Raw genomic sequence first — 57205 nt, 5'->3', positions numbered from 1 at the left:
ACGTCTATTCGGAGCTCTACGAAGGCAACGTGGCGCCGCTGCCAGCCAAGGCCTTCGACCGCCGCGGCTTGGTGCTGCACTGCTCGTCGTTCTCGAAGTGCTTGGCGCCAGGCTACCGCGTCGGCTGGGCTGCGCCCGGCCGGCTGGCGCACAAGGTTGAGCGGCTGAAGCTGTTGACGAGCCTGTCGGGAACGATCCCGGTGCAGGCGGCGCTGGCCGACTACCTGCAGGAAGGCGGCTACGACCACCACCTGCGAACCCTGCGCCAGTCTCTGCAGGCACAGCGCAGCAGCCTGTTCGACGCCGTGAACCGGCACTTTCCGCACGGAACGCGGGTGGTGCGGCCAGCCGGCGGCTATTTCGTGTGGGTCGAACTGCCCGTCGGGGTCGACGCGATGGCCCTGCACCGTACCGCGCTGGCACACCACATCAGCCTGGCTCCGGGACCGATGTTCTCGGCGCGCGCCGAGTTCCGGCACCATATCCGGCTGACCTGCGGTCAGCGCTGGGACGGGACGCTCGAGCGCGCCATACGCACGCTGGCGCGGCTGGTCGGTGACGCAGCGCGCGTTGGCATCGCCTCGACCGCACCGATCTGATCCGGTCGCTGGTGCGCCCAACTGCTCATACCACCGGCGCAGGCTGCCGGGCAGAGTGCGGGCATGTTCGAACCCGCCCTACCTTGCACCGCGATGCCGCGCTGACGCTGGTGGCGGTCAACCCCATGCACCTTGGCTCGGAGCTTTCTCTGCACGAGGTGCTGGACCGGTTGGATCCCTCGGTCCTTGCCGGCCTGGGGTAACCGGACTTTTCGTGAGGTGGGTGCAGCGATGGTGGAATCTTTGTTGCCATACAAGCACCTGCAGAAATTCGCACGACAACCACTCAGCCAAACTTGCAAGCCCTTGGTTCATTTTCCCTTTTGAACCCGAAGCGCACCAAACTGCACGGACAGTCCGTGCGCCCCTTGCTGCAGGAATTGCGGCTGCGCTGGGCGCAGTGGCGTCCACGCGCGGCATGGCACAAATGGCCCGGGACGCCGGGCCGTCGCATGAGGCCTTGCACCGCGACCGGTACGACACCATCGTGCGGGTCTGCACCGCGCTCTGCGTAAAGTTGAGCAAGCATCCATCTGATCCCGTGCGCTGACGCAAGACGTCGAGGAAAGTAGCAGTATGTTGATCAGGAAGCCCGTGAGCGGCGGCCACGTGTGCCATTGCTGCGGGCTGTGGCACGAACCGGACGAGCCCCGCGGCTTGCCTGGCCGTCGACGTCACCGGTCGCGCCAGCGCCCCTTGTGCGCATGCGCCAGCGGGCCTGTCCTAGCGGCAGGAGGCCTGCCATGAGCGACGAGCGCACGCCGCAGCCTCTGCCCGGGGCATCGTTGGCCGAGCCACCGCCCCCTGGCCTGCCGCCCCTGCGGCTCAGAGCACTGCTGCTGGCTTTGTTGCTCGCCGTGCTGCTGCCCTCACTGGCCGTCGGGGGCTACGCGACGTGGCGCGCGGTGCGCGCAGGCCAGGCAGCCGCCGAGGCACGCCTTGCGGACACTGCAGCCGCCTTGGCGCTGGCTGTGGACCGGGAGGTCGGCGGCTACCGCAGCGCCGCAACCGCTCTGGCCGCCTCGCGCAGCCTCGATGGACCGGTGCCCGACCTGGCCGGCTTCGAGACGGAGGCCCGCCGCGTGGCACACGCGCTGGGTACATCGCTCGTGTTGATGGACAGCGCGTCGATGCGCCATCTCGTCAACACAGCGCTGCCCCCAGGCGCGCCGCTCGGCACCGGCTCGGTGCCCGACTTCAAGGCCATGGTCGTCACGGGCGGCCCGCTGGTGACGGACCTCCTTCGCGACGCGAGCACGGGCCACGCCGTCGTGGGCGTGGCCGTGGCTGTGGAGCGCGCGGGGCGTATCGGTTACGTGCTGGCAGTGCGGCTCACGTCCGAGCGGCTGCGGGAGTTGCTGGCCGCCCAGGCGCTACCGCCCGGTGCCTTCGCTTCCATCACAGACGGGCGCAGTGCCCTCGTCGCGCGCTCGGACGCGCTGCATGAGCAGCTTGTCGGTCGGCTGGCCCCTGCCGGCGTGCGCGCGCAGTTCGAGGGACGTGCCGAGGGAACCTTGCGAGGCAGGACGCTTGACGGCGTGGAGCACGTGGCTGCGTTCCAGGCTGTCCCCGGGGCCACGGGCTGGCGGGTTTTCGTGGGCGAACCGGCAACTGTCTTCGACTCGGCCTGGCAAGGCCCGGTGCTGGCGCTTGCGGCCGGGGGCGCTGTTCTTTTCGTGGCTGCCGGGGTGCTCGCTGTCCTGGCAGCGCGCAAGGTGCTGCGGCCGGTGCGTGCGCTGGGCCACCATGCCGCGGCGCTGGCAGCTGGCACCCCGGACACGTCGGCAGCTTCGATCCCGTCGGCGTCGATCCGCGAACTGGAGCTGCTGCGCCAGGGCTTTGCACGAGCTGAAGATGCCATTGAAGCGCGCAACCGGGCGCTGGGAGAACTGACAGCGACGCTGGATCTGGCCACGGCCTTCGTGCGTGACCTCGATGGCACGATCCTTCACTGGTCCAAGGGGTGCGAGCGCCTCTACGGATGGACGGCGCAGGAGGCCGTGGGTCGCAACGCGCAGGAGTTGCTGCGCACGGTCTTCCCTATGCCGCACCCTGAGGTGGAGGCCGTGTTGGAGCGCGAGGGCGAGTGGGTTGGCGACCTGCGCCACTCCACGCGCGAAGGCAAGGAATTGATCGTCGCGGTACGCAAAGCGCTTCGCCGCGACGCACAGGGGCATCCAGCTGCCGTGATGGAAGCCACGACCGACGTGACGGCTGCGCGCAACACCCAGGCGGCGCTGGCCGCACTCAATGCCACGCTGGAGCGGCGCGTGCAGGAGCGCACCGCCGAACTGGCCGCCGCGCACGACGCGGCCCATGCCGCCAACCGGGCCAAAAGCACGTTCCTGGCCCACATGAGCCATGAGATCCGCACGCCGCTCAACGCCGTCATCGGACTGGGCCAACTGCTTGCGCAAACCGAGCTGAACGAGCGGCAGCGCATGTTCATCACCCACGTCAATGCCGCCGCCGGGCAACTGCTCGCGCTTGTCAGCGACATCCTGGACCTGTCCAAGATCGAGGCCGGTGAGATGCACCTGGAGTCTGCGCCCTTTGACCTGCCCACACTGCTGCAGCAGGCCCGCGCGTTTGTGGAGTTACCGGCGGCGCAGAAGAACCTGCGGCTGAAGTTCGAGTTGGAGTCGGGGCTGCCGCAGCGCCTCATCGGCGACCCGACGCGGCTCAAGCAGATCCTGGCCAACCTGCTGGGCAACGCCGTGAAGTTCACCAAGGCCGGCAGTGTCACCCTGCGGGTAGCTCAGCTGACACCGTCCGTCGCTGCAGCGGGCCAGCCGCCGTCACAGGTCATGCTTCGCTTCGAGGTGGCAGACACGGGCATCGGCATTCCGCTCGACAAGCAGGCCGCCGTGTTCCAGCCGTTCACGCAGGCCGACAGCTCTACCACGCGGCGCTTCGGTGGCACGGGGCTGGGCCTGTCCATCGTGCGGCGCCTGGTGGACATGATGGGCGGGACGCTGCAGGTGGCGAGTTTGCCAGGGCAGGGCAGTACGTTCAGCGTCACGCTGACGCTGGAAGTGCCGCCGGGACAGGATTGAAGCCGTAGCTGCACAGGCTCGGCAGCGATGGCAATGTGCCGAATCAAGTCTTGCGTAGCCCAGGCAACTTTTCGGGCGCTCTTGGACACCTCCAGGCATTGGTACTCGCGCTGAGGGTTGTTGAAGGGGCTGGTGGAATAAGTGGCGCTGGTCGCGCAGTTACTGGACGTGGACCTTGGCACCGGTGGAATGGGAGCTGGAGGAATACGTCTCCGCCATCGCCGGTTGCCTTGTGCTGGTGCGCTGCTGCACCGGTCAACGGCCGCACCTGCTGGGGCACTCGCTGGGCGGCACCCTTGCCATGCTATGCGTGGCGCGCCATCCTGATGTGCCCGTGTCGCTGATGCTGGCCCCGGGTGGCCGCTTCGCGCTCGCCAACTGGCGGCAGTTGCACACCGGCGTAGACCGGCAGGCACAGCAGGAAGCCGTGGCCGGGAAAGGCGTGCCTGCGTAAGGGGCAACGGCGGTGAGAGCCGCGCCTCGCCGGTGAGCATGGCACTGCGCAAGGTGGCGCAACGGTGCTCCCTGCTGGCCAGATCGAGCCCTTCGGCTTCGACGTTGCGCACGCGGGGCTTGACGAACTGCACCACGTAGCGGTCTGCAAGATCCTCTTGCGCCGGTGTGCTGAGCGCGGGCAGCACCTCGTGGATGCTGAACGACGGTCCGTACTCGCGCCGCATGGCCGCCACGAAGGCGGCCTCTTGGGTGCACGGCACACGGCGCACGAAGCCGAAGCCGCGCGAGCCAGGGTAGCGCTTGTGCAATGCGAAGGACGACGTGAAGCACTGGACGTTCTCGCGCGAAAACCGCTGCGCCGTGCGATCGGCAGCAAGCACCGCACCCCGTGCGCCTACCAGGCCGTACTCGTAGTTCTGCATGCGCCGCTGCAGCAGGTCCACCAGGCGTTCGGCGTGGGCCTGAAGGTGCGCGCTGACATCGCGCTCGTTGGCCCGGCTGTCGAAGGCAGCCGGAAAAGAGCCGCCCCGTCAATCGCTGCACCCGCTTGCGGCGAGTCGATGACCACCTACTTGCGCCGCGAGCGTGTGTAGGCCACGAGGCCCAGCACGCACAGGCCGGCAATGGCAACGCCCTTGACGAATCCGGCGCGGTTGTATCGCCATTGCGCCGCCAAGCCGAGCTCCTTCGGCAGGTTGGGCACGCGCAGTTGTGCCAGGTCACCGACGAGATCCTCAACCACGTTGACGCGGTCAGCGAGCAGCAGCGTCAGCCAGTGAGGCAGCTGGCCTTCGCTGAACCGATAGGCGAAGTCGCGGATGGCCCCGCTCAACCCCTGCGGCGGGCATGAGGTGCCGAACACCGGCGTCAGCTTCCCGTGCTCGATGGACTTGTGGATCTTGATCCTGGGCACCTGCTGTTCGATCGGCGGGTAGAGCGACTCAACGCCGATATCGGGCGCCTTGTCGCGCGGCACGCCGGGTCGCGTCGCCGGGTCGAGGTCAGAGCCCCACCCGTTGATCGTGGCAGCAAAATCAACCGACCGGCGTTGCTCTGTAGTCAGCGAGTAGCCACCCGGCACGGGCTCATCAAGGATGTCTTGTGAGGAAGAATGAACTCGTTGGTCCATGGTGGGCTCCTCAGTGTCCGGTGGATGGGATGACCATCGGCTTGATGCAGCCGTCAAGCTTGTTGGCGAACACGTGGTACCCCTCGCTGATGTCCTCGAGCGCAAAGCGGTGGGTGATGATGTCCTTCGGGTTGATGTGCCCGGCTTCGATGTGCTCGATGCAGCGGGGCAGGTTGCGCTTGACGCTCGCCTGGTTCGTGCGGATCGTCAGGCCCTTGTTCATCGCGTCGCCGATCGCGACCAGGTTGAATGGCGGGCCGTAGGCACCGATGATGGACACGACGCCGCCCTTCCTCACCGAGTCGGTGGCCCAGTTGAGCGCATTCGCGGCGCCGGCCTGCAGCTTGAGCGGCCGGATGCCGACGAACCGGTGCAACGTGTCCCCGGTCGCATCGCAGCCCACCGCGTCGATGGCCGCGTCCCAGCCCAGCCAGTCGGTCTCTTTCTTGAGGTGCCAGACGGGATCCCGGACGTCGCGAAAGTTGAGCGTCTCGCATTGCGCGAACCTCTTCGCGAACTCGAGCCGATAGTCGTAGTGGTCAACAATCATGACCCGGCCGGCTCCCATGAACCATGCCGACTTCGCCGCGAACAACCCTACCGGGCCGGCACCGAACACCACCACGGAATCGCCGCGCTTGATCTCGGCCATCTCGGCGGCCTGGTAGCCCGTCGGGTAGGCGTCGGTGCAGAGCGCCGCGTTGTCGTCGTCGATCGTGTCCGGGATCTTCATCGGCCCGGCATCGGCGAACGGAACGCGCACATACTCGGCTTGGCCGCCATCGTAGCCGCCCGTGGTGTGCGAGTACCCGTAGATCCCGCCCACGGCCGTTGCATTCGGATTGACGTTGTGGCAGTTGCTGAACAGTTGCTTCTGACAAAAGTAGCACTCGCCGCAGAAGATGTTGAATGGGACCAAAACTCGGTCTCCGGCCTTCGGCGTGCGCACGTCAGTGCCCACGTCCTCAACGACTCCGACGAACTCGTGGCCGAACGTCTGACCGACGCGGGGGTCGGGCATCATCCCGTGGTAAAGGTGCAGGTCCGAACCGCAAATGCAAGCGCGGGTGACGCGAACAATGGCGTCGCGTGGGTGCTCGATCTCGGGAATGGGTTTGTCGATGACGCGAATCCGGTACGGTCCGCGGTAGGTCATGGCACGCATGGTGAGTTCCGGTTGACGGTGGCGTCGTGGCCGGCAAGCCCGGTGCCCGTGTGCCACTCCCGGAACTGCAGCGCCCGTGTTCACCGAACACCGTCTGTGTGGGCCTGCAGACCGTGCCTTGCTCTGTCCGAAAAGAACTCAAGCCAACGTACGGCGAACGCCACCGCCGCACGGATATCGGCCACCTCGCCGGGCAGCGCTGCGGTGACACGGTAGACCGCCTGGTAGCTCACTCAACGAGCAAGGGGTAGCCGCCATCCGCTTGCGTCACGATTGACGGTCACCGCTGCCGATTACCAAAGAGCAGCGTGATCTCGGCTTGAGCGAATCGCGCTACTGGGGTCGGCCCATCGACGATTGCGTCAGCGGCTCGCGATGACGGAACTGCAGCGCACCATGCGCTCAACTTGCTTCGATGATCGTTCAGAACGCAGGCGTTTCCAAGTTGTCGTGTGACCCGGATGCCCCGGGCTGTCTGCACACGGGCCCCAGGTATAGCCCGGTCTTCGGGGCCGAGACACGGTCCACTGGGGCACCATGGATTGAGACCCGCCCCGGTTAGTGGGAAGTATCTGCACCAAGTTGCAGCGGCCGGGCAAAGCACAAACCAGCTATATCAACAGTGATGTGTCCTTGTACCGCATGGAAGTTGTGTGCTCACATTCCTGCCTTACTGCCATAAGGAGTCCAGGTGAGCGCCACCCTTTTTTATGAAGATGCGGTCGACCTGCTGGATGCAGACCACAAGCTGGTCCAGAAGCTGTTCCTCGACTACCAAGGCCTGTGTGATGACGGTGGGTCGTCCAAGGCAAAGCAGCAACTGGCCCTGAAGATCTGCCAGGACCTCACCGTGCACACGCAGATCGAAGAGGAGATCTTCTACCCGCGCGTGCGCGAGGCGATCAAGGACGATGCGCTGATGGAAGAGGCGTTGCAAGAGCACGCTGAAGCCAAGGAGGCCATCGCCCGGATTCAGGGCATGGCTCCCACGGACGCTGGCTATGACGACACGGTCAAGCAGCTGTTCGCCATCGTGATGGACCATGTGATGGAAGAGCGCGAACAGATGTTCCTGAAGGCGCGCTACTCCACGGCCGACCTGCGCGGCATGGTGCCCGCGCTCTATGCACGCAAGAAGGAATTGCAAACCGGAGCGTCGGCGCCCGCGCCGGCCAGAAAGAAGAAGGTGGCGTCATGAAGGCACTGGTCTACAACGGGCCGCGCGATGTCCAAGTGCAGGACATGCCCGACGCCCGCATCGAGCGTCCGACCGATGCGCTGGTGCGCATCACCCGCACCAACATCTGCGGCTCGGACCTTCACATGTACGAAGGGCGGACTGACATGCGGCCGGGCCGCATCCTCGGTCATGAGAACGTGGGCGAAGTGATCGAAGTCGGGCCCGCCGTGGACCGGGTGAAGGTTGGGGACATGGTGTCCATGCCTTTCAACATCGGCTGCGGCTTCTGTGAAAACTGCGAGCGTGGACTGAGCAACTACTGCCTGACCGCCAACCCGGGGCTTGCCGGCGCCGCCTACGGCTTCGCCGACATGGGGCCCTACCACGGCGGGCAGGCGGAGCTGCTGCGCGTGCCCTATGCCGACTACAACTGCCTCATCTTGCCGCGCGACGCCCAGGAGAAGCAGAACGACTACGTGATGCTCTCCGACATCTTCCCCACGGGCTACCACGCCACCGAGATGGCGCAACTGCGTCCCGGCGAGTCGGTGGTGATCTACGGCGCCGGCCCCGTAGGCCTGATGGCGGCTCTATCGGCCACGGTCAAGGGCGCGAGCCTGGTGATGGTGGTCGATACTCACAAGGACAGGCTGGCGTTGGCCGAGAAGATCGGCGCGGTGGCGATCGACGACACCGAGGGCGGCGGCATCGAGCGCGTCATGGAGCTGACCGGCGGGCGCGGCGCGGACTGCGGCTGCGAATGCGTGGGCTACCAGTGCTGCAACATGCATCAGCACGAAGTGCCCAACCTCACCATGAACAACCTCGTGAATGCGGTGAAGTTTACCGGCCACATCGGGGTGGTGGGCGTGTTCGTGCCGCAAGATCCGAACGGGCAGGACAAGCTGCAGCGGCGCGGACAAATGGCTTTCGACTTCGGCATGTTCTGGTTCAAGGGCCAGAAGATGGGCACGGGCCAGTGTCCGGTAAAGGCCTACAACCGCTTCCTCAGCCGCCTCATCGAGCAGGAGAAGGTCAAGCCTTCGTGGATCGTCTCGCACGAGTTGCCGCTGGAGCAGGCGCCCGAGGCGTACAAGAACTTCGACGAACGCCAGGACGGCTGGACCAAGGTGACATTGAAGCCGAACGGTTGAACCGTCCGTGGGCCGGTGTGGGGATGTCGTACTTTTTCATCAGAATGGTGCGCTTCGATGAAAAAACGTTAAATAGATCAAGCACTTACGCGTCAAGCGTCAAGGCCAATGTATGCCTTTCGCTAAGTGCTTGATATCAAAGGAGAAATCGCGCAGACCCGCACCATTTTTCTGGAAAAGTACAACAACCCCTGCGTCGACGCTGCGACGTGACGCTGTCGAAGATGCACTTCGACGCCTGTAGCGACGGGCTGGCGGAATTGCTGACCGAGGGCTGTGCGCCAGGCGACCGGCCCGAGGTTGTGATTGCGGGCTGCGAAGCGCACGTGTGCCTGATGCAAACCGCCCTGGGGCTGCTGGAGCGCGGATTCCGGACCTGGGTGGCCGAGACGGCTTGCGGCTCGCGCCGCGCTGCCGACAAGCAGATGGCCATGCAGCGCCTGCGCGAGGCCGACGCCACCATCGTCAGCGACGAGATGGTGCTCTTCGAGTGGGTGCGCCATTGCCGCCACCCGCAGTTCACGGCCGTGCTGGACCTGGTCAAGCGCCGCGGTAGTTGAAGCGGCGAAGCCAGCCGCCTCACCGGCACCCCAGCGCCACGCGCGGCCGAGGCCCGGTGCCAACGGCCCGCCGAGCCCTTCATGCAGATGGCCGCCGACGGCTGGAGCACCTGCGTTATGGTGGGCACGGGACGCCGCTCAACTCCCTCCTGTGGCGTCTCGTAGTCTTTCCGGCCCGCTGCTGTACGCGGGCTTTTTCTTGGCCATGCCGGCCTGCCCAGGGGCTGGCGCGCATGCCCTGCACAAGTCGTGCACATGCCCGCCACCAGCGGCGTGTCAACCCGGCATGATGACGCTAACGGTGAGGATTCCAGGGCTACCGCAGCCAAGGACTTTCCCGCCTTCTCGCCTGCGCAGGCCGCCGCGAACAATGGCCTGGCACTGCGGGGAGAAAACAATGAAGGGCAAGGGAGCACTGCTGATAGGCGCAGCCATCCTGGCGGCAACGCCGGCCTGGGCCGCCTGGACGGCTTTCGGCGAAGACGAGTCCAAGGCGATTTGGTACGTCGATACAGACTCCGTCCGCACCAAAGGCGTACTGCGGGAGGTCTGGGCGATGAAAGACATGATCGAGCCGGAAATCGACTTTGACCTCTCCAAGCTGTTTCTCATCGAAGTCGACTGCCAGGGCCGGCGCCAGCGCCTGCTGCAGCACCAGAGCTACCGGGGGCGCATGGGCGGCGGCGAGCCCACGCGTGGCGGGATGATGTTCGGCGACTGGATGGCTGTCGCACCGGGCACGGTGGGTGGCAGCCTGAGCAAGGCGGTGTGCAACCGCGGCTGAGTGCCGCAACAACAGAGCAGGGCCGCAGGGGTGGTGATCGAGCGTGTTGTTTCAGGCGGGCAGACCGGTGCGGATCGGGCTGCGCTGGATTGGGCGCTGGCCCGCGGTGTGCCGCACGGCGGCTGGTGTCCGGCCGGACGGGTCGCGGAGAACGGCACCATCCCGCCGCAGTACCAGCTCACCGAGATGCCCGACGGCGGCGGCTACCGGTAGCGCACCAAGGCCAACGTGCGCGACGCCGACGCAACCCTGCTCTTGTCCATCGCGTCCGAGCTCAGCGGCCGCAGCCGCCAGACGATGATCTTCGCCAGGCAGCTCGCCACGCCCTGGCTGCACCTGCACCCCGGCATGGACTGGCGTTCAGCGCGGCCGGCCTGGATGGGGTAATTGAATGGACGCTCCCAACGCCGTGGAGCCTATACGGACACCTGCTTTTCACTCGCCAGGGTCTATCCCTGGCAAGAACTCAATGCCGGTACGCGCCACCAAGTCCCGGTACGTAATGGGCTTGCCCGCCTGGGCGTCGTTGGCGTTCTCAACCCATTGCGCCCAAGCCCGGTTCGAGCCGGCGTCGTATACGAGCTTGTAGAGCTGGGCCGGCACCCAGACACGGCCTTTACCGATCACCTGCGCGCCGGCCTTGGGGTAAACGGGTCCAGTAAAGACGTAGACCGGACCCTTGGCGCGCTTGACGTAGGCCCTGGTGGCGCCTTCAAGTCCCGCCCAGGTCTTGCGATTGTTCTCTGGCGCCTGAGGCACCATGTTGGCCAAGCTGAAGGACTGAGCCATGGCCTGCGCGGTCGGCATGTCGGCTGCGGGCGCCATGTGACCGCGGTCAAAACCGCTGCCCTTGTAGTCCTCCAGCGTTGCGCGCTCGGCGCTGGGCAAGCGGGCGTCGGGGAAAAAGCGGTTGGTCCGCTCCTCGTCCTTGGCGTCCAGCAACTGCTCGCGGGTGAGCTTTTCAACGGCAAAGATCGGCGTTTTGGTGCGACCGGAATGCAGCACGGCAAAGGCGTCGTAGCAGAGGTCGCGCGACTGCCGCGCCTGCAGTTCCGGCACACGCGGCAGTTCTCCAGGAAAGAACTGGCGGCACTGCTTGAAGCCGGTCACCGGCTCGGCCGACACGGCCGTTGGCGGTCGCATCTCCTTGGGCAACGTCACGCGCGAATCGCATGCGGTCAGTGCCAACACGCTGGCAGCGGCAATCAGAAAAAAGCGGCTTCTTGTTTTCATGGGACACGATTGTCAGCGCGCATGCCGCTCGGCCGGCCGCCTTCGATTACCGGTCTGCAGCGATTGACGCGCCGATAAGGGCCTGTCGCGATAAGGCGCTTCCCAGAAGTAAGAACCAAGAGGGAGCCCGACCATGACTGACACTGACACCACCGCCCTCACGGCCCACGACGCCGGCGGGCGCGGCACGGCCGCCTTCCCAGCCACGCCCGAGGTGGTGACTGCGTTCCTGGCCGCACAGGCCGACGCCGGCGTCAAGGTGGCCACCATCGGCCGGCGCGCCGCGGCCATCCCCTTTCGCTACGCCTCGGCGCAGGTCGAATCGCCCTCGCGCTCAATGCTGGTCGCGGCCGCGCTCAAGGGCATCCGCCGCGAGCTCAGCGTGGTGCCAGCGCGCAAGACCCCGGCCACGGCGTTGCGCTTGGTGGAGATGGTGCACCTGTGCCCTGCCACGCTGCAGTGCCGGCGCGACCGTGCCCTCTTGCTACTGGGCTTTGCCGGCGCCTTCCGCCGCAGCGAACTCGTGACCTTGAACATCTAGGACCTGGAGGTGCTGCCGCAAGGGCTGAGCGGACCACCCGCCGTTCCAAGACCGGCTAGGTAGGCGCCGGCTAGGTCATCGCCATCGCGCGCGACGAGGTGCACTGTCCCGTCGCGGAGGTACAGGAGTGGCTGCGGGCCGTGGCCATCACCACCGGGCCGGTGCTGCGCTGCGTGGGTACGGGCGATCGCGTGAGCACCGATGCACTGTCCGACCGCTCGGTGGCAGCCATCGTCAAGGACTACGCCGCGCGCGGGCTTCGACACACAGACCTTCAGCAGCCACTCGCTGCCCGCTGGGTTCCTCACCAGCGCGGCGGGGGCCGGCGCTGGCGTGCCCAAGCTCATGGAGGTGTCGCGTCACCGTAGCCTCGACACCGTGCGCGGCTACGTGCGCAGCGCTGAGCTGTTCAAGGATCGCGCCGGCGCCGGGCTATAGGAGGGCAGACGCATTCGAGTTGCGGGCCTATTGAACCGAATGTTTCAGACGCTGCAAGCGAGGCTGGAGGCGTGTGGCGTAATTGGCGGATCGCCTATGTGCATCGACGTCAGGAAGGTGCTCGCGCACCGCACCGCTATCCTTCGCGCTGCATTCGAACAGCCTCGGGAGGGCGCGCATGACAATCTCGGAACGCACGGAGACGTTTTTCGGCAAGACCGTCCAGGACTACAACGGTGGCGACCCTGCCAGCGGCCCAGGATTGGTCCATCGGCTGGTGCTGGACTACGACGACACGCGCAGCCTGCTGGCGCTGCTTGACGAATACCTCTCGAAGGTTGATCTGGGCCAACTCGAGGCGCTGATCCTGGGCCTGTGGAACGAGCCGCACGACAACGGGCCCAACGAGGCCTTGGACCAGCTCGCGCAGCTCGCGCCGCAACTGCCGAACTTCAAGGCGCTGTTCGTCGGCGACATGACCTACGAGGAGTGCGAAATCTCCTGGATCGTCCAGGGCACGCGCTACCAGCACCTGCTGCACGCCTTCCCAAAGCTTGAGGCGCTGCGCATCCGCGGCTCGACCTCGCTGCAGCTGCCGCCCGTGACACATGCGGGGCTGCGCGAACTCATCATCGAGAGCGGCGGCCTTCCGCTGGAGATCGCGCAGTCGCTTGCTCAATCCGAGTTGCCAGCTCTAGAGCACCTTGAGCTTTGGTTGGGCGACGACGGCTATGGCTTTCAGGGCGACGTTGCGCTGTACCGGCGGGTGTTGCAGCAGCTGCGTACGCCGTCCTTGCGCGTGCTCGGCTTGCGAGACGCGCAGATCGCCGACGATCTGGCCGCTTGGCTAGCCCACGAGTCCTGGGTCGCGTCACTGGACACGCTGGACTTGTCGCTGGGCACGCTGGGCGACAAAGGCGCGCAGGCGTTGCTCGCGAGTCCGTACGTCGCTTCGCTGAAACGGCTGGACCTGTCGCACCACTACATCTCGCCGCCGCTGCAGGCGCAGCTGCGTGCAGCGATTCCTGGCGTCGTGCTCGATGACGCACAGGATCCCGAGGACGATCACCGCTACGTGGCGGTCGGCGAGTAAGGCGGGGACGTCGGCATGCAGCGCTGGGTGGTGCTGGGCGTGGACGGAAGCAAGCGCACGCGCGGGCTGCAGGCAGCCGCTGCTGCTGCGGGCGTGCCGGTGCAGCTCGTCGAGTGGCGCGACTGGCTGGCCGCGCCCGAGCGGCTGACGGACGCGCTGCAGGCGCCGTGCCACTTCAAGGTCGAGCCGCCGGGCGACGATCCACAGGCGCACCTCGCTTTACTGCATCTGGGCTGCGAGCGCCTCGGCCGCCGGCCTTGCCTAGCGCCGGAGCGCGGCGAGCTGGTGGCGCTCGATGCCTGGTTCACGGGCTTCGAGTGGGCGATGCAGCGGCTGGCGGCACTGCTCTCATCGCAACCGCAGGCCCGCGTTGTCAACGCTCCCGACGAAATCATCGCAATGACCGATAAGCTGCACTGCCAGCATCGCTTGGGCGAGCACGGCGTCGCTACCGCCTCGCTGCTGGGTCCAGTGCAGGACTACGACCACCTCGTCGCGATGCTCGACCGTGAGGATCTCGACCGCGTGTTCGTCAAGCCGCGCTACGGCTCTTCGGCCGCCGGTGTGGTCGCCTACCGGCGCGGCGGCGGCCGCCAGCAGGCCACCACCTCCGCGCTGCTGCACGATGATGGCCAGCGCCTCTTCAACGTCAAGCGGCTGCGCAGCTACCAGAGCCCCGACGAGGTGCGACGCGTCATCGACCTGGTGGCAGCGCAGGGTGCCTACGCTGAGGCCTGGATACCCAAGCCCCGCGCGGGTGCCGGCCATTTCGACCTGCGGGTCGTCACGTTCGCAGCGCGTGCCGCGCACCGGGTGGCACGAGTGAGCCGGCGGCCGATGACGAACCTGCACCTCGACAGCGAGCGCGCCGATCCGGCGCGGCTGCTTTCGGTACAGGATCTGTCCGCGATGGAGGCGGCGGCGGAGCAGGCGGCACGTGTGTTCGCGCGCGCCCACGTCGTCGGTTTTGACCTGGTGGTGCATCGCGGCGCGGCGCGCGTCCTCGAGGCCAATGCCTTCGGCGACCTGCTGCCCGGCCTGCTCTGGCAGGGCTGCGACACTTACGTCACCGCGCTGGACTGACGCGATGACCGACGGCCCCGACATGAACCGCGTGGTTGGCACACATGACCTTGTGCTGATCACGCTGGACACGCTGCGCTTCGACGTGGCCCAGGCCGCTTTCGAGCGCCGAGAGCTACCGGTGTTCGCGCGCCACCTCCCGAGCAGCGGCTGGGAGCGTCGCCACTCGCCGGCCAGCTTCACCTACGCAGCGCACCAGGCGTTCTTCGCTGGCTATCTGCCCGCGCCGGCGCGGCCAGGGCGTCATCCCCGGCTGTTCGCGAGCGCCTTTCGGGGCAGCGAGAGTACTGGGCGAACTACCTTTGTTTTCGACGAAGCCACGCTGCCCGAAGCGCTGGCCACGCGCGGCTACCACACGATGTGCATCGGCGGCGTCGGGTTCTTCAACCAGCAAAACGCACTGGGTCGCGTGCTCCCCGGACTGTTCGCCGAAAGCCATTGGAACCCCGCGCTCGGCGTAGGCCGGCGAGGGTCGACAATGCGGCAGGTGGCGCTGGCCGTGGAGCGGCTGCGCGCCATTGACGGCCGGGTGTTCCTGTTCGTCAACGTGTCGGCGATCCATGCGCCAAACCGCGTTCACCTGCCGGGCTACGAAGATGACTCGATCGAGACCCATGCCGCCGCGCTGCGCAGCGTCGATGCCGCATTGGCTCCGCTGTTCGAGGCCTGCGCAGCCCGTGCACCGACCTTCGTCATCACCTGTTCCGACCACGGCACCGCCTACGGCGAGGACGGACACCACGGCCACCGCATCGGCCACGAAGTAGTCTGGACCGTCCCTTACACGCATTTTTTCCTTGGGGGTTCTACGTGCTGAAGGCACTGTCCCTTGCCGAATTGATGCGCCGCGGTGCTTACCAGGCGTATTCGTACAGCTATCCACACAAGAGCGCCTACCGCGCTCTGATCGAGCCGCGCGCTCTGGACGCGGTGTGGGCCATGCAGGACCGCTCAGCGCTATTTGCCTACGTGCATGTGCCCTTCTGCACGATGCGCTGCGGCTTCTGCAACCTGTTTGCAATGGCGCAGCCGGACGATGCGCTGGTGAGCGCCTACGTCGACGCGGTGCTGCGGCAGATGCAGGTGATGCACCGCGTGCTCGGCGAGCGGCGCTTTGCGCGCTTGGCGCTCGGCGGCGGCACGCCGAGCTTTCTCACGGCCGCGCAGCTCGAACGGCTGTACGCGGGCGCGCAGCGCTGGCTGGGCATCGACCTCGCCGCGACGCCGTCGGGCATCGAGGTGTCGCCGGAGACCGTCACGCGCGAGCGTCTGCAGGTCTGTCGTGCCATGGGCGTGCGTCGCGTCAGCATGGGCATCCAGAGCTTTTCCGATGCGGAGATGCGCGCGCTGGCGCGGCCGCAGCAGAACCGTGTCGTTGCCGAAGCAATTGTCGAGATCCGCCGTGCCGGCTTCGAGGTAATGAACCTGGACCTGATTTACGGCATCGCCGGCCAGACGCCGGCGAGCTGGCTGGCCTCCCTCGACAGCGCGCTGGCCTTTGCACCGGAGGAGCTGTACCTTTACCCGCTGTACGTGCGAGCGCAGACCGGTCTGGGCAAGCTCTCGATCCGTCAGGGCGATGCGGGCGGCGACGACTGGCGCCAGATGCTCTACACGGTCGCGTGCAAACGGTTGCGCGATGCCGGCTATCGGCGGATCTCGATGCGCATGTTTCGCGCGCCGCATGCGCCACAGGATGAGGGCCCGGTGTACTGCTGCCAGGACGACGGCATGGTGGGGCTGGGCGCGGGAGCACGCTCCTACACCCGAACGTTGCACTGGTCCACAGGCTATGCCATCGAGCGGTCCGCGACGCGCCACATCGTCGAGGACTTCATCGCGCACGACGAGGCGAGATTCGCGCACGCGACGCACGGCTTCGAACTCGACGGCGAAGAGCAGCGGCGCCGCTACGTGATCCAGTCGCTGCTGACCGAGCCGGGCCTGTCGCGCGCGGCCTATGCGCAGCGCTTCGGCACTCCTTGCCTCAGCGACCTGCCGCAACTGCAGGAGCTGACCGCACTGGAACTTGCACATGACGACGGAAAGCTGCTTGCGCTGAATGATCGCGGCATCGCATATGCCGACACCATCGGGCCCTGGCTCGCGTCGGCGCAGGTGCAGGATCTGATGGCAGGCGGCGCATGCTGACGCTGCTCTACCGCGGCAGTCTCAAAAGCTGCAACTACACCTGCAGCTACTGCCCCTTTGCCAAGAGCCGCGACACGCGCGCCGCGCTGGCGCGCGACGCGGCCGAGGTAGCTCGTTTCGTCGAATGGGTGGCTGGCCAGGCGCGTCCGCTGCGCGTGCTATTCACGCCCTGGGGCGAGGCGATCGTGCGGCGGCACTACCGCGAAGCGATGCTGGCGCTGGCCGCGCTGCCGCAGGTGTCGCAGGTCGCGCTGCAGACCAACCTGTCCGGGCCGCTCGCTTGGCTGGCCGACGCGCCGGCGGGGAAGCTGTCGCTGTGGTGCACTTATCACCCCGAGCAGATCACACTGGCGCGCTTCGTTGAGCGCACGCGGCGGCTGGACATGATGGGGATACAGTATTCGGTGGGTGTGGTCGCGCGGCGGGAGCACTACGAGGCGATCCATGCGCTGCGCGCCGCGCTGCCGGCAGGCGGCACTGTCTGGCTCAATGCCTACGACCGGCGCGGGCCTGGCTATTACACCGCCGACGACCTCGCGTGGCTGGAAGCGATGGACCGCTGGTTCCGGCTGCAGCACATGTCGCTGCCGTCGCGCGGTGCGGCGTGCCGGGCCGGCTCAGAGGTACTGTCGGTCGACGGCGAGGGCGAGCTGCGGCGCTGCCACTTCATTCCGCAGCGCATCGGCAACCTCTACACCGATCCGCTGGACCGGGTGCTGCAGGAGAGGCGATGCAGCCGCCTGCGCTGCGAGTGCTTTATCGGCTACGCCCAACGGCGGGACCTACCGCTGCACGAGCAGTTCGGCGATGGCCTGCTGGCGCGTATCCCGATCGCGACCGCGTGCTGATCGTCTGGCTTACCGGCCGGCCCACCGCCAGCGGGACGACGGTCGCGATGGCGGTGGCAAGCGCTTGGGTGACCAGCGCAGCTGTTGAAGTCCAGTAATTCGAATAGCCGGGTCCAGTAATTCCGCGAGCGGCCGAGACACGCAAGTAGCCGCCCCGCAAGGAGAAGTGCACGGATCCGGTGTCGTCGACGACTTGTTGCGCGACAGATGAACCTGCATTCGGGCGGTCCACGGTTGTTGCCAGCGCCTTCGGCATGTCCGCTAATTCCGCCAGCGCATTCGCGCCCGGAGGGTCGCCGATGTCCGAGACGCAGTGCCTGAGCGAGCGGGACATCCGCATCGCGCGCGTACTGCGGTCACTAGGAACGGCGCCCATGACGCGACAGCAGGCTGAGCGGGCAGGGCGGCTTCTGGGACTGCACTCGTCCACGGTCTACAAGCTGCGCCGGCGGTTCCTGCGACACCCCGTCACCAGCGCCGTGGCACCGATGTCCAGGGGGCCGAAGATGGGCAACAAGCGGCTGGATCCCAACAGCGAGCAGGTCATCCAGGAGGTGCTGAAGGAATGGCTGCCGTGCCAGCGGCGGCTCGCGCACCCGCTGCTGGACCTCACGCTGGAGGTGCGGCGGCGCTGTCTGCTGGCCGGCCTGAAGCCACCGGGGCGCAACACCGTGGCGCGCCGCTGGGCCGAGTACAGGGAAGCCCAGGCAGCAGCCCTTGCCGATGCTCCATCTGCCGCGGTGGCACCGGGCACTTTCAGCGCCGCCACTCCACTAGACATCGTCCAGATCGACCATACGCAGGCCGACGTGATCGTGGTCGACGACTGGTTCCGCCGCCCGTTGGGGCGGCCGTGGCTTTCGGTGGCGATCGACTTGGCCACGCGTTGCGTCATGGGCATCTACCTGAGCATGGATCGGCCCAACGCCGCCACGGTGGCGCTGCTGCTGAGCCGAGTGGCGCTGCCCAAGGCGGCCTGGCTGGACAGCCTTGAACTCGAACCCCAGGAGCAGGAGGTGTCCTGGCCCATGCACGGCCTGCCCAAGGCTCTGCACCTGGACAACGCGGCCGAGTTCCATGGCCGGGCGCTGCGCATGGGCTGCGCCCAGTACGGCGTGGAGCTGATGTACCGCCCAGTGGGCCGTCCGCAGTTCGGCGGCCACGTCGAGCGCATGAACCGCACGCTCATGGAGCGGCTGCGCGGCCTGCCCGGTGCCACGGGCAACTCGCCCAAGGGCCGCAAGGCCCGCCGGCCCGAGCAGGAGGCCGTGCTCACGCTGGCGGAGTTCGAGCGCTGGCTGGCGGTGGAGGTCGCGCAGCGCTACCACCACAGCGAACATCGCGGGCTCGCGGGCGCCACGCCGGCCAGCGCCTGGCAGGCGATGGCCCAGGTCCACCCGCCCAGGCAACTGCCGCCCGGCCCCGAGGAAGCCATGCAGTTCCTGGTGCAGTTCATGCCCATGGCCCAGCGCATCGTCCAGTCCTACGGCCTGTCGCTCTTCAACATCCGCTACTGGCATCCGATCTTCGCCGCCTGGCGCGAGTTGCGCCGCAAGGTCGTGGTGCGCTACCACCCAGAGGACCTCTCGCGTGTCTTCGTGTCGGCCGGCGGGCGCCGCTACATCGAGGTTGGCTACGCCGACGTACGCCGGCCGCGGATCTCGCTGTGGGAGCAAAGGGCGGCGTGCCGCCATCTGCGGGCCGAGGGCCAGCGGCAGTTGTCCGAGGCGCTGATCTTCAAGGCCATCGAGCAGCAGCGCCGCATCGTGGACTCGGCGCGCCAAGCCACCCGGGTCGCCCAGCGCCAGGTGCCGCGCAAGGAGGCGGTGCCACTCGGACCGTGGTCGCCGACACCGGCGCCGCCAGCTGCCGAGCTCGACTACAGCCAGACGCCGGATCCCTTTCCCGTGGAGATCTGGGACTCACCATGGCCGAAGACAGCCTGACTCATCTGCAGGGGTCCGCGCGCGCCGGTGCGCTGCTGGACGACCAGACGCGCATCCGCGCCTTGCAGTTTGACCGCTGGATCGATCACCCACGGGCCACGCAGGCGCTGCAGCAGTTGGAGCGGCTGCTGGCGATGCCGGAGCGCCAGCGCATGCCCTGCATGGTGCTCCACGGGGATTCGAACATCGGCAAAACGCTAATCGTCACGAAGTTCCTGCGCAGCCACCCGGCCGCGTTCGACGAGCGCCGCGGCGTCGAGCAGCGGCAGATCGTGGCCATGCAGATGCCACCCACGCCGGACCAGCACCGCTTCTACACGGCGCTGCTGTTCGAGCTGGGCGCTCCGCACAGCGCCACGGCCACCCTCTCGGTGCTGGAGCGCTTGGCGCGCGACCTGTTGCGCCGCATCGCGCCACGGATGCTGATCGTGGACGAGGTGCACCACTTGCTCGCCGGTGGCTACCGCGAGCAGCGCGCGGCCCTGAACCTGTTGAAGTACCTGGCCAACGACCTCAAGCTCAGCATCGTCGTCGTCGGCACCGCTGACGCACCGCTTGCCTTGGAGCCGGATGCCCAGATGCGCAGCCGCTTCACGCCTTTTGAGATTCCGCGCTGGCGCGAGACCGAAGAATTCCGCCGTCTGTTGGTGGCGTTCGAGCGGGTGCTGCCACTGCGCAAGCCGTCCGACCTGTCGCAGCGGTCCCTCGTGCAGTTCCTGCTGGCAGCCAGCGCCGGGCTGACGGGAGAAGTCTCGCGCCTGCTCAACGAGGCTGCGGAACTTGCCATCCAGGATCGGTCCGAGCGCATCACGCTGTCCCATTTGGAGCAAGTGGCTCGTGGGTGAACCGCCTGTACGCCCCTGGCCCGTGGCACCCCGTCCCTTTGCCAGGGAAGCACTGGGCAGCTGGTTGGGTCGCGTGGCAGCCTGCTACCGCATGACGGTCGAGCAGTTGATACTGCAACATCATCTCGGCATTGAGCTGCAGGGCAGCAATGCCGGCTGGCTGCCTCTGCCAAGTCAGCCTCGACAAGTCCTGCACCGGCTCGCCTCGCTGGCACGGCTTGATGTCCAGCGGCTGGAGCAGCTGCAGATTCCGGTGGCCTGGGCCATGCGTGACTGCAGCGTCCCCTATTGCCACCGCTGCCTGGTCGTCAATCCACTCGACGTGACCACACCGTACTGGCAGCGATGTTGGCTGGACCCGGCGCCACGACCGTGTGAGCAGCATGACGAACCGATGGGCCGCGTGCCGCTTGCCGTGTTGCGCAGGTGCCGAAACTTCAACGACGTACTGCGCGGCATCCAGCTGCATAGAAGGAGGGATGCCAGTCGGCCACCCTATGCCTAGTCCATGAGCCCGATTGCAGAAGGCGCTCGCCGAATAAATGGACCTGCTCGCGGAATTACTGGATTTCAACATCCGGGGCGCGCTGAAACCATGCGTTGCTTCATGCGCTGGGTGTTTGGTTCCGGGAAGTCGTGGTGCTGAAATCTTGATTTCTTCCCAAGAGGAAGCGCTATGGCAGCAGGTCTTCATGGTTTAGCACGCACGCCACCGCGAATTCGAGCCGAGTTCCAAGCGTCGCAAAAAACAACCCGGGCCCCGGCCGCCAGGTATGGGCTGAATGAGAAGACGGTGACGAAGTGGCGCCGCCGCGCCCTGCAGCGTTAGCGCCGCCACCGCGTCGATACTCGCGACCTGCCGCGCGGCGACGATACGACCAGCAACACGCGAACCTCCACGTTCATGCTGACGCCGATCCGCACAGGTGGTGGCCCCTAAAATCGCGCCCGGCGAGGCTCGGCAGCCCCGAACCACTCAAATGGCAACTGCGGCAGTTTTCTGCGGTGCCGAGCCTCGCCTCCAGTACAGAAAGAGCCGCCAATTGTCGTAGGCCTGCCTACGGACTCGAGCTGGCAACGACATCACACGGGCTTGCTCCATCCGGGCCGTAGCCGGATATCGTTCATAGTTGATAAGTAGGCATGTAATTTGCTGGACTGTTGCCGCCCTATGCCCACGGCCTCGCAGCCAATCACACCATGAGTAACGCCGACCCTGCCTTGGCAGACCTGTCCGTGCCTCTGGAGCGCGACGTGTTCCTGCGCACCCTCATCCGTGAGCTCTCGGGGACGCTGCAGGACGTGGTGGGCCTGGACGAAGCCTCGGGCTTCATCAGCGTGGTGGGCCAGCGCGTGGGCGAGCAGATCAACCGGGACTACCGCGCCGCGCTGGAGGTCTCCAGCCTCAGCCGTGAGCAGGTGGCCCGGGTCTTGGTGGACCTCAAGCGCCGCATCCAGGGCAACTTCCGCATCGTTTCGGAAGATGTGGACCGCATCGTGCTGGCCAACACGGCCTGTCCCTTCGCCGAGAAGGTGCTCGGGCGGCCGTCGATGTGCATGATGACCTCCAACGTCTTTGGCGTGATCGCCGCCGAGAATCTGGGCTATGCCAAGGTCGAACTGCAAAAGACCATTGCCCAGGGCGATGCAGAATGCCGGGTGGTGGTCCATCTGCGAATGGACAACACTCCGGACGTACCGGGGCGCGAGTATTTCCAGACCTGAGCCGGCTCGGGTCCGCAAGCCATGACGGAGCAGGCGTTTCGCCAGCTGGCAGAGCTTCTGCCGGACGCCCTGCTGCTGGTCGATGGGCAGGGTATCGTGCGCTGTGCCAATGCACCGGCCGCGGCATTGCTGCAGCAGCCCATCACGGCGTTGGCCGGCCAGCCGCTGGCAGCCGTGGTTCATGACAGCGAGGCCCACCTCGCCGAGCTGATCCACCAGGGTGCCCGCAGCCGCTCACGCGTGCCCGGGGTGCTGCATCCAACCTCGGGTACAGCGGCTTGTCGCTGCGAGCTGGCCGTGTTCCGCCCCCGCAGCGCCGAGCAAGCGGCGTTGGTGCTCGTGCGCCTGGTGCCCAGGCCGGTAGCCAACAGCCAGTTTCGCGAGCTCAACGCCCGTATCGAGGCGCTGTCGCACGAGGTTGCCCGACGCAAAGCCGCCGAGGCGCAACTGCAGGCCTATTCCGAACGACTGCGAGTGACGCTCACGAGCATCGGCGACGGGATGATTGCCACCGATGCCCAAGGCCGGGTCACGATGATGAACGGCGTGGCGCAGGCACTCACGGGCTGGAACGAGGCCGACGCACTGGGACAGCCGCTGGTGCAGGTGTTTGTCATCGTCAATCAGGACACCCGCGAGCCCGTGGCCAATCCGGTGGAACGTGTGCTGGACGAGGGCCGCATCGTGGGTCTGGCCAACCACACGGTGCTCATTGCCCGCGACGGCAGCGAGCGACCCATCGACGACTCCGGTGCCCCCATTCGCGACGCCGAGGGCTTGCTCATCGGTGCAGTCTTGGTGTTTCGCGACATCAGCGAACGCTATGCCATGGAGCGTGAGCTTCGTGACCACGCACAGCGCCTCATGGAGGCGGACCGGCGCAAGGACGAGTTCCTGTCCATGCTCGCGCACGAGCTTCGCAACCCACTGGCCCCGTTGCACAACGGCGTGCACCTGTTGCTCAGCCGCCATCTGCCTGCCGAGGAGCAGCGGCGCGTCGTGACGATGCTCCAGCGCCAGCTCGGCCACATCACGCGCCTGGTGGACGACTTGCTCGACGTGGCCCGGCTGACCCGCGGGCGCATCGCGCTGCAGCGCCAGCCGGTGTCGCTGGCGCAGGTGGTGCAGCAGGCAGTGGAGGCGAGCCGCCCGGCCATCGATGCGCGGGATCATGAGTTGCAGGTGCAGCGCGTGGCGCCGGAACTCATGGTCGATGGCGACCCGGCACGGCTGGTGCAGGTCTTCACCAACCTGCTGGTCAACGCCGCCAAGTTCACGCCACCCAAGGGGCTCATTGAGCTGGACTGCAGCCACGATGACAAACAGCTTTGCCTGACCGTGCGCGACAACGGCATGGGGATGGATGCGGCGCTGTCGGCCCGCGTCTTTGACCTCTTCGTGCAGGCGGACCAGTCCCTGGACCGCAGCATGGGAGGACTGGGTATCGGCCTCACGGTGGTGCGTGCCCTCGTCGAGATGCATGGCGGCAGTGTGCAGGCCCAGAGTGCCGGCCCGGGACAGGGCAGCGAGTTCGTGGTGCGGCTGCCGCGGTTGCCTGCGGCCAATACACCGCTGTCGGCACGCGCAGCGGCTGACCTCTCCCAGCCGCCCGGTGCCTCGACGGCCCAGCGCATCCTTATCGTCGATGACAACGTGGACGCCGGCGAGACCCTGGGTGCCGTGCTTGAGCAATGGGGACACGAAACCTGCCTCGTGACCGGTGCGCAAGCAGCGTTGGATGCCTGGCCAGCTTTCAGGCCGCATGCGGTGCTGCTGGATATCGGTCTGCCCGAGATGAGCGGCTACGAGCTGGCGCGCCGCTTTCGTGCATCGCCGGAGGCTGCCGGGATGCTGCTGGTGGCCGTCACCGGCTACGGCCGCACGCCTGACCGCCAAGCCAGCCTTGATGCCGGCATCGACGAGCACCTCACCAAGCCGGTGGACATGGAGCGATTGCGCGCGCTGTTGGACAGGCCGTCTGGCGCGACGGCAAACAAGCTCTAGGCATTGGAGGCGGGTGGGCGCTGCAGGCTGGTCTGTACGAGCCGCCTGATGGCGTCCAGGTCCCCGTCCAGTACCCATGACGCCGTTGGATCAACCCAATATTTGCAGTCGTTGATTCGCCTCCCTTTCTGGCTTCAAAGCGCACCAACCCGCACGGAGAGCCCTTCCACCCTAACCTGACATGCATCAACGCCTGAACTCCGCCGCCGCGGGCTACATCGTGGCCATCGTGGTGGTACTTGTCCTGACAGCCACCAGCTGGAGCTTCACGCAGCGCACGTCCCGCGCCCAGGCTTTCGTCAGCCATACGCACGAGGTGCTTTCCAACGTGGCAGCTGCCGAGGCAGCGCTGTGGCGAGCCGAGTCGGCCCAACGCGCATTTCTTGTCAGCCTGGGCAAGCTGTTCCTTGTCGAGCGTGACACCGCGTTGAACGTACTGGAGCAGCATGTGACCGCGCTGGTCCGCCTCACACTGGACAACCCGGGGCAGCAGCTGCGCATCGCCACGCTGCGCACCCTGCTGCAGGAGCGCATTGCCGTGTATCGCCGCAACGAGTCGATTGCCGAGCCAACGAATACGATGAGTGCGGCACAGCGGCTGGAAGTCGGGGCGGAGGTGATGGAGCGTCTGCAGCCCATGTTCCGCGAGCTGGCCGCCGAGGAGTATCGGCTGCTGCGCCTGCGTGAGGCGCAGGAACGCAATTACCTCCAAAGCACGCGATGGATATTCGGCGGGCTGCTGATGGCGATTCTGGCGACCGTGCCGCTTGTTTTTTGGCAACTGACGCGCCAGTCGCGTGCACGAGCCCGCGCAGAGGCCGATGCGGCCATGGAGCGCAATTACACGCAGCTGCACGGGCAGGCGCTGACGCTCTACAACAGTGCCACGGATCCACAGGCCGCGCTGGAAGGCGCGCTGGAATTGCTCACGGCGCAGCCGGTGTTCCAGGCCGCGGCACTGTACGTGCGAACGGACATGCAGCAGTGGCGTGCCGCAGCCAACCGGGGCGTTCCACCCGAGGTGGCGGCCGTGCTGTTACCCGACAAGGGCCCGGCCGGCGAAGCCGTGCGGCAGCGCCGGCTGGTGCGGGTGCGCTCCACCGACGACGACGTTTCGCCGGTGCTCAGCCGCTGGCTGGCATCGCAAGGTACGGTCAACGTGGTGCTGTGTCCGGTGGCCTACGCCGAGCAGACCCTGGGCCTGTTGGGACTGGCGGCCACTTCGCGGCTGTCTTCGCGCGAATGCGACTTCATCGAGCAGCTGTGCGCCCAGCTCGGTGTCGCCTTGCACAACCTCGACCAGTACCACTCGCTCAACGAGCTGGCGGCCCGGCTGCAGGAGCAGGGACAGGAGCTGCAGCGCAAGAACGCTGCGCTGGAGGATGCCGCGCGCAGCAAGAGCGAGTTCCTGGCCAACATGTCGCACGAGCTGCGCACGCCGCTCAACGCCGTGATCGGATTCGCCGACGTGCTGCATGATGGACTTGTCGGTGAGCTCAATCCCGAGCAGCTGGAGTACATAGGCGAGATTTCGAGCAGCGGCAAGCACCTGCTGTCGCTCATTAACGACGTGCTCGACCTGGCCAAGGTCGAGGCCGGGCAGATGTCGCTGGAGCTTGAACCCCTGAACCCGGCCGAGCTGGCCGCCAGTGGGATGTCGATGTTGCGCGAACGTGCGCTGCAGCAGCGCGTGCAGCTCAGGGCCCAGGTAGCGCAGAACCTGGGGCTGCTGCAGGCGGATCTCCGCAAGACGCGGCAGATCCTCTTCAACCTGCTGTCCAATGCCGTGAAGTTCACGCCTGCGGGCGGCGAGGTGAGCGTGCATCTGCAGCGGGTGTTCAGGCAGCAGGTGCAGGGCGTGAAGTCGGACGGGCACACCCGGGTGATACCGCCGGCGCAGACGCAGCACGGCGAGTTCCTGGAGATCACCGTGCGCGACAGCGGCATCGGTATCGAGCCGGCCAACCTCGAGCGGCTGTTCCAGCCCTTCATGCAGATCGACTCGACCCTGAGCCGGCAGTTCACGGGCACCGGCCTGGGGCTGTCGCTGGTGCTGCGGCTCACGGAGCTGCACGGCGGTGGGCTGCGGGTGCACAGCGTGCCGCAGCAGGGTTCGGCCTTCACTGCATGGCTGCCCTGGCGGCCGGCGGAGACAGTGTCAGAAACACCGCCGCCAGCTGCCTATCCCTTGCAGCTCGGCGAGGTGCCGCTGGTGCTGGTGATAGACGACGATCCCAGCGCTCTCGACCTCATGCAGATCCAGCTGCAATCAAGCGGCTGGCGTGTGGAAACCGCCGGCGATGCTGCCCAGGGACTGCGGGCGGTCCACGAACTGCATCCCCAGGCCATCGTACTGGACCTGCTGTTGCCAGGCATCGACGGCTGGTCGCTGCTCGCGCAGCTCAAGCAGGAGCCATCCACGCGGGACATCCCCGTGGTGATCTGCTCGGTCATCGCGCAAAGGCAGCGGGGCTTCGTACTGGGCGCGGCGCAGGTACTGACCAAGCCAGTGTCGCAGCAGCAGCTCTTGTCGGCGCTCGCTGCGGTGGGATTACCGCTGCGCGGCCCCGCGGCACGCGTACTGCTGGTGGACGACGACGAGCAGGAGTTGCAAAGCCTCAGTCAGCAGCTGCAGGCCGCCGGGCTGACGGCCGAGCCGGTCCTGGGTGGAACAGCCGCGCTGGACGCGGTGGCGCGGCGCAGACCCGACGTGATCGTGCTCAAACTGGACATGCAAGGACTCAGCGGCTTCGACACGGTCCAGGCGCTGAACGGCCGACTTGACACGGCCGACATTCCCATCATCGTGCTGGCCGCGCCGACAGACGGATCACGGGCGCGGGAAATGCTGCACAGCCAAGTGCTGGGCATTGTTGAAAAATCCGAGTTCTCGGCCAGCATCCTGGTGAGCGAACTGCGGCGGGCGATGGCACATCGCGCGGCTGGAGGCGCATCCCAACCCTACTTGCCATGAGCGACACGCCACCTGCCGTACTGATTGTCGATGACACGGCCGCCAACCGGCGCCTGTACGAAGTGGTGCTGCGCGGCACGGGCGCCATGCTGGTGCACGCGGCCAGTGCCGAGGAGGCCATGAGGCGCTGTGCCGAGCAGGACTACGCCGTGATCCTGCTGGACGTGCACCTGGGCGAAGCCAGCGGCTTTGACGTGGCGCGGCAGCTGCGCGAGTCCGCGCTGCAGGTGCAAGCGCCCATCGTATTCATCTCGGCGGTCTTCACGCACGACTCCGACGTCTTCAAGGGCTACCAGCTTGGGGCCGTGGACTACATCCTCTCGCCCGTGGTCCCGCAAATCCTGCGAGCCAAGGTGGAAGGTTTTCTGGCGCTGTACCGCCTGCGCCAGCAGGCGCAGGCCCAGGCGGCGGCCATCGAGCGCGCCTACGACGAACTGCACCAGGCGCACGCGGACCTGGAGCGCTTCAGCTACTCGCTGTCGCACGACCTGCGCACGCCGCTGGGCCACATGCTGGGCTTCGGCCAGCTGCTGCAACAGCGCCAAGCGTCAGCGCTGGATGAGCAGGGACGCGCCTGGCTGCAGCACATGATGGATGCCGGCCAGCGCATGACGGGCATCATTGACGACATGCTGGTGCTGGCACGGCTGTCGCACCAGGAGCTGCAGCGCGCTGACGTGGACCTGAGCGCCATAGCCGCTGAGCTGGCCGCCTCGCTGTCCGCGGGCCAGCCGCAGCGGCAAGTGCGCTGGGAGATCGCCCCGGGCTTGCGCGCGCACTGCGACGCCCGGCTGCTGCGGCTGGCGCTGGCCAACCTGCTGTCCAACGCTTTCAAGTACAGCGCCGGGCAACCGCAGGCCGTCATCGAGCTGCAGCGCGTGGACGACGTGCCCACCTTCTGCGTCAGCGACAACGGCGCAGGCTTCGACGCCGTGGCGGCCGGCACGCGACTGTTCCAGCCCTTCCAGCGCTTTCACGACCGCCGCTTTGAAGGCAGCGGCGTGGGGCTGTCCGTGGTGCACCAGGTGGTGCGCAGGCATGGCGGCAGTGTGCGGGCGGAGTCTGCGCCGGGGCAGGGCGCGCGCTTCTTCTTCACGCTGCCGGCGCCCGCCGGCGGCACGGAGCCGGCATGAAGCGCGTGCTGATCGTCGAGGACAACCCGCAGAACCTCAAGCTGGCGCGGTTGGTACTGTCCAAGGCCGGCTTCGAGGTGCTGGAGGCCATGGACGGTGAACAGGGCCTGCGCATGGCGCGCGAGCAGCGTCCCGACCTGGTGCTGATGGACATCCAGATGCCGCGCATGGATGGACTCACCGCGATTGAGCTGCTGCGCAAGGATCCCGCCACGGCGCAGCTGAAGATCGTAGTGCTCAGCGCGCTGGCCATGAGGGGCGACCGCGAACGCATCCTGGGTGCGGGGTGCAACGCCTATCTGGCCAAGCCTTTCGAGTACAAGGAACTGGTCGCTACGGTGTCGAAGCTGTTGGTGTCCTGAGCGTGACGTTGGAGCTGCCGCTGTACTGATCACTGCGTTTTCGTCAACTACGCCCCCACGCGAGGCTGCCCGGCCAATTTGTTCACCTCAGCACGCTTGCAGGCGCCCTGGACCATTGCCCGCGGATGCTGGACGTTGAAAGTTGGTTTTTTTCTGTCCGGGTGACCGGTCTTGCCCAGCCTTTGGGCCGCGGCAAGCACTCGCAGGCGGCGGCAAGGCGTGGTCCGCCGTAGGCTCAAGCCGCCTGCGGTACCTTGCGGCAGGAGAGCTGCATCATGGATACCTTGCCAGAAGGCGGACGCACGCTAGCCGCTGCACGAGCTGGCACTGCGCCGCAGCAACGCAGCGGTGGGGAACGGTCAGTGCTGGATGCAGTGGCCGAAGCCCTCCCAGCGCTGGTGTTCGTGGTCGATCGGGGCGGACGCATCGCCCATGCCAACAGCCGCTTGGCGGCGCATACGGGACGCAGCACCGAGCTCCTGGCGGGCCGCAGCTGGCTGGAGTTCGTCCACGTCCAGGACCAGGCCCTGGCGCAAGCGGCCTGGACGGCTGCCGCCGCGCAGGGCCGGGCCTTCGAGCTCACATGCACCCTGGTTGCAGCCCAGGGCCCGGCGCGGCGATTCGAGTGCCGGGCCGTGCCGACGCAGGAAGCGGGAGCCGTCACGGGCTGGGCGTTTGCCGCCACTCAAAGCCTGCAGGGCCTGCTGGTGCAACAGCTCCCTGACCACGGCGAGGCTGGCAACAGCGCCACCTTCGAGCACGCGGCCGCAGGCATCGCGCACGTGGCCCGCGACGGCCGCTTCCTGGCCGTCAACGACCGCTTCTGCGCCATCGCGGGCCACGGCCGCGCCGAGCTGCTGAACAGCCGCTTCCAATACATCACGCACCCACAGGACCTCGCGGCCGACGAGGCCAACGCGGCGGCGCTGGTGCAAGGGCGCATCGACCACTACACGATGGAAAAGCGCTACCTGCGCGCCGACGGCTCGACGGTGTGGGTGCGGCTGATGGTGGGCCTGGTGCGGCGCGAGGACGGCTCGCCCGACTACTTCGTCTCCGTCATCGACGACATTTCCGCGCACAAGGCCACCGAGGAGGCGCTGCGCCGCCATCGCGATACCGTCCATGCCGTCGTGCGCAACAGCCCCTTCGGCATCGTGCTCATCGATGGCGACTTCCGGCTGCGCGAAGTGAGCCTCGGCGCGCGCCAGGCGCTTGCGGGTGTCGACCCGCTGATCGGGCGTGACTGCGCCGAGGTGCTGCGCATCGTCTGGCACGAGCCTTTTGCCAGCCAGGCCATCGAGCGCCTGCGCCACACCCTGCGCACGGGCGAGCCCTACGCGGCGCCCCGCACTGTGCAGCCGCGCCGCGACGGCGGCGAGGTGCAGGCGTTCGAATGGCACGCCGAGCAGGTGATGCTGCCCGACGGCCGTGCGGGGGTGGTGTGCTACTTCTACGACCTGAGCGAGCGCGTGGCGTGGGAGGCGGCGCTGCGCGAGAGCGAGCGCCGGTTCCAGGTGCTGGCCGAATGCGTGCCCGTCGTCGTGTGGACAGCCGAGGCTACAGGGTCGGTTACCTATTTCAACCGGCGTTGGTACGAGTACAGCGGCCAGGTCCCGCAGCAGGCGCTGGGTGAGGGCTGGATGGATGCTGTCCACCCGGACGACGTCCAGGCCGTGCGCACGGCCGTGGCCCGGGCGCTGACCGCTGGCACTTCCCTGGAGTTCGAGTGCCGTTACCGCCGCCATGACGGCGCCTGGCGCTGGCATCTGGAGCGTGGCAAGCCTCTGCGCAGCAGCGGTGCCATCACAGCCTGGTTCGGCACCGGTGTGGACGTACACGAGCAGCGCCAGCACGCCGAGCGCGCGGCCCACCTGCTGGGGTTGGAGCAGCGGCTGCGCGAGGCGGCGACGGCACGCGAGGCCGCCACAGCAGCCTGCGAGGTGCTGTGCACGGCGCTGCAGTCAGCCTTCGCCGGCATCGGCGAACTCACGGACGACGGCGAGCACCTCTTCGTACACAGCCAGTGGCGCGCAGACGGACGCCCCGCAATCCCGCTGCGCCGGCGGCTGACGGACACCGCCCTGAAGCACGTCTGGTCGCTGCGCTCGGGCGAAGTGGTGTGCGTGGACGACGTGCGACCTGATGGGCTGCCCGCCACCGATGCGGCAGGCGAGGTCTGGGCCGACGTGCCCGGTGTACGCGCGCTGCTGCAAGTGCCGCTGGTGCACCAGGACGCACTGCGCGCCGTGCTGTTCGTCGGCTGCGGCCAGCCGCGCCGCTGGGACGAAGGCGCGCTGGCCCTGGCCCGCGACACGCTGGAGCGGGCGTGGCACGCGATCGAGCGCGCCCGCGCGGAGGAGGCCCTGCGCAGCCGCGAGGCGCACTTGGCGGCCCTGTACGCCCAGACCGGTGCAGGCCTGTACGAGCTGGATCTGGACGGACGCTTCGTCGAGGCCAACCAGCGCTTCTGCCAGCTCGTGGGGCTGGCGCGCGAGGCCCTGCTGGGGCAACGCATGCTCGACATCACGCAACCCGACGACCGGGACGCCAATCAGCAACTGTTGGAGCGCCTCGTGGCATCGGGCGAGCCGTTCTCGCTCGAGAAGCGGTACTTGCGCCCGGACGGCGACGTCACATGGGTCACCAGCACCTTGAGGCTGATCCGTTCACCCAGCGCACCACCCCGCGTGTTTGCCGTGTCAATCGACGTGACGGACCGGCGGCGGCTTCAGGAGCAGCTGCAGGAGCTACAGGAGCTGCAGCGCCTGGGGGCCGAGGCCGGGCACATGGGCGTCTGGTCGCTGGACCTGGCCACGCTCGAATGCGCCCTCTCGCCCATGATGGCCCGGCTTCTGGGGTACGCCGTGGGGCATGGCCACGTCACCGCCGAGCAGTGGCGCAGCAGCATTGCCGCCGAGGACCGGGCAGCTCACGAGGCGGCCATCGCGTCCGCCATTGGGGGCACGGGTGTCTTCGAGCGCGAGTTCCGCATCCGGCTGCCCGACGGCAGCGTCCGCTGGCTGTACTCCCGCGGCGAGGTCGTGTGCGACGCCGCGGGGCAGCCGCAGCGGCTGCTCGGCGCCTCGGTGGACGTCACCCGGCGCCACCAGGCCGAGGACGAGCTGCGCCAGGCCCAGGCCAGCTTGCGTGCACGCCATGCGCTGCTCGCCGCCGTGCTGGCCGCCACCGACAACCTCGTGTTCGTCAAGGACCGGGAAGGCCGCTATCTGCTGATGAACGAGGCTGGTGCCCGGCTGCACGGCCGGCCCGCAGCCGAGTTCATCGGCCGCACCGACGCCGAGCTGCACGACCCCGGCTTCGCCGCCGCGGTGCGCCACAACGACCTGCGCGTGCTCCATACCGGGCAGATGCAGCGCGTGGAGGAAAGCGGCCAGTTCGCGGGCCGGCAGCGCACCTACATCACCACCAAGGCACCGTTGCGCGACGAGGACGGGCACATCGTGGGCGTGGTCGGCATGGCGGTGGACATCACCGAGCACAAGGCGGCCGCAGCCGGCCTGGCCGAGCTCAACGCCACGCTGGAGCAGCGGGTGCAGGAACGCACCGCGGAGCTGGCCGCGGCACGTGATGCGGCCGAGGCCGCCAGCCGGGCCAAGAGCGCATTCCTGGCCAACATGAGCCACGAGATCCGCACGCCGATGAACGCCATCCTGGGCCTGGCCCATCTGCTCGGGCAGGCAGACGACGTCACTCCGCATCAGGTCCAGCAGCTGGGCAAGATCGAGGCTGCGGCACAGCACCTGCTTTCCATCCTCAACGACATCCTGGACCTCTCCAAGATTGAGGCCGGCAAGCTGGAACTGGAGGAGCGCGACTTCGGGCTGCGCTCGCTCTTGCAGCAGGTGGGCTCGATCGTGGGCGACAGTGCCGCGGCCAAGGGCCTGGCTGTGAACATCGACGCGGGCAGCGTGCCTGACGCGCTTCGCGGCGACGAGACCCGGGTACGCCAGGCCCTGCTGAACTACGCCAGCAACGCCGTGAAGTTCACTGCAGCGGGTCACATCGCGCTGCGCGCGCGAGGGCTGCAGGAGCGGCGCCAGCGGCTGCTGGTGCGCTTCGAGGTCGAGGACAGCGGCGTCGGCGTTGACCCACAGCAGCTGTCGCGGCTGTTCCAGCCGTTTGAGCAGGCCGACGCCTCCACCACACGCGAGCACGGTGGCACGGGGCTGGGCCTGACCATCACGCGCCGCCTGGCAGAGCTGATGGGCGGTAGCGCCGGTGTACAGGCCCGCCCCGGCGGCGGCAGCCTGTTCTGGTTCACGGCCTGGCTGGCCCGGGGGGCCGCGCCAGCCGTCGCTGCTGCGGCGCCGACAACGGCCGCCGACGCTACGCTGCGCCAGCGCCACGCTGGCGCGCGAGTGCTGGTGGCCGAGGACCACATCATCAACCGCGAGGTGGCGCTGGCGCTGCTGCGCAGCGTAGGGCTGCAGGTGGACTTTGCCGAGGATGGCCGCAGCGCTGTCGAGAAGGCACAGCAAACGGCCTACGACCTGGTGCTGATGGACATGCAGATGCCGGTGATGGATGGGCTGGAGGCCACGCGGGCACTGCGCGCGCTTCCGGGGCTGCAGACGCTGCCCATCCTGGCCATGACTGCCAACGCCTTCGACGAGGACCGCGCGGCGTGCCTTGCCGCGGGCATGAACGACTTCGTCGGCAAGCCGGTGGAACCCATGGCGTTGTACGTAACATTGCTGAAGTGGCTTGACCACACGGCAGGCACACCGGCCGCCTCTACAAGACCGCCTTCCACATCGACGTAGGGTATCGGTGCAATTTGATGGGTTCCCATCAGGCGTACGCAAAGTGAACCAACCGCGCAGCAACACCACAGTGCAGCAGCGGCAGCCAAACTGTTGTGCAAGGCATAAAGATTGAAGTTTGAAGGATTGAAATCTGGCTTAACAAGAGAATGGCAGCTTCGCCTGGGTGTCAGCCGGCATAGCTTCCAAGACACCGCGTGTCGCTTCTTACGTGATCGCCGTAGTAGCCGCACCTGCCAAACGGAACGATGATTGCTGCACTGCAACATGCCCGTCAGGTTGGCGCCCACAAGGCGCTTGGCTGGCGTACCCGCTTCTCAGGGCACAACCCACGATCAAGGCCAAAGCCATGCACATCGACACGTCAGCAGTTCTCTTCAGAAGCGGTCCCCCGCCGGAATACGAGATAGCCATGGCCGACCTTGAGCGTCGAGCGGCCTTGGGCGAGTTGACGCTGGGGCAGGCTAGGCAGGAAATCTTCGAGCTGCGCGAGCGGCTCGCACTTGACGCCGGTTTCTTGATGCAGTGGGCGATGCGCTCCCATATCTGAAGTCGTTCAGCCCCAACCCAAGTTGCATCTGCAGCAAGCATGGGCACGGCCAGATGCGCAGCGTCGGCATCCCAGTCAAGTCTGGCTGAACCGGCCACAAGAAGGCCGCTAGGGCCGGCGCCCTGGAACCGTATCAAACCCGATGGGGAAGTTTGGCCTCATCCCGGCACATCATCTGAATCCTGCAGTCGCGTTCTGGTGCGGCATTGGCCTGCTTCTACGGCCTTGCGCTCGGCCACTGCTGCAGTAGCGCGTGGCTTCCGCCATCTGCCAAGTGCTTCGTTTCCTTGGCCAATCTCTACCCAACCGCGGTCCGGAGTCGCCATCGCCTTGGCAGCTAAGGGGCAAATAGACCCAATAAATAATTCATATTTACTTAACATTCATAATATTGCTGCACTGCAGCATGCCGGCTTTTGAGGGCCCACGAGGTCGTTGGCCGGATGCCTGTTCCACAGGGCATGACCCCCGACCAAGGCAAGCATCATGAGCACTGTTCCGTTTTCAGCGCCCTCTCCGCAGAGCCCGCCTCCCGAATACGAGGCCGCCATGGACGACATCGAAGCGCGCGCTGCCCGAGGGCAGCTGACGGGGATGCAGGCCAGACAAGAAATCCTTGCGCTGCGCGAGCGGTTTGGCGCTGACGCCGGGGTCGTGATGCAGTGGGCGATGCAGCCCCGGGGCGTTGCCTTGCGCGAATTGCTGGCCAAGACCCTACAGGCCTCGGGCATCGCACCCCGCGTCGCCGACACCTTCGCCCCGCTGCTGAGCCACGCATGTGCACGCTTTGACATCTGCACGCCGGCACGTGTGGCCGCGTTTGTGGCGCAGTGCGCCTTCGAAAGCCGCGGCTTTGTCACGCTGGAAGAGGGCATGCTCTACCGCACGCCCGAGCACATCTGTGCGACCTGGCCTGAGCGCGTGCCGGATCCGGCCCATGCTGAACGGATGGTGGGTGCGCCACAGGTACTGGCCGATACGGTTTACAACGGTTGCTGGGGTAATGGCGACGCTGCCAGTGGTGACGGATGGCGCTACCGCGGCCGAGGATTGATCCGGCTGTTGGGGCGCGAAACCTACCGCGACGCGGGCGCTGCGCTTGGGCAGCCCTACGAGCAGCAGCCGGACCTAGTGGCTCGGACTCCAGATGCCTGCCTGACAGCGGCCTATTTGTGGCACGCCCGCGGCCTCAATGAGTTGGCCGACCGCCTGGAGATCGATGCCATTGCTCGCCATACCCACGATCCACGGTCGAACGCCTTGCCTGAGCGCCGGGCGCTGTACCGCGGCGCGCTGGCCGCGTTGGAGCAAAGTCCCGGCCAAGCGCGCCACCTCTGAGCCGGATCAGGACAGCCGCCTCGGTGTGACTGCGAGCAGCGGGTGTTGAAATCCAGTAATGCGGGGAGTGGAAAAAGCGTGGGGAGTGCCTCTAAAAAGGTTGTGATTGCAACTGAATTTCCGGCGAGCGAAATCGTGGAAACCGATGGGTAAAGTGCTCCACCAAGCGCCCGTCCAGCATCTCGACCCGGGCAAGCAGCACGTAATGGGCACCGCTCATCGACCAGCGCATCTGCTGGCGCTTCGACGACCGGCGGTTGATCAGATGGTTCATGACCGACTCTGCCGCCGCGGTGGAAATCCGGCGGCCGGCCCGACGCTCCCTGTGGTAATTCGGCAGCGTCGTACGGTTGTTGACCAGGAACTCCAGCAGCCTGGTAGCGGCGCCGTAGGAGGTCACTGCACACGATGCATAGAACGGCGGCAGACGTGGATGCTCCTCCAGTAGTGACGCGGCCAGCATCCGAGCAAGCTCGATGGACTTCGAGGCATGGCCGTGCCAGAGGGCGTCACGAATTTTGCGCCACAGGCGCTCGCACTGCTTCATGAACACTGGGCGCCTGCCCAGAGGCCAAGTCCTGGCGGTCACGCTGGACCAAATGGCATGCATCTTCATCGCCATGCGTTTCAAACACGTGCGTACCGCGGTACAGGGGCTGCGGATCAAGCCTGGAATGCCTTTGAGGCGCTGGCTGAGCGCGCGGGAGGAGAAAGCCAAGGGGTTTCTGGCTCGGGTGCCTGCAACGCCTTGAAGCGTTGCGTCGCGACACTGGTTGGACCGGATGTCGCAACCCGCTGGGTAGCCTCATCAACTACCTGCAGAGCTACGCTGACTGGCCCATTGACTACGGAACGCGGTATCGACAGCGCCGGCCTATCTCCACCGGTGACACGGAGTCGGCAATGGAGTATGTCGTTGACCAACGCATGAAGACCATGGGTCACATGCGCTGGAGCCGGCTGGGCGCCAATGCGCTGCTGCAGGTTTACTGCGCGGTGCTCAACGGTGCCGACATGCTTGATTTTGTGCGGTGGTACCCGCGTCACCGCACATCGGGCTTTCCGGCCGGATCGCCATCCGCATAGGGCTCTTGCCCTCCGTTTCTGGCCGCTCCAGGGTTGATGCCGCACAAGGCGCGCGGCATGAATTTGTGGCCCAGTTGCAGGTAGAAAGACGGTGGAGCTTGGGCTCGGTAGGCTTGGCCGCCGTCAGCGAAAAGGGTGCATCAAGATGCCTGCAACAGGCGCAAGCCGGTCTCTGAAAGCTAGGGAGCTTCGGCGTTTCGCCCGCTGGCTGGTCGCCGTCAACCTGATCGTTGGCGCCATGCTGGGCCTGACGGTTTTCCACTCGCTGCGCACCAGCCGCCAGATCCACGAGGCCCGCGCCAGGACCGCCACCGAGAACCTGGTCGAAGGGCTCAAGGCCGGCATCTGGGCCAAGCTGAACCGCGTGGACGGTGCCCTGCTGAGCACGGGGTTCAGGCTCAAACACATTGGCAGTCGAGGGCCGCTGGACCTTGCATTCGTCAAGCAGGTGCTAGCGGAGCAGAAGTCGCTGGTGCCCGAAATTGAGAGCCTGTGGATCACCGACGCGCTGGGCAATGTGCAGCCCGGCGCCGGTGTGCCGCCATTCCAGACGGTCAATCTTGGCGACCGGGAGTATTTCCGCCGCGTGCGCGACGAGGCTGCCGATGCGCTGGTCGTCTCGGAGCCCACCCATGCCCGGATCAGCAAGAAATGGGTGCTGGTGCTGGCGCGGCGCCTGTCCAATCTTGACGGCAGCTTTGCCGGCATCGTCTATGCGAATGTGGCCGTGGAGGAATTCCATGACCTCTTCAAGTCGCTTTCGGTCGGCCGCCAGGGGGCGGTCACGCTGCGAACTGAATCTCTTCGCCTGGTCGCGCGCTACACGCCGGGAGACAACGGCGGCCCGCCGCCCGTGGGCAGCGCCAACGTGTCGCCCGAATTGGCTGCGTCGTTGAAAGTTTCTCCGGCACAGGGATTCTTCGTGTCGCGCACCAAGCTCGACAATATCGAACGCACCAATTCGTACCGGCGCGTCCATCCGTTTCCGCTCTACGTCCTGGCCGGGCTGGCCACTGCTGAATTCTTTTCGCAATGGCGCGCTGACGCCGCTGTGCAGGTTGCGCTGGCCTCGGTGCTGATGCTGGTGCTGCTCGGGGCGTCGTGCGGCGTTTACCGCTCGCGGGTGCGGCAATACCGGGCACAGCAGGAAGTGTCGCGGCTGGTGGACGAGCAGGGGCTGATGCTCAACAACGAGCTGATCGGCATTTTGCGGCTCAAGGCCGGGCAGATCATGTGGGCGAACAAGGCCATCGAGACGATGTTCGGCCACCCGCTTCAGGATCTCGTCGGCTACACGACCCGTGTGCTCTGTGGCGACGACGAGGCCTATGACCGTCTGGGCAAGGCGGCCTACACGCACCTCGCGTCAGGCTCGCCCTTCAGGGCCCAGCTCTTGCTGAGAAAAAAGAATGGCTCGCCGATATGGGTCGATGCCAGCGGCGCGCTGATGGCTGACCGTGCCGGCGAGTCGCTGTGGGTCATGCTGGACGTTACGCAGACCCGGCTGCAGCAACAGGAAATTGAGCGCGCCGCGCTATACGATTCATTGACCGGCCTCCCGAACCGCAGGCTGCTGCACGAGCGCCTTGAGTTGTGCCTGCACGGCCGTCGGCGCTCGGAACACCTTCTCGCTGTGGCTTTCATGGACCTCGATGGTTTCAAGCCCATCAACGATACCCATGGCCATGAAACCGGCGACGTGGTGTTGTGCACAGTGGCGCGGCGCATGCAAGCTGGCATGCGGGCCGGCGACACGATTGCTCGCATCGGCGGGGACGAATTCGTATTGATATTTGCGGACTTGAAGGGCCAGGAAGATTGCATGAGCACGCTGGAGCGGATATTGGCGGTGATTCGCGAGCCCATCCCGGTCTTGGGCAAAAGTCCTTGCGCGGTGTCGGCGAGCATCGGCGTCGCCTTCCTGGACGAGGAGCATGCGACGGCTTGCACGCTGCTGGCCACCGCCGACGTGGCCATGTACCGCGCCAAGAAGGCTGGCGGCAACCAAGTTTGCTGCGGCGAGGCTGAGGCTTGTGTGGTCTGAAGGGGAGCGGCCATTTTCGGAGGCAAAAAGATTTTCGATGTGGTTACTGCCAGCACAAAGATGTCCAGCGAACCAGCTCCCGGTTGCTGGAGGCTACTGTGCGCATCGCTATCCTGGCAGTGATCTCTGACGTCGAACGTCAGGAGCCACGAACCGAGCTCGGTGAGGCAACATGGGGAGTCAGTTTCTGGGCTCTTCCTCATTCTCTGTGATGGGGGTTAGTTCGGGTGCAGGACGCGGATTCGCATCAGGTCAAGTTTGGCTCTCCCGTACATCTGCCGCTTGAGGTACTTCAGCCGGTTGATCTGCCCCTCAACCTGCCCGCTGCTCCATGGAGAACTGAAGGCAGCTCGCACGGCCGACAGATCCGCCTCAAGCCCGGCCGCGAAGCGCTGCAAGTCTGGCATCGGGCAAGTGCGCGCTTGGGCCAGCCAACGATCGAATCCGTCGAGGTCACGACTGCGTGCGACGCCGAACAGCCGAAGCGCCAGTTCACGGGCAGCGGCGACGGTCGGCTCGATGCGGCAGAGAGTTTCGACGAAGCGTTCCCGGTCGCTGCGCTCGGTCTGCGTGAGCTGGCCCTCCTGCCAGCCCAGCAGCCAGGCGCAGGCCCGCCGTGCTGAGGGCGCAGAGAGCGTGCGTCCCGCGGCCGTTGTCGGTTGCGGCCTGCTGCCCTCAGGCGCAGCGGTGCGTAGCTGCGCAAAGGCATCGCGCACGATGCTGCGTCCGCCGGTGAAGCCGCGAGCACGCAGCTCGTGCCAGACCTGCATGGCGTTGCGGCAGCCTTCGGCAGCGCGTGTGGCCATGTACTGCTGATGGACGTCGAGCAGGCTGGGAGCGCGAGCACGCTGCGCCCGCTCGGGGAACGCATCGGCGTGCACGAAGCCCCGCACGGTGCGACGGTCGAGGTTCATGGCCAGACCGATGGCCCTGATCGACTCGCCGGTCTTGTGGCGGCGCACCGCCTCTTCGTAGCGGGCCAGCCGACATTCCCGGCGTGCGTTGCTCTGGCGCTGCCAAGCCTTGAGGAGTGGTTCGGTCGGCATGACGTCGGCAGGCTTGGTGGACTCCGCGGCCGCAATGGCCTCAAGCTGCAGTGTCTCGCTCGCTTGGCCGGCGGCTTCCTTCAACTTGCCCGGACAGCGCAGCAGCAACCGCTCGAAGGCATCGCGCAGGTTCGCCAGCAAGTGCCAGCGGTCCGCCACCTGCTGGGCGCCGGGGGCGGCGGTGCGTGCTGCATCGGCGTAAGCGCCGCCTCGGTCACGGGCGATGACCTCAACGGCAGGCTGCTCCTTCAGCCAGGCGACGACGGTGGCTGCGTCGCGTCCGGCCAGCAGTTCAATCGGACGCTGCTTCTCCAAGTCAACGACGATCGTGCCGTAGCGGTGACCGCGAGCAATCGCCCAGTCGTCGATGCCGATGACCACAGGTACTGTCGTGGGTGGTGGACAGCCGGCGCGGCGCAAATCGCGCAGCACCGTCGGCCCACTGACACGCATACCCAAGCGTTCCGCCAGCCGGGCGGCCGCCTCGCCGCCGAGGGCGTAGCCCAGCGAGCGCACTGCCTCGACCAGCCTCAGCGTGCGTCGTTGGCCGGCAGCCACCAGTGTCTCGACCCGCTCGGAGAAGGTTCGCCGCGGGCAGCCGGGGTTGACACACTTGAAGCGCCGCACCTCGACGGCGAGTGTCACGGCTTGGCCGAAGGATGGGCAGTCGGCGACCCATCGCCGGTAGCGGCCGTGCAGACGAGAACTGCTGCAGGTGCAGCGGGGACAGGCCGCCGACTCAACGAGGCTGCCGGCGTCCACCACCAGGCGGCTACCCCTGTCGTCCCAGGAGCTGACGTGCTTGCCGACGGCCTCCAGCAGCGAGGACAGCCCGGGGATGACGACCATGGTGTACTTGCGTTCTCGAGCTCAAAGGGCTCGATCATGTGGGCCGCCCGACCCCCGTCACAGAGATTGAGGAAGAGCCAGATTTAAGTCGGCGCCGACACGGCAACTGTCACAACGGCGGCCGCATCTGGTGCAAGACGGCTGAGGCCGTGCTCGTGCACGACTGGCCGCAGGGCTCCATCGGGCAGGCCATTCCATACGGCATCTACGACACCGTGGCCAATCGCGGCTTTGTGTGCGTGGGCGACTGCTTCGACACGCCGCGCTTTGCCGTGGAGGCCATTGCCGAGTGGTGGCGCGACGAGGGCTGTGCTGCTTACGGCAAGGCCCGTCGGCTTCTCATCCTGGCCGATGCGGGTGGCGCCAACAGTTGCCGCTCCCGCGTGTGGAAGGCGCAGTTGCAAGAGCAACTCTGCGATGCCTGCGGCCTGGCGGTGACGGTGTGCCACTACCCCACGGGCTGCTCGAAGTGGAATCCCATCGAGCACCGGCTCTTTGCACCCATCAGCCTGAACTGGGCAGGAGTGCCGCTGCGCTCGTTCGAGACAGTGGCGCGCCACGCACGTCCGGCACGCGCTTGGCCGGTACCCGGCGCCATATCGCCGACATGTTGCACAGGGGCCCGTGCCAAAACAGTGCGCTTCCAAAGAACCTACTGGCCTGTCAAGCACGATTGCTGCATCTGGCCGCGGGCTGATACTACACGCGGTATCGAGCCGTGTTTACTCAAAACGTGGCCAGCCATGGGAAGTCATGCAGTACAGCCATCCTGGCATCGCTGCATACCGGCGCTGCGAACCGCGACGCAAGTCTCTGCACCAGGAGGCGGCAAGCACAGGCGTGGCATCGCAGGCGTTCTTGTACCGGCTCGGTCATGCTGTCGCCGCCTCGGCCATCGGCGACGCTCTCACCGCGTGGTGCACGGGTACCGGATGCGCCGCGATGAACTGCCCGAAATTGGAGGGCCGGCATGAAACACTACCCGCTGGAAATCTTCTGGAGCGACGAGGACCAGGGCTTCGTGGCCGAGGCGCCGGATCTTCCGGGCTGCAGCGCTTGCGCCCCTACGGAGGTCGAGGCAGCGCACGCCGCACAGCAAGCCATCCAGGCTTGGATCGAGGCGGCTCAGGCAGCAGGCCGCGCCGTGCCGGTGCCGCGCGAGGTGCTGCCGCTGCGAAGGTACAGCGGCAAGTTCCTGGTGCGCGTGCCGCGCAGCCTGCACGCGCGACTGGCACGGCAGGCCGCCGCGCAAGGCGTCAGCCTCAACCAGTACGTGGCCGGGGTGCTGGCTCGTGGGTGAGCCGCTCGTGCATTCCTGAGCGCTGCGTCGGCGCTGCTGGAGGCCACCCCGCCAGTGGCATGCCCGCGCAAGACCATCGCGCAAGGCGGTTCCTGTTGCGCAAGGCCGTGCCGGGCTGACCACCATGTCCGAGCCCCTCGTTCCCAGCGCCGGTGGCAACCGCCGGGCACTAGCCCCGGCCGGGCTCCCCGGGATACGCTTGCTGCTGACGTCGCTGATCCTGGCATACCTGCTGCCTTGCGTGCTGGGCGCGGCGTTGCTGCTCGTGCACGAGTACCGTGGCAGTCGCTCCGACCTGGAGCGCGACACGCAGCAGACGGCCCGCGCCCTCGTCCAGGCCGTGGACAACCAGTTGCTGCGGGTGCAGTCGATAGGGCAGGTGCTGGCAACGTCGGCCGTGCTGGCCAGTGGCGATCTGGCCGCCTTCCACCAGCGCGCCCGTGAGGCAGTAGCCGCTACAGGCTTGGCCACGAACGTCGCGCTGATCACGGGCGACATGCGCCAAGTGCTCAACACCGCGGCCGACTACGGCCCGGCGCTGCCTGCGCCTCCCGACCCGGACAGCACGCGGCGTGTCTTTGCTCGCGGCCAGCCTGTGTTCTCCGACCTGCACACGAGCGAAGTGCTCAAGCACCCGATGGTGGGCGTCGAAATACCTGTGGTGCGGGGCGGCAGGATGGCGTACGCGCTGCGCGTGGGGATGCTGGCGCAGCAACTTGACGCCGTGCTCAGGACGCAAGCGCTGCCACCGGACTGGGTGGCCGGCGTCTTTGACAGCACCGGCACGATCCTGGCGCGCACGCATGCGGCCGAGCAATTTGTCGGGCACCAGGCCGGTGCGCAGTTGCTGCAGGCCATGAACACCGCTCGGGCCGGGACCGTCGAGGTCATCACCAAGGAGGGCATCCCGGTGACCTCCTCCTTCAGCTGCTCGCCGGTCACGAAGTGGTGCGTGGCCATTGGCATTCCACGCCAATCGCTGCTGGGGGGCCTGACCCGCACGTTGTCCATGCTGGCCGCAGGCGCGACCCTGCTGCTGGTGCTGGGCGCGGTGCTGGCCCGGCGCGTAGGCCACCGCATCTCGCGCTCGGTCGAGACGCTCACCGCTGCGGCTGCCGCGCTGGGGCGCGGCGATGCCGTTGCGGTGCCCGATGTGAGTGTGCGCGAGGCTGCTGAGGTGGCCGCTGCGCTCGCGCAAGCAACAGAGCTGCTGCAAGAGCGCGCGGCGCTCGTTCGACGCCGAGACGCGCAGCTGGCTGACGCGCAGCTCCTGGCACGCCTGGGAACATGGTCCTGGGATGCCGCCACGCAGGAGTTCCGGGCTTCAGAATCGCTGTGCCGCCTGCTGGGCCACGACGATGGACTTTCCGAGTGGCAGATGGAAACGGCGTTTCCTGCCGCGTCCTGGCAGCAGCTGCTGGCGGCGGTGCGGCAGGCTGCGAGCACCGGTACCGGGCTCGACATGGAGCTGTCGGCACAGCACGCAAGCGGCCCGCTCCTGTGGCTGCATGCCAAGAGCAGCGTCGTCAGCGACACAGCCGGGCAGACGCTGGCCCTGCACGGGACGATGCAGGACATCTCCGAGCGCAAGGCTGCCGAGCAGGCGCTGCTGCGCGCGCATCAGCGGCTGAGCGTGGCGCAGCGGGCAGCCCGCGCCGGCCTGTGGGAGTGGGATCTCGCCAGCGGGGAGCTGGGCTGGTCCGACGAGCTGTTCCTGCTCTTTGGCCTGGACCCGCGCAGCGACCGCGCCAGCATCGACGCCTGGCAAGCTGTGGTGCATGCCGATGACCGCAAGCAGGCATTGGATGCCTTGGCGGCAGCGGTACAGCAGCGCCGTGCGCTCAAGTTGTCCTACCGCATCGTGCCGAGTGCGGGCGACGAGCGCTGGATCGACGTGTTTGGAGATGTGATTGCAGACAGCGCGGGCCAGGGCCTGCGCATGAGCGGCATGTGCATCGACGCTACCGACTGGCATAGGGCCGAGCGGGCGTTGGCTGACCTGAGCGCGACGCTGGACCTGGCGCCGGTCATCGTGCGCGACTTCGACGGCACGATCCGCCACTGGTCCCAAGGCTGCGAGCAGCTCTACGGCTGGCGCGCCGTGGAAGCGGTGGGACGCAACGTGCACGAGCTGCTGCGCACCGTCTTCCCGCTGCCGCGCACGCAACTCGACGCCACGCTGCAGCGCGAAGGCAAGTGGACGGGCGAGCTGCACCACACCACGCGCGACGGCCGGGTGCTGGTAGTCGTGGCGCGCAAGGTGCTGCGCCGCGATGCGCAAGGGCGCGCCCTAGCCGTGGCCGAGGCCGTGGCCGACGTGACCGCGGCGCGCGAGGCGCAGGCCGAGCTGGCCCAGCTCAACGCCACGCTGGAGCAGCGCGTGCAGTTGCGCACGCAGGAGCTCGCGGCCATGCGCGACGCGGCTGAGGCCGCCACGCGGGCCAAGAGCGCCTTCCTGGCCAACATGAGCCACGAGATCCGCACGCCCATGAACGCCATTATCGGCTTCACGCACCTGCTCATGCGCGATGCCACGGGTGGACAGCAGTTGCAGCGGCTGCAGACGGTGGAGCAGGCCGCGCAGCACCTGCTGCAGATCCTCAACGACATCCTGGACCTCTCCAAGATCGAAGCTGGCAAGATGGTGCTGGAGGATGCCGAGTTCGAGCTCGACGCGATCCTCTCGCGCATCGTGGGCCTGGTGCGCGAGCCGGCGGCGGCCAAGGAGCTGGAGCTGGTGCTTGACACCGACGCCTTGCCGCAGCGGTTGCGCGGCGACCCGACGCGGCTGTCGCAAGCCCTGCTCAACCTGCTGTCCAACGCGGTGAAGTTCACTGCACGCGGCTGGGTGCGCGTGCGCGCCGAGCTGCTGCGAGACGATGCGGCGCAGGTGATGGCCCGCTTCGAGGTCAGCGACAGCGGCGAAGGCATCGCGCCCGAGCGGCTGGGTGCTCTTTTCACAGCCTTCGAGCAGGCCGATGCCTCCACCACGCGGCGCCATGGCGGCACCGGGCTGGGGCTGGCGCTCACGCGCCATATCGCGCAACTCATGGGTGGCGACGTCGGCGTGCAAAGCGCCCCTGGTCAAGGCAGCAGCTTCTGGTTCACGGCCTGCCTGGGGCGCGCAGCCGATGCGGCCCACGTCATCATGCCCATTCGACTCCAGGGGCTGCGCGCCCTGGTCGTGGACGACCTGTCCGCGGCGCGTTCCGCGCTGGTGGAGCAGCTCTGGGGACTGAGTCTGAAGGCGGTTGCCGCGGACAGTGGTCAAGCCGCCGTGCGCTTGGCGCAAGAGGCGCGCGCCAGCGGCGAGTCCTTCGACGTGTTGCTCATCGACTGGCGCATGCCGGCCATGGACGGCATTGCCACACTGGCGCAACTGCACAGGACGCTTGCAAGCCCGCCGCGCTGCAGCATCCTGGTCACGGCGCTGGACGAGGCGCACCTGCAGGAGCAGGCCCGGGTCGCTGGATTCCAGGCGGTGCTTCTCAAGCCCGTGACGGCGTCAGCGCTGCACGACACGCTGGTTCGCCTGTTGCAGTCCGCACCAGACCCCGCACAGACTCGGCCAGTGGCGGGCAGCCATACGCTGCAGGCGCTCAAAAGCCGGCACGCCGGCGCGCGGGTCCTGTTAGCCGAGGACAACGCCGTCAACCAGGAACTGGCCGTAACGCTGCTGCGTGCCGCGGATCTGGAAGTCGTCGTGGCCGAAGACGGGCAGCGGGCCGTTGAACTGGCCCTCGCGCAAGGGTTCGACGCCATCCTGATGGACATGCAAATGCCCCGGATGGATGGCCTCACCGCCACGGCCGCCATTCGCGCCAAGCGCGGGCCTGGCGTGCCGATCATCGCCATGACGGCCAACGCCTTTGCCGACGATCGCCAGGCCTGCTTGGCCGCCGGCATGAACGACTTCCTGACCAAGCCGGTGGTTCTCGAGACGCTCTACGCCACGCTGCAGCGATGGCTTGTGCAGCGCGAAGCGTCCGCCGGCAATGGCCCTTGAGCGTGCGTCGAGCGCGCAGCTCTCGCGTGGGGCTCGGAAGCGCCCTTGCGAGCCGTCGAGGTCCTGCGGCAGTGCGATGCGCTCTCACGGCTGCACGTCCGTGGGCGGCGCCGCCACCAGCGCGCGGGCGCGCTCGGTGAGCTCGGGATGCGCGGCGAAGAAGGCTTCCACCTGGCGCGCGCCGGTGGCGCCCAGCCCGGGCATGGCCGTCCACCAACGCCGGCGGCGAGGCACGCGCACCGTCAGCGCCGCTGAGCGTGTCGATGCCTGCGGCCTGCAGCGCGGCAGCAATGCGCGCAGGAAGCCACCGCTCCACCCGGTCGCCGATGAGCGGCTGCGGCGGGGGCAGGGTGCGCAGCGTCTCAATGGCCTGGGCCACGGCGCGGGCGTGGGCGGCGTCGCCGCGGTGCTCCACGGCGAAGGTCTGCTCCAAGTCTGCCCGGTGGCGCACGCGCGCCAGGTGCTGCAGCCGCCGGCGGATGCCCCCGAGCATGCCGCGCGCTGACGAGCCGTCCTCCAGCGCCTGGGGCAGGTACTGCTCGACCGCGGCGCGTGCCGGCAGGCCTTCGTGCCAAGCGCGCAGCGCTGCCAGCGCCGCGGCGTCGGGTAGCTCGTCCAGCCCGGCCGGGGTACCGGGCGATTTACGCGGTGCGGATTTGCTCACCCGAGGATGCTACTGTGATAAGAGAAGTTATCGCGATAGCAGCATTCTTCTGCAAACGCAGAACGCGCCGACTGATCACGGTGCAGTTGGCACGCCCTGAATTCCAACAAGGCCCCGGACCTACCACGCTATGCCCTCGCCGCCGTGCTATGCCGGCAAAGTTGCAGCCACGCCCATGCATTATTGGTTCAGGTCTTCCGCCGGTGACCGTGATGGTCCTTGAAGACCTCGGAAGGCCGTCTGCCCCTGTTCCTGGGGCCAGAAGCGGCACGGCATCTGCAATCGCCCAGCCTTGAGCAGTGGAGAAGGGCATGGAGCAGGACAAGACGCCGATGGAGCGCGCATGGCTGCACGTCATCAAGGCAGAGGCGCAGCTGACAGCACAGGTACTGCGCCTCAGCGAGCTTGTGTCCTTGCGCGAAGACCCGACTGAGGCCGAAGCGGTCCTTGCCGACATCGAGAACAAGCTGCGCCTCGTGCGCAAGACGCTGGCACTGGAACAGGCAGAGGCGCCCCGCCGCCGTCAGCCGTAGCAGCGGCAACAACGACATCAGAGACCTTGTCCGCGCTTCACGCAGCACCTGCCGCGTCAGGCTGCTGTTCCAAAACTTGCTGACGGCGGCTGCCTTGGCTGCGACTTTCGAATAAAACCCGCAAAGCCTTGTTCGCTGGCCTGGACTCGACAGCCGTCACATCGAGCCGCAGCAAGCTTGGCAAAGTCAGTGTCAAGGGCCAAGCGGCTGGCCCGGGTCCAAGCAGCGCTTGTCATGCCGCCGCGGGTCGAGCCAGCGTCCGCCGCGTGACTCGCAATCGGCACGTTCAGTCTGCTCGCTGCTGCGAGAAGCCAAAAGCACCCCCAGGGGGGGTAGCAGCAGTGCGGCCAGCACCATTGCCATCCAGGTGCGTGGCCTTCGTTGAACATTCATCATGCGAAGACGCCGGCGAGTTCATGGCTGCCGGTTCAGTTGGCACCGGGCAGCATCAGCGGCAGTGGCCGGCAGGCCCGCACCGGGCGGTGCTGCGCATCCAGCTCGATCCAGCCCAGCACCCCGGTGGGCTGACCGGTTTCCTCCAACTTGATCGTGAGAACCAGGCCCTTGCCCTCATCCAATTCATCCCCTTCCTCGGACCGGTAACGCTGCAGGGAAATCTCTGCCGTGACAAGCGCCGTATTTGCCCCGGCCAAGCTTCGAGCCTGCGCCAAGAGCGTGTCTTCGACTTCGTGCAGCGGTACCTCGGGGGAGCAGTCCAGGACGGCACGCTCGACGCCCTGCAGCAGATCTTCGTGACGCCAAGCGATCCAGCGCCGCTGGAAGCCAGCCAGCTGTAGCTGAGGCGCCATGTGACGCCCGGCCAGGCGCGCGTAGAGGTCCAGCAGCAAACGGCTGGGACGAGGAGACAAACCGTGAGTCATAAGCAGGCCGGGAAGAACCAGGAAGAAACATCGAGGGCTCGGCCGCAAGCGCAACCGTTCGCCCGAATAACTGTATGAATATACAGTATTTAGGCTTCCCCCCTCGGAACTGGCTCCTCAAACCGGAACGTCTTCTTCCGTAGGCCAACGCCCTGTTAGGTCTGCGAGCCTGACTGAAGCCCGGGTCTTTTGATGTCGATCCAACCGTCAGCTCGGAAAGAAACGGCCGGCACGCTGGGATCGCATTGCCAGGGGCAGCTGGTATTCGCTCATCGAGAACAGCTGCTCGCCTGATGCACACCATGGTTGATTTGGTTTAGTTAGTCTCTGCAGCGCCGGTACAATGCATGCACTCAGGAGATGCACCATGGCTGCTATCCCAGCTGTCGCAAAGTCTACCCAACGCTCAGCGCGTACCGGCCCGGTCAAGGCGGGCAAGCAGGCCCCGCTGGCAGACGTATCCATGTATCTACACCGGGGGTTCGCTCTGGCACCGGCCTTGGCGGAAGCGGCCGAGAAGCTGCAGCAAGCACGGCGGGAGATAGTGCAGCACAAGACCGCGGCCGCCCCGGTCGAGCCCGGTGTGGTCATGGATGTCCTGGCGCTGATGGAGAGCGCCAGCAGCCTGCTCAAGGCGCTGCCTCTGGACGGCGTGATGCCTGACTTGCGCAGCCGCAGCGGCGCGCGTAGCACCTACTACCGCCAGCGCAAGCAGATGCTGGACCGGTTCCGACAAGTGGTCGCCGATGTCGAGCAGGCGCAAAGCCGGCTCGAACCAGCCCGCGTGGAAGAGCAGTCGGCCGAGCAAACGACGGCCTTCATCGAGAAAATACGCTGCGAAGCCGAAGAAAGCCTGCGCCGGATGATTGGCAGCGGCGAACTTGTCAGGGGCGACGTGCTCGCCGAGCGGCTGGGCATAAGCATGCAGGCGGTGAGCAAGGCTCTTGCTGCCCGGCGCATGTTCTGCATCGAACACAAGGGGGTGCGCTACTTCCCTGCCTGGCTGGCGGACTCGCGCCATGATCGCAGGCAAATTGAGAAGGTGTCAAAAGCGCTGGGCGACATGCCTGGGAGTGCCAAGCTGGCGTTCTTCACCGTTCCCCGGGGCTCGTTGGCCGATCAGACGCCGCTGGAGGCGCTTGCCGCCGGCAAGTTGGCCTTGGTGCTCAACGCGGCGCAGGCCTTTGCCCAGACATGAGCGACAAGACCAAGAGCTTGCTGCCTGACATCTGCCCACGCCCGCCGAACGACTTTCACAAGCTCAACCTCAGGATCAAACAGGTTCTGCCCTCGAAACTCTACCGCAGCGGCCCCCGTGACAGCGGCGAGCCATTCTTTGGTCGGACCGCGGCCAACCGATTCGACGCCCCGGACAAGGCCTATGGCACCTGCTATCTGGGATTGGATTTGCACACAGCCCTTGCCGAGACGCTGCTGCACGACCTGCGGCCCGTCGGCGGCCGGTTCCTGGTGGCCGCAGCACAGTTTGCTTCGCGCTGGATCGTTCGCTTCGAGAATGTCGATGATCAAAAGCTCAAGCTGGCGGATCTGACCGGCGTCGGGCTGCTGCGCGCCGGCGGTCATGCTGCGCTGTCCGCCGTCGTGCCCTATGACGTGCCGCAGCAGTGGAGCCACCAGGTCCATATACACCCCGCAGGCTTCGACGGCAGCCATTACCTGTCGCGCAAGCTCAACGACCACCCGGCTGTCGTGCTCTTCGACAAGCCCTCCACCCAAGCCAAGCTGGGGCTGCCGATCTACACCGCCTTGCCCAGCGTGAAGGGCATCGACCGCATCTGCCAGGACCTGGGCATAGAGTTCTTTGTTTGAGGCAGGCCGAACTGCCGCAGTGTCATGCAGCAAAGTGCGTGCAGTGGCTCAATGCGTGGAATGCAAGCTCCTGCTCATGTTGTAGGCAATTCAGCTGATTCCAACCTACCGGCATCGCTGCAAGGCGATTCGGTTTCAGCAGCAGGCGCCCGGCTTAATCTCGCGAAAAACATTAAAAGATTGCCTGCTCAACTACATCTGAACCTAGTCTTGTGTTCAAAGGCAGCTTGGCTGGGCGTGTCGTACCGATCGAAGGCAACTGATGGGGATAGGAACGACGGCATGGCTGCCGCCACTGTGTGACTTGAAAGCGACCAACACTGCGTCAGCGGCAAGCACTTCCAAAACCATGCCGGTCTGGCCAACGTAGATTCCCTCGGCCGGTAGTGCCTTGGTTGTGGTCACCATGTCCTGCGGTCGCAGTGGCCCCAGAACTACCGTTTGGGAAAAGCGCTGCAGGCGTGGCGACTCAGGCGCCGATGGGTCGGGCACGACCCGCACATCCGTGGGGCTGCCATCGTGGAGCCGCGTACAGTCGTTCATGGCGATACTGCTTTCCGGCTCAAATGAGAGCCGATGAAGCCACAACGATAGTGCCGCGAGAGTGAGTCGCGTGTACGCCAGAACCCAGACAGCCCCAGGAACATCCCTGACCGGTTTGAAGACCGGTATGCGCTGAATTGAATCAGTACCGGCGTTCTTATCAAGTGGGACACCACGACATTGGCTCCCCGGCATCAGCCAAGAGACCCAGGACAATTCACCTAGAGCAGTTCAGGTGTCGTGTCTGCGGTACCTCAACACCCGAGGATTGAGACAGGCTGCCCCAGCCGGCATTGAGTGGCATCCGACTCTGCGCCACGGCAAGCCAGACGAGGTCGTCGAGCGCGGTTTGCGCCGTCGTGTCCAGGGTCTGCAGCTTTGGCATCGCCTGCAGCCGCGTCTGTTCCGGCTCACCGCCGTAGCCCGTGTATTGATTCGCCATGCATCGTTGTTCTTGAGCCGTTCATCGCGGGGCCTTGCTCCGGCAAAGTCCCCAACCCCTATCCCGCTGCCTTCGACGGCGCAGGCGCCCCACTTGATGACAGCGCGTGCGGCCGCGAACCAGTTTGACAACCGCGACACAAAGGCGTTTGTAAACAGTCGAAACTACTGATCGGTACAGGCAAGCTTCAACAGCAGTCAGGTTGAGAGATGGACATGCAGGCATGGCGCGAGGGATTGAGGGCTGGTCGGCGGCTGCACCCCTTGCAGGGCCCTTACGACAGCGGCACGCTGCAGGCGTGGAGCTGGCACTGGGGTTTCATCGAGGGAGCGGCCCAGCGCATGGGACGTCGCTACAGCGCCATGCCTGCCGAAGCGTTGGAGTGGCCGGCATTGCCGTCGCATGACCGATGCTGCAGCGCCGCGCAGTGGCCTTGATACCGGTCAGCAGCTGTTGTCCTCCGATGCACAGAACCACCCCTGGCGCCGCTCGCTAGACGGGTCCCAAAGCCATGCCCGATCTGCCCATGCTCTCAGCGCAGGAGGCGCATGCCCTCGTCGCCAGTATCGACACCGGCACGCTCACGGGACTGCGCGACCGTGCGATTGTCGGCCTGATGGGCAGCATTGAATGCAGTCCTGCGGCCGTCGTGAATCTGGTGCTTGGCGACGTGCTACAGCAGGACGAACTGCTGCAGGTGCGTTTGCCTGGGCTTGACGGCCAGCGCCAGCGCAACGTGCCGTGTCTGCCCGTGCCGCAAGCCTGGCTGCAGGCCTACCTCGACCGTGCCGGGCTGAGCGAGCCTGATGCACTGGTCTTTCGCAGGGGCGGGATGCGGGCCGACGTGCTGTCACGGCGCCTGCTGTCGCAGCGCGAGATCTTCAGCATGGTCAATGACCGGGCGGAGGCTGCCGGAGTCCGAGCCCGGTTGACATGGGGCGCATTCCGGACTGCGGGCTTGTCGATCTACCTGATCAACGCCACATGGACGGTTCAACCCTGAGGCTTGTGGCCACCGCCCAAGCGGCCTCGCCCAATCGGTTCGAGATGCGGCACGCGACAACTTACTTGGGCAACGGGCGCGGCTGCGGACCGGCGATCTCGGGCGTAGGCGTGTCATCGTAGGTGTAGCCCAGCCGCTTGGCCGCGCCCTCCACCCATCCCTTGCGCCAGACGACGGCCTCCAGCGTCAGCGCCTCGTACGGGCACGGCGCTGCCGGATCGGCAAACCCGGCGTCGAATCCAGTCAATCAAATATTTTGTTGCTCTATCAACCAATTCCGGTTGTCGCCGCCGCGTGCATCCAGACCAATGCCGACTGACGGGACACCCGCAACGGCCGCTCGACGTCACTTCTTGTTGTGCTGCGCAAGGTATTCGGTGGCATGGGAATAGCCTATGCGCTTGGAAGCGCCCTCGATCCGGCCCCGCTGCCAGATCCAGGCCTCGTGCGAGCCAGGTTCGTGCGGACAAGGCAATCCGTCGAGCGCCTCTCCAGCCTTGAACCCTTCCATCCATAGCTCTTCATCGCTCATGTCCCTCTCTCCGCATTGGTATGCGATGCCCGACGCCCAGGCACTGCGCACTAGCGTACCGGCCTCAAAGCGGAGCCGGTTGCCCAACGCATCAGCCGGGGATGGCTGTTACAACAGCGTTGCCGCTGGCACTGACCAGCTTGACCGCCTGAACGCACTCTCTGTGTCCTGGCAACGCACGCGCTTCGAATTGCGCGCGGCGCGCAACAAAGGGCAGCAGCCTCGATGGCTGGCCTCATGGCCGAGGTGCAGTAGACGGCGCGGCCGCCAGGGACGTCGACAGCTCGTCCTCCAGACGAGGAGGACGCCGCGCCGCGGCGAAACGATGCATGTTGCCGCAGGTCGAGCATACGGGGAGTGAATGCATGACTCGCGTCGCACGCCGCTGCGCTGCTTCACGCGCGCGGCTCGGGACTTTGTTCAGGCAGCCCCTGCAAAGGCAGCGTGACGCTGAAGGTGCTTCCCTGGCCCTGCGCGCTGACGAGTTCGATGCGCCCGGCCATCAGCGTCACCAGGCGCCTCACGATGGACAGGCCCAGCCCCGTGCCGCCGAAGCGACGCGTGGTGGAGTCGTCGGCTTGCGTGAAGGGATCGAAGATGGCGGCCTGCTTCTCCTGCGGGATGCCGATGCCCGTGTCGACGACCTCGAAACGCAAACCGGCGCGTGACGCGGTGTCACTTTCCGGCGAAGCGGCCGCGCTCACTCGCAGCGTGACGCTGCCGCTGGCCGTGAACTTCAGCGCGTTGCTCATCAGGTTCATCAGCACCTGCCGGATGCGCACGGCGTCGCCAAGGACGTACTGCGGTACGCCGGGGCCCGTGTCCAAGTGAAGTTGCAAGCCTTTCTGAGTTGCCTGCGCCTGCGCGAGCTGCATCATCTGCTGCAGCAGATGCTCCAGGTCCAGCGGCTGCAGCTCCAGCCGCATCTCGCCGGCCTCGATCTTGGACAGGTCCAGGATGTCGTTGAGAAGCCCCAGCAGCTGCTCGCCAGCGGCATGGATGCCCAGCACGAAGCGCTGCTGGCGCTCGTCCAGCACGGTGGTCTGCAGCAGCTGGGACAGCCCGATGACGGCGTTGAGCGGCGTGCGGATCTCGTGGCTCATGTTGGCCAGGAACGTGGTCTTGGCCGCGTTGGCGCTTTCCGCCTGCCGTGTGCGCTCGCGCAGCTGCTCCTCCAGCGCGCGACGCTCTGTCATGTCGGTGAGGATGGCCAGGAACCCTGAGGGTAGGCCGGTCTCGTCCCGCGTGAGGCTGATGCTGGCGAGGACTGGCACTCGGGAGCCGTCGGCGCGCACGTAGGTCCACTCGCTGCGCGGGTTGCCGTCGTGCTCGCGCGGGGCGGCCAGTGCATCGCGTGCCGCCTGTGCCAGCCAATCGGGTAAAGCGGCTGTGTGCTCGAGCACTTCGCGCGGGTACAGGTGCAGCCGCAACCGCATCTCCTCGTGATCGCGGAATTCCAGCTCTGAGCGCCCGAGCGCCTGTGCCGCCGGCAGGCGCAGCAGCACCTCGGCAGCCGGGTTGAATACCGTGATGCGGCCGGCCAGGTCGGTGGCAATGATGGCCGTGCCGGCGCTGTCCACGACCGCCTGCTCGCGCTGGCGCAGCGCCAGCAACTCGGCCGTGTGCTGGCGCAGCGCGTGTTCCAGCTGGACCCGCTCGGAGAGGTCTGTGATGACGGCCAGGAAGCCGACCGCCTCGTCGTGATCACCGCGCAGCACGCTCAGGCTCAGCAGCCCGGGGAAGCGGGTGCCGTCGGCGCGCAGGTACGTCCACTCGTTGCGCTGGGCGCCGGGCTGGGTCGCGCTGGCCGGGGTGTCCAGGCCCTGGCGCAGGGCGTGGGGCATCTGGCCCGCGTTGTCCTTGACCTCCTGCGGGAAGTAGAGGGCCTTGTAGTGCAGTTCGTCGGGGTCGCAGAACTCGGCCACCGAGCGCCCCAGCGCCTGCCTCTGCGACACGCGGAACATGGTGCACTCCGCCGGGTTGAAGGCTGTGACGCGGGCCTGCAGGTCCAGCGCGATGATGGCGCTGGCCGCGCTGGCAAGGATTGCGCGGTCGCGCGCGGTCACCTCCCGCAGGGCGGCCGCCTGCTGCTGCTGCTCCTGCAGCCGCTGCTGCAGTGCCTCGTTGAGCCGCTGCACTTGCTCGCGCGCGGCCTGGCTTTCCCGAATGTCGCGCAGCGTGGTGGCCGAGCCGATGATGCGGCCCTGCGCGCCACGCACGCCCACCACGGACAGCGACACGGCTATCGGCTGTTCCTGGCGGTCGAGCCGCACGGTCTCGATGGGTGCCACGTCCTCGCCGCGCTGGACCCGCGCCACGATCTCGGCGGCCTGCCCGCGCAGTTGGGCCGGCACGATCAAGTCCATCAGGGGCCGGCCCCGCACCTCGTCCAGCCGCCAGCCCAGCAGCCGCTCGGCGGCGGCGTTCCAGTCCAGGATGAAGTCTTGCGGCGTGTGGCGGATGATGGCGTCGTGCGCACTGGCCATCACGGCAGCCGCCTGCGCGCGCTCGTGCTCCAGTGCTTGGCGCCGTGCCGCCTGTTGTGCGCCCAGGTACACGACAAGCGCCAGCAAGGCGCCCAGGCCGGCCACCTCGGCAGCGACTTGGTACGGGCTGGAGAGGTTCAGCCCGGCGGCGAAGCCGGGTAGCGCCTGCAGCCGCACCTGCCATGTGCGGCCGAAGAGCTCGACGGCTGTCTGCTCCTGCGGCAGTGCCCGGTCCGACAGCCAGTCGCCGGAGACGAAGAGCCGCTGCGCCGCATTGTCACGGGGAGCATCCACCACTTCCAGCGCCAGACCATCGCGCTCGACGTCAATGGCCTGCAGCACCTCGTCCACGACCAGCGCCGCATGGACCCAGCCCTGCAGCTGCCCCGCGCGGCGCGCCTCCTCGGGCAGCGTACCCTCACGGTAAACAGGCAGCAGGAGCAGCACTGACTGCTGCGGCCTGGCGCGGACCTGCAGCAGCGTGATGGGGCCCGTGAGCCGCGGCTGGGCGCTGCGCTGGGCTGCCAGCGCGGCCTCGCGGCGTGCCGGCTCCGAGGCGCTGTCCATCCCCAGCGCCTGCGCATTGGCCTGCAGCGGCTCGATCATCTCGACGACGATGTGGTCGCCATCATGGGGTGCGAGCTCCAGGATGCGAAACCCAGGCGCGCCTTCGCGCCGCTGCCGCTCGATATAGGCCTGCTCCTGGGCGCGCGGCACCAGGCGGCTGAACCCCAGCCCGTACACGCCCGGGAGTTCGCGCCGCAGGTCCAGGGCCTGCACGTAGCGGCGGAACTGCTCGCGCGTGACGGCCACGTCGCCGTTGCCCGTGGCCATCAACTGGCCGCGCAACCCCAGCAGGATGCGCTCGTACTCCAGCAGGGTCTGGCCCAGGCGGTCCGCGGCATGCACCGTCTCATGGGCCAGCTTGACGGCGATGCGCTCGTCGTTGGCCCGGCTTTGCCAGAGGCCCGCCAGGACGGCTGCCAGCAGGCCGCCCGCCAGGGTCGCCAGCGGCCAGCGCAGCGGCGGCGCAGACGAAGGAGCGTCGAAATCCATCCGCACAGCCCTTCGGCCCTGCACGGCGCAGGGGGGTAAGAGCGTTGCAGGATGGCAGCTTTGGCGTCAACGGTCCAGACAGGGGCTGGCACAGGCAATGCCCCGCCCTAGAAGTTGCCCACCATGCCAGGTCTCTTGCATCAGCGGGTTGCAGCACCGCTTGAACCTGCCGTGCAGAAATTGCTGCCTTGACTCCACCCCCGGTCAGCCACCACCCGCCGTGTCGCCAAGTTGTTCTTGGGCTCTGCGGTCATCAACCGGCTATTCCCCAGCCAAAAGGTCTACCAACCCTGAAGATGCGTAGAGTCGAACGCGAGCGGATATGGCAGAAGGGTTCGATGCCGCGCGGTCCCTCGGCGCCCGCAGTCCTTATCCTGCGGCTTCCAAGCAAGCCCAGATCTGGAACGCGGCTGGGCGGAGGGCGTGATGCGGCGCTACGGCGCACCGCATCACAGCGAACCACCCGCTGTCGGGTGGCGCCGCTTGATAAAAATAGCCTTGGGACAGAACCGTTAGCCGGCAAGCCAACACGAGAAGGTGCCCGGTAGGGGCGGCACATCACTGTTTGATTGCCGCCCAACGGGCAGCCAGGAAGGGCTCGACAGCAAAGCGCTCGCGCACGGTGAAGACTTCCTGGCGGGCCTGAGCCAGCGTGAGCTCGCCGCGCAGGGCGCGCCGCTCAATATCGGCCATGGCGGCCTCGTAGCCCGGCGGAGGCCTGTGCGCAGTGGAGGGCAGGAGCGTGCTGGAGTTCATGGTGCTGGCATGGACGACGGTGGGCGCCCGAAGGCATGGACACAGCCACAGGCGGCACCTCTTGGGCACCCGAGCGGCGCTATGCTGCAATGCAGCAATCATCGTTCCTTGCCAGCCGGCTGACCATCGGGAAATTGCGTAAGGCATCATGGCGGGCCTCGTGTTCTGGCGGCCGAGCAGCCTCCCAGGCGCGTCTCGCCAAGTTGGCCGCAACTGCTGTTCCGACTCCCGGGCGTTCCTCCTGGGAACGCTTGTGCCGCCGTCACTGCCCGATACGACCATGCCCTTGTCGCTGCAGCCGCTAACTCCTGCCACCTTGCACCGCGCCAAAGCCGCGGAGGCCGAGCGGCGCAACGCCCTGGCCGCGGAGCGGCAGGCCCGTGATGCGGCCGAGGAAGCCAACCGCCAGAAGGATCTCTTCGTGGGCGTCGTCTCGCACGAGTTGCGCACGCCGCTGAGTGCGATCCTGGGCTGGACGCAGGTGCTGCAAAGGCAGCCTGGCCTCGATGCCGCCCGTCAGGGCATTCAGGCCATCGAGCGCAACGTGCGCACGCTGGCACGGCTGGTGGATGACCTGTTCGACGTCACGCGCATGGCCGCCAACCAGTTCGAGTTGCACATGTGCGAAGCCGACTTCGGCGACATCGTCGAAGCTGCGGTGCATACGGTGCAGCCGGCGGCGGCCGAGCGTGGCGTGACGCTGCAGTGAACACGGCCCTCCACGGCCACTCCCGTGTTCGGCGACGCGCTGCGTCTGCAGCAGGCCACCTGGAACCTGCTGTCCAACGCCATCAAGTTCTCCAACTAGGGCGGCCTGGTGCTGGCGTCCCTGGAGCTTGAGGAGGGCCGCGCGACACTGCGCGTCACCGACCACGGCCGGGGCATCGAGCCCGCCCTGCTGCCCAGGGTCTTCGAGCGCTTCTGGCTGGGCGACACGAGCAGTGGCCGCACGGGTGGACTGGGGTTGGGCCTGTCCATCGCCCAGCACATCGTGCAGCGCCACCACGGGGGAGC

At 66.8% G+C, this 57205-nt stretch carries 49 protein-coding genes and 3 pseudogenes (1 of these 52 cut by a window edge); 38 read left to right on the top strand and 14 right to left on the bottom strand.

All coding sequences use genetic code 11. The annotated features are described in order from the left end of the window. The 3 genes from SM757_RS04605 to SM757_RS04595 form a co-directional block, all read left to right on the top strand. On the top strand, positions 1–599 hold the end of the coding sequence (locus tag SM757_RS04605) for an aminotransferase-like domain-containing protein (RefSeq protein ID WP_322464533.1). 871 nt of this gene lie to the left of the window's left edge; the window shows 599 of its 1470 coding nt (coding positions 872–1470); its start codon lies off the left edge, out of view; its stop codon occupies positions 597–599. 743 nt (positions 600–1342) lie between these two features. Further along, a complete protein-coding gene (locus SM757_RS04600) occupies positions 1343–3655 on the top strand; it encodes an ATP-binding protein (protein WP_322464532.1) in 2313 nt (770 codons plus the stop codon). A gap of 184 nt (positions 3656–3839) precedes the next feature. Further along, positions 3840–4109, top strand: coding sequence for an alpha/beta fold hydrolase (locus SM757_RS04595; RefSeq protein WP_322464531.1), 270 nt, complete (start codon positions 3840–3842; stop codon positions 4107–4109). Positions 4110–4158: 49 nt separating this feature from the next. On the opposite strand, the pseudogene SM757_RS35530 reads toward SM757_RS04595, so the two are convergent. The 3 genes and pseudogenes from SM757_RS35530 to SM757_RS04585 all read right to left on the bottom strand — a co-directional run. Further along, positions 4159–4533 (bottom strand): annotated as a pseudogene (locus SM757_RS35530) (CHASE domain-containing protein); the annotation flags it as partial. A 146-nt stretch (positions 4534–4679) separates the two neighbouring features. Continuing rightward, positions 4680–5240, bottom strand: coding sequence for a hypothetical protein (locus SM757_RS04590; protein ID WP_322464530.1), 561 nt, complete (start codon positions 5238–5240; stop codon positions 4680–4682). Between the two features lie 10 nt (positions 5241–5250). Then, complete coding sequence (locus SM757_RS04585; RefSeq protein ID WP_322464529.1) at positions 5251–6405, bottom strand: zinc-dependent alcohol dehydrogenase; 1155 nt, start codon at positions 6403–6405, stop codon at positions 5251–5253. Between the two features lie 691 nt (positions 6406–7096). On the opposite strand from SM757_RS04585, the gene SM757_RS04580 reads away from it, so the two are divergent. The 5 genes and pseudogenes from SM757_RS04580 (at position 7097) to SM757_RS04560 (ending at position 10470) form a co-directional block, all read left to right on the top strand. After that, on the top strand, positions 7097–7603 hold the full coding sequence (locus SM757_RS04580; protein WP_322464528.1) for a hemerythrin domain-containing protein: 507 nt from the start codon (positions 7097–7099) through the stop codon (positions 7601–7603). Next, positions 7600–8739, top strand: a complete 1140-nt coding sequence (locus SM757_RS04575) for a glutathione-independent formaldehyde dehydrogenase (RefSeq protein ID WP_322464527.1) — start codon at positions 7600–7602, stop codon at positions 8737–8739. The genes SM757_RS04580 and SM757_RS04575 overlap by 4 nt, the downstream gene beginning before the upstream one ends. Before the next feature lie 191 nt (positions 8740–8930). Then, positions 8931–9299 carry an isochorismatase family protein gene (locus SM757_RS04570; RefSeq protein WP_407655741.1) on the top strand — a complete coding sequence of 123 codons (369 nt, stop codon included), beginning with the start codon at positions 8931–8933 and terminating at the stop codon, positions 9297–9299. A 397-nt stretch (positions 9300–9696) separates the two neighbouring features. Beyond that, positions 9697–10083, top strand: a complete 387-nt coding sequence (locus SM757_RS04565; RefSeq protein WP_322464525.1) for a surface-adhesin E family protein — start codon at positions 9697–9699, stop codon at positions 10081–10083. Then, positions 10084–10470 (top strand): annotated as a pseudogene (locus SM757_RS04560) (YpsA SLOG family protein). It abuts the gene before it with no gap. Positions 10471–10518: 48 nt separating this feature from the next. Here SM757_RS04560 and SM757_RS04555 read toward each other — a convergent pair. Further along, positions 10519–11226 (bottom strand): DNA/RNA non-specific endonuclease, encoded by a 708-nt coding sequence (locus SM757_RS04555; RefSeq protein ID WP_322464629.1) that lies wholly within the window; start codon positions 11224–11226, stop codon positions 10519–10521. Positions 11227–11449: 223 nt separating this feature from the next. Here SM757_RS04555 and SM757_RS04550 point away from each other — a divergent pair, with 223 nt between their 5' ends. The 18 genes from SM757_RS04550 (at position 11450) to SM757_RS04460 (ending at position 35134) form a co-directional block, all read left to right on the top strand. Then, positions 11450–11857, top strand: coding sequence for a hypothetical protein (locus SM757_RS04550; protein ID WP_322464524.1), 408 nt, complete (start codon positions 11450–11452; stop codon positions 11855–11857). Positions 11858–11997: 140 nt separating this feature from the next. After that, the gene (locus tag SM757_RS04545) at positions 11998–12225 is read left to right on the top strand and encodes a site-specific integrase (RefSeq protein ID WP_322464523.1); all 228 of its coding nucleotides are present in this window, start codon (positions 11998–12000) and stop codon (positions 12223–12225) included. 248 nt (positions 12226–12473) lie between these two features. Further along, a complete protein-coding gene (locus SM757_RS04540) occupies positions 12474–13388 on the top strand; it encodes an STM4015 family protein (RefSeq protein WP_322464522.1) in 915 nt (304 codons plus the stop codon). A gap of 15 nt (positions 13389–13403) precedes the next feature. Further along, on the top strand, positions 13404–14471 hold the full coding sequence (locus SM757_RS04535; RefSeq protein WP_322464521.1) for an STM4014 family protein: 1068 nt from the start codon (positions 13404–13406) through the stop codon (positions 14469–14471). 4 nt (positions 14472–14475) lie between these two features. Further along, positions 14476–15288, top strand: a complete 813-nt coding sequence (locus SM757_RS04530) for an STM4013/SEN3800 family hydrolase (protein ID WP_322464520.1) — start codon at positions 14476–14478, stop codon at positions 15286–15288. Next, complete coding sequence (locus SM757_RS04525; RefSeq protein WP_322464519.1) at positions 15282–16622, top strand: STM4012 family radical SAM protein; 1341 nt, start codon at positions 15282–15284, stop codon at positions 16620–16622. The genes SM757_RS04530 and SM757_RS04525 overlap by 7 nt, the downstream gene beginning before the upstream one ends. Beyond that, positions 16616–17470 (top strand): STM4011 family radical SAM protein, encoded by an 855-nt coding sequence (locus tag SM757_RS04520; RefSeq protein ID WP_322464518.1) that lies wholly within the window; start codon positions 16616–16618, stop codon positions 17468–17470. The genes SM757_RS04525 and SM757_RS04520 overlap by 7 nt, the downstream gene beginning before the upstream one ends. Before the next feature lie 374 nt (positions 17471–17844). Further along, positions 17845–19416: a Mu transposase C-terminal domain-containing protein gene (locus tag SM757_RS04515; RefSeq protein WP_322464517.1), complete on the top strand. Its 1572-nt coding sequence runs from the start codon at positions 17845–17847 to the stop codon at positions 19414–19416. Then, the gene (locus SM757_RS04510; RefSeq protein WP_322464516.1) at positions 19398–20261 is read left to right on the top strand and encodes a TniB family NTP-binding protein; all 864 of its coding nucleotides are present in this window, start codon (positions 19398–19400) and stop codon (positions 20259–20261) included. Before SM757_RS04515 ends, SM757_RS04510 begins: the two co-directional genes overlap by 19 nt. Before the next feature lie 91 nt (positions 20262–20352). Then, positions 20353–20766 carry a hypothetical protein gene (locus tag SM757_RS04505; protein ID WP_322464515.1) on the top strand — a complete coding sequence of 138 codons (414 nt, stop codon included), beginning with the start codon at positions 20353–20355 and terminating at the stop codon, positions 20764–20766. A 695-nt stretch (positions 20767–21461) separates the two neighbouring features. Continuing rightward, positions 21462–21986: a methanogen output domain 1-containing protein gene (locus tag SM757_RS04495; RefSeq protein WP_322464514.1), complete on the top strand. Its 525-nt coding sequence runs from the start codon at positions 21462–21464 to the stop codon at positions 21984–21986. A 21-nt stretch (positions 21987–22007) separates the two neighbouring features. Then, positions 22008–23990, top strand: coding sequence for a PAS domain-containing protein (locus SM757_RS04490; RefSeq protein ID WP_322464513.1), 1983 nt, complete (start codon positions 22008–22010; stop codon positions 23988–23990). A 181-nt stretch (positions 23991–24171) separates the two neighbouring features. After that, positions 24172–26964 (top strand): response regulator, encoded by a 2793-nt coding sequence (locus tag SM757_RS04485; RefSeq protein ID WP_322464512.1) that lies wholly within the window; start codon positions 24172–24174, stop codon positions 26962–26964. Continuing rightward, the gene (locus SM757_RS04480; protein WP_322464511.1) at positions 26961–28097 is read left to right on the top strand and encodes a sensor histidine kinase; all 1137 of its coding nucleotides are present in this window, start codon (positions 26961–26963) and stop codon (positions 28095–28097) included. The genes SM757_RS04485 and SM757_RS04480 overlap by 4 nt, the downstream gene beginning before the upstream one ends. Continuing rightward, positions 28094–28459: a response regulator gene (locus tag SM757_RS04475; protein WP_322464510.1), complete on the top strand. Its 366-nt coding sequence runs from the start codon at positions 28094–28096 to the stop codon at positions 28457–28459. Before SM757_RS04480 ends, SM757_RS04475 begins: the two co-directional genes overlap by 4 nt. Before the next feature lie 275 nt (positions 28460–28734). Continuing rightward, on the top strand, positions 28735–33246 hold the full coding sequence (locus SM757_RS04470) for a PAS domain S-box protein (RefSeq protein ID WP_322464509.1): 4512 nt from the start codon (positions 28735–28737) through the stop codon (positions 33244–33246). A 349-nt stretch (positions 33247–33595) separates the two neighbouring features. Further along, a complete protein-coding gene (locus SM757_RS04465) occupies positions 33596–33796 on the top strand; it encodes a hypothetical protein (protein ID WP_322464508.1) in 201 nt (66 codons plus the stop codon). Positions 33797–34345: 549 nt separating this feature from the next. Next, entirely contained in the window at positions 34346–35134 is a 789-nt protein-coding gene (locus tag SM757_RS04460) for a glycoside hydrolase family 19 protein (protein ID WP_322464507.1), read from the top strand. Between the two features lie 91 nt (positions 35135–35225). Here SM757_RS04460 and SM757_RS04455 read toward each other — a convergent pair whose 3' ends face one another. Further along, positions 35226–35681: a hypothetical protein gene (locus SM757_RS04455; RefSeq protein WP_322464506.1), complete on the bottom strand. Its 456-nt coding sequence runs from the start codon at positions 35679–35681 to the stop codon at positions 35226–35228. 380 nt (positions 35682–36061) lie between these two features. Here SM757_RS04455 and SM757_RS04450 point away from each other — a divergent pair, with 380 nt between their 5' ends. Continuing rightward, entirely contained in the window at positions 36062–36220 is a 159-nt protein-coding gene (locus SM757_RS04450; RefSeq protein WP_322464505.1) for a hypothetical protein, read from the top strand. A gap of 145 nt (positions 36221–36365) precedes the next feature. After that, complete coding sequence (locus tag SM757_RS04445; RefSeq protein ID WP_322464504.1) at positions 36366–38264, top strand: bifunctional diguanylate cyclase/phosphodiesterase; 1899 nt, start codon at positions 36366–36368, stop codon at positions 38262–38264. Positions 38265–38482: 218 nt separating this feature from the next. Here SM757_RS04445 and SM757_RS04440 read toward each other — a convergent pair whose 3' ends face one another. Beyond that, positions 38483–40159, bottom strand: a complete 1677-nt coding sequence (locus tag SM757_RS04440; RefSeq protein ID WP_322464503.1) for an ISL3 family transposase — start codon at positions 40157–40159, stop codon at positions 38483–38485. Between the two features lie 38 nt (positions 40160–40197). Between SM757_RS04440 and SM757_RS35525 the strand changes: the two genes are divergently transcribed. The 3 genes from SM757_RS35525 (at position 40198) to SM757_RS04430 (ending at position 45465) form a co-directional block, all read left to right on the top strand. Beyond that, positions 40198–41133 (top strand): ISAzo13-like element transposase-related protein, encoded by a 936-nt coding sequence (locus SM757_RS35525; protein WP_407655739.1) that lies wholly within the window; start codon positions 40198–40200, stop codon positions 41131–41133. Then, positions 41130–41459, top strand: coding sequence for a toxin-antitoxin system HicB family antitoxin (locus SM757_RS04435; protein WP_322464502.1), 330 nt, complete (start codon positions 41130–41132; stop codon positions 41457–41459). The genes SM757_RS35525 and SM757_RS04435 overlap by 4 nt, the downstream gene beginning before the upstream one ends. A 124-nt stretch (positions 41460–41583) precedes the next feature. Then, on the top strand, positions 41584–45465 hold the full coding sequence (locus SM757_RS04430; protein ID WP_322464501.1) for a response regulator: 3882 nt from the start codon (positions 41584–41586) through the stop codon (positions 45463–45465). Between the two features lie 84 nt (positions 45466–45549). Here SM757_RS04430 and SM757_RS04425 read toward each other — a convergent pair whose 3' ends face one another. Together SM757_RS04425 and SM757_RS04420 are read right to left on the bottom strand one after the other, a co-directional pair. After that, positions 45550–45669 carry a phage integrase family protein gene (locus SM757_RS04425; protein ID WP_322464500.1) on the bottom strand — a complete coding sequence of 40 codons (120 nt, stop codon included), beginning with the start codon at positions 45667–45669 and terminating at the stop codon, positions 45550–45552. Positions 45670–45769: 100 nt separating this feature from the next. Continuing rightward, positions 45770–45958, bottom strand: a pseudogene (locus SM757_RS04420) (integrase); the annotation flags it as partial. Positions 45959–46440: 482 nt separating this feature from the next. On the opposite strand from SM757_RS04420, the gene SM757_RS04415 reads away from it, so the two are divergent. After that, complete coding sequence (locus SM757_RS04415) at positions 46441–46662, top strand: hypothetical protein (protein ID WP_322464499.1); 222 nt, start codon at positions 46441–46443, stop codon at positions 46660–46662. Positions 46663–47090: 428 nt separating this feature from the next. Here the strand turns inward: SM757_RS04415 and SM757_RS04410 are convergent, their stop codons facing one another. Next, on the bottom strand, positions 47091–47510 hold the full coding sequence (locus tag SM757_RS04410; protein WP_322464498.1) for a hypothetical protein: 420 nt from the start codon (positions 47508–47510) through the stop codon (positions 47091–47093). A 400-nt stretch (positions 47511–47910) separates the two neighbouring features. Between SM757_RS04410 and SM757_RS04405 the strand changes: the two genes are divergently transcribed. Next, positions 47911–48741, top strand: coding sequence for a hypothetical protein (locus SM757_RS04405; protein WP_322464497.1), 831 nt, complete (start codon positions 47911–47913; stop codon positions 48739–48741). Next, positions 48738–49373 carry an RES family NAD+ phosphorylase gene (locus tag SM757_RS04400; protein ID WP_322464496.1) on the top strand — a complete coding sequence of 212 codons (636 nt, stop codon included), beginning with the start codon at positions 48738–48740 and terminating at the stop codon, positions 49371–49373. The genes SM757_RS04405 and SM757_RS04400 overlap by 4 nt, the downstream gene beginning before the upstream one ends. Positions 49374–50133: 760 nt before the next feature. On the opposite strand, the gene SM757_RS04395 is transcribed toward SM757_RS04400, so the two are convergent. Next, positions 50134–50358, bottom strand: a complete 225-nt coding sequence (locus tag SM757_RS04395) for a hypothetical protein (RefSeq protein WP_322464495.1) — start codon at positions 50356–50358, stop codon at positions 50134–50136. Between the two features lie 215 nt (positions 50359–50573). On the opposite strand from SM757_RS04395, the gene SM757_RS04390 reads away from it, so the two are divergent. After that, complete coding sequence (locus SM757_RS04390; protein WP_322464494.1) at positions 50574–50795, top strand: hypothetical protein; 222 nt, start codon at positions 50574–50576, stop codon at positions 50793–50795. A 74-nt stretch (positions 50796–50869) separates the two neighbouring features. Beyond that, positions 50870–51361 carry a site-specific integrase gene (locus tag SM757_RS04385; RefSeq protein WP_322464493.1) on the top strand — a complete coding sequence of 164 codons (492 nt, stop codon included), beginning with the start codon at positions 50870–50872 and terminating at the stop codon, positions 51359–51361. Positions 51362–51422: 61 nt separating this feature from the next. Here SM757_RS04385 and SM757_RS04380 read toward each other — a convergent pair whose 3' ends face one another. From SM757_RS04380 to SM757_RS04365, 4 genes are all read right to left on the bottom strand, one after another. After that, the gene (locus SM757_RS04380) at positions 51423–51608 is read right to left on the bottom strand and encodes a ribosome modulation factor (protein ID WP_322464492.1); all 186 of its coding nucleotides are present in this window, start codon (positions 51606–51608) and stop codon (positions 51423–51425) included. Between the two features lie 99 nt (positions 51609–51707). Next, positions 51708–51893 carry a hypothetical protein gene (locus tag SM757_RS04375; RefSeq protein ID WP_322464491.1) on the bottom strand — a complete coding sequence of 62 codons (186 nt, stop codon included), beginning with the start codon at positions 51891–51893 and terminating at the stop codon, positions 51708–51710. A 395-nt stretch (positions 51894–52288) separates the two neighbouring features. Further along, on the bottom strand, positions 52289–55435 hold the full coding sequence (locus SM757_RS04370; RefSeq protein WP_322464490.1) for a CHASE domain-containing protein: 3147 nt from the start codon (positions 55433–55435) through the stop codon (positions 52289–52291). A 558-nt stretch (positions 55436–55993) separates the two neighbouring features. Next, the gene (locus tag SM757_RS04365) at positions 55994–56191 is read right to left on the bottom strand and encodes a hypothetical protein (protein ID WP_322464489.1); all 198 of its coding nucleotides are present in this window, start codon (positions 56189–56191) and stop codon (positions 55994–55996) included. 280 nt (positions 56192–56471) lie between these two features. Here SM757_RS04365 and SM757_RS04360 point away from each other — a divergent pair, with 280 nt between their 5' ends. Then, positions 56472–56900, top strand: a complete 429-nt coding sequence (locus SM757_RS04360; protein WP_322464488.1) for a sensor histidine kinase — start codon at positions 56472–56474, stop codon at positions 56898–56900. A gap of 108 nt (positions 56901–57008) precedes the next feature. Beyond that, the coding region (locus SM757_RS04355) for an ATP-binding protein (RefSeq protein WP_322464487.1) at positions 57009–57205 on the top strand (197 nt) is incomplete at its 3' end.

Source organism: Azohydromonas lata (assembly GCF_034427735.1).
Taxonomy (GTDB): domain Bacteria; phylum Pseudomonadota; class Gammaproteobacteria; order Burkholderiales; family Burkholderiaceae_C; genus Azohydromonas; species Azohydromonas lata.
Note: the sequence above shows the minus strand (reverse complement) of the source record. Positions and strands in the feature narration are given on the sequence as shown.

What these genes read in the sequence shown, in the direction of transcription:
- SM757_RS04495 (WP_322464514.1), top strand. Translation starts at nt 21,462, where the DNA reads ATGAGTAACGCCGACCCTGCCTTGGCAGACCTGTCCGTGCCTCTGGAG.
- SM757_RS04565 (WP_322464525.1), top strand. Translation starts at nt 9,697, where the DNA reads ATGAAGGGCAAGGGAGCACTGCTGATAGGCGCAGCCATCCTGGCGGCA.
- SM757_RS04365 (WP_322464489.1), bottom strand. Translation starts at nt 56,191, where the DNA reads ATGAACTCCAGCACGCTCCTGCCCTCCACTGCGCACAGGCCTCCGCCG.
- SM757_RS04465 (WP_322464508.1), top strand. Translation starts at nt 33,596, where the DNA reads ATGCACATCGACACGTCAGCAGTTCTCTTCAGAAGCGGTCCCCCGCCG.
- SM757_RS04505 (WP_322464515.1), top strand. Translation starts at nt 20,353, where the DNA reads ATGACGGTCGAGCAGTTGATACTGCAACATCATCTCGGCATTGAGCTG.
- SM757_RS04370 (WP_322464490.1), bottom strand. Translation starts at nt 55,435, where the DNA reads ATGGATTTCGACGCTCCTTCGTCTGCGCCGCCGCTGCGCTGGCCGCTG.
- SM757_RS04530 (WP_322464520.1), top strand. Translation starts at nt 14,476, where the DNA reads ATGACCGACGGCCCCGACATGAACCGCGTGGTTGGCACACATGACCTT.
- SM757_RS04390 (WP_322464494.1), top strand. Translation starts at nt 50,574, where the DNA reads ATGCAGGCATGGCGCGAGGGATTGAGGGCTGGTCGGCGGCTGCACCCC.
- SM757_RS04400 (WP_322464496.1), top strand. Translation starts at nt 48,738, where the DNA reads ATGAGCGACAAGACCAAGAGCTTGCTGCCTGACATCTGCCCACGCCCG.
- SM757_RS04395 (WP_322464495.1), bottom strand. Translation starts at nt 50,358, where the DNA reads ATGGCGAATCAATACACGGGCTACGGCGGTGAGCCGGAACAGACGCGG.
- SM757_RS04460 (WP_322464507.1), top strand. Translation starts at nt 34,346, where the DNA reads ATGGACGACATCGAAGCGCGCGCTGCCCGAGGGCAGCTGACGGGGATG.
- SM757_RS04385 (WP_322464493.1), top strand. Translation starts at nt 50,870, where the DNA reads ATGCCCGATCTGCCCATGCTCTCAGCGCAGGAGGCGCATGCCCTCGTC.
- SM757_RS04585 (WP_322464529.1), bottom strand. Translation starts at nt 6,405, where the DNA reads ATGCGTGCCATGACCTACCGCGGACCGTACCGGATTCGCGTCATCGAC.
- SM757_RS04475 (WP_322464510.1), top strand. Translation starts at nt 28,094, where the DNA reads ATGAAGCGCGTGCTGATCGTCGAGGACAACCCGCAGAACCTCAAGCTG.
- SM757_RS04425 (WP_322464500.1), bottom strand. Translation starts at nt 45,669, where the DNA reads ATGCCCGGGCTGGGCGCCACCGGCGCGCGCCAGGTGGAAGCCTTCTTC.
- SM757_RS04435 (WP_322464502.1), top strand. Translation starts at nt 41,130, where the DNA reads ATGAAACACTACCCGCTGGAAATCTTCTGGAGCGACGAGGACCAGGGC.
- SM757_RS04515 (WP_322464517.1), top strand. Translation starts at nt 17,845, where the DNA reads ATGACGCGACAGCAGGCTGAGCGGGCAGGGCGGCTTCTGGGACTGCAC.
- SM757_RS04485 (WP_322464512.1), top strand. Translation starts at nt 24,172, where the DNA reads ATGCATCAACGCCTGAACTCCGCCGCCGCGGGCTACATCGTGGCCATC.
- SM757_RS04600 (WP_322464532.1), top strand. Translation starts at nt 1,343, where the DNA reads ATGAGCGACGAGCGCACGCCGCAGCCTCTGCCCGGGGCATCGTTGGCC.
- SM757_RS04440 (WP_322464503.1), bottom strand. Translation starts at nt 40,159, where the DNA reads ATGGTCGTCATCCCCGGGCTGTCCTCGCTGCTGGAGGCCGTCGGCAAG.
- SM757_RS04405 (WP_322464497.1), top strand. Translation starts at nt 47,911, where the DNA reads ATGGCTGCTATCCCAGCTGTCGCAAAGTCTACCCAACGCTCAGCGCGT.
- SM757_RS04590 (WP_322464530.1), bottom strand. Translation starts at nt 5,240, where the DNA reads ATGGACCAACGAGTTCATTCTTCCTCACAAGACATCCTTGATGAGCCC.
- SM757_RS04430 (WP_322464501.1), top strand. Translation starts at nt 41,584, where the DNA reads ATGTCCGAGCCCCTCGTTCCCAGCGCCGGTGGCAACCGCCGGGCACTA.
- SM757_RS04470 (WP_322464509.1), top strand. Translation starts at nt 28,735, where the DNA reads ATGGATACCTTGCCAGAAGGCGGACGCACGCTAGCCGCTGCACGAGCT.
- SM757_RS04520 (WP_322464518.1), top strand. Translation starts at nt 16,616, where the DNA reads ATGCTGACGCTGCTCTACCGCGGCAGTCTCAAAAGCTGCAACTACACC.
- SM757_RS04535 (WP_322464521.1), top strand. Translation starts at nt 13,404, where the DNA reads ATGCAGCGCTGGGTGGTGCTGGGCGTGGACGGAAGCAAGCGCACGCGC.
- SM757_RS04510 (WP_322464516.1), top strand. Translation starts at nt 19,398, where the DNA reads ATGGCCGAAGACAGCCTGACTCATCTGCAGGGGTCCGCGCGCGCCGGT.
- SM757_RS04415 (WP_322464499.1), top strand. Translation starts at nt 46,441, where the DNA reads ATGGAGCAGGACAAGACGCCGATGGAGCGCGCATGGCTGCACGTCATC.
- SM757_RS04490 (WP_322464513.1), top strand. Translation starts at nt 22,008, where the DNA reads ATGACGGAGCAGGCGTTTCGCCAGCTGGCAGAGCTTCTGCCGGACGCC.
- SM757_RS04360 (WP_322464488.1), top strand. Translation starts at nt 56,472, where the DNA reads ATGCCCTTGTCGCTGCAGCCGCTAACTCCTGCCACCTTGCACCGCGCC.
- SM757_RS04575 (WP_322464527.1), top strand. Translation starts at nt 7,600, where the DNA reads ATGAAGGCACTGGTCTACAACGGGCCGCGCGATGTCCAAGTGCAGGAC.
- SM757_RS04555 (WP_322464629.1), bottom strand. Translation starts at nt 11,226, where the DNA reads ATGCGACCGCCAACGGCCGTGTCGGCCGAGCCGGTGACCGGCTTCAAG.
- SM757_RS04445 (WP_322464504.1), top strand. Translation starts at nt 36,366, where the DNA reads ATGCCTGCAACAGGCGCAAGCCGGTCTCTGAAAGCTAGGGAGCTTCGG.
- SM757_RS04450 (WP_322464505.1), top strand. Translation starts at nt 36,062, where the DNA reads ATGAAGACCATGGGTCACATGCGCTGGAGCCGGCTGGGCGCCAATGCG.
- SM757_RS04375 (WP_322464491.1), bottom strand. Translation starts at nt 51,893, where the DNA reads ATGAGCGATGAAGAGCTATGGATGGAAGGGTTCAAGGCTGGAGAGGCG.
- SM757_RS04455 (WP_322464506.1), bottom strand. Translation starts at nt 35,681, where the DNA reads ATGAAGCAGTGCGAGCGCCTGTGGCGCAAAATTCGTGACGCCCTCTGG.
- SM757_RS04540 (WP_322464522.1), top strand. Translation starts at nt 12,474, where the DNA reads ATGACAATCTCGGAACGCACGGAGACGTTTTTCGGCAAGACCGTCCAG.
- SM757_RS04550 (WP_322464524.1), top strand. Translation starts at nt 11,450, where the DNA reads ATGACTGACACTGACACCACCGCCCTCACGGCCCACGACGCCGGCGGG.
- SM757_RS04480 (WP_322464511.1), top strand. Translation starts at nt 26,961, where the DNA reads ATGAGCGACACGCCACCTGCCGTACTGATTGTCGATGACACGGCCGCC.